We start from the raw sequence: 56,812 nt of genomic DNA on the forward strand, positions 1-56,812 counted from the left end.
GGCCTATGTCAGCGCCGACGCCTTCTGCTGGTCGATGGTGCGCAGCCTGGTCGGCGCGGTGCTCGCGGTGGGGGAGGGCCGCCGGACACCGGAGTGGGTCGCGGGGCTGTTGGCCGAGCGGAGCCGGTCGAGTTCGGTGACCGTGGCACCGGCGCACGGGCTGAGCCTCGTCGCGGTCGACTACCCCGCGGAACCGGACCTGGCCGCCCGCAACGCGCAGACCCGGGAGATGCGATCGGTCCCCGCGGGGGACTGCTGTATCTGATCACGCGTGCCGACCGTCGGGGTGGGCAGAAGGCGTGAGTGTGGCAGGCACCCCGAGTAGGCCTCGCGGTATTCGGCAGTCCTCGATGGGCCGCCGTTTCCTGGACGGCGGGCCGCGCACGCTTCAAAACCGGGTTGTCCCCGGTTACAGAGGCCGACCACTCGGCGTGAACGGCCGGTGAGTGCGGGCGCGCGCCTCGGTCGGCCCGGATGGGCGTACGACTCTGTGAGTGTTCGATGGTGGCCACTCGGCGAACGGCTCGCTGTACCTGCCAGGCCGCTGGGATCGGGGCGGGGAAGCTGCTCCACACCAAGGGTTTTCATGTACCGCCGCCGGATGGTGCCGCATAGGGCCGCACGTTCGCGTCATCGGCCGGTCGGCCGGGCCGCGCCGGACCACGGGGATAGGGTCGGGGCTGGAATAGGTCCCCTCGACGACAAGGTTGCGGTAGTTATGACGATCGATCTCGGACGATACGGCGTATGGCGCTACTACAAGCTGTTCACCCCGGAAGCGGCGGCGGAACTCGAGCGACTCGGCTACGGGGCCCTGTGGCTCGGCGGCTCGCCGAGCGCCGACCTCCCGGTGGTGGAGGACCTGCTGGCGTCCACCGAGACCCTGAAGGTCGGCACCAGCATCGTCAACATCTGGACCGCGCCCGCCGCCGAAACCGCCGAATCCTTCCATCGGATCGAGCAGCGGTTCCCGGGCCGGTTCGTGCTCGGCATCGGCTGTGGTCACCCGGAGGCGAACAAGCCCTACCGTTCCCCCTACGAGGCACTGGTCGAATACCTCGACGAACTGGACGCGGCCCGGGTCCCGGTCTCCGGCCGGATGCTCGCCGCGCTCGGCCCGAAGGTGCTGAAGCTGGCGGCGGACCGTACCGCGGGCGCGCTGCCCTACCTCACGACTCCGGAGCACACCGCGCAGGCCCGCGAGATCGTCGGTGACGCGCTGCTGGTGCCCGAACAGAAGCTCGTCGTGGACACCGATCCCGACAGCGCCCGCGCCACCGGTCGCACCGTGGTCGAGATGTACCTCGGCCTGCGCAACTACACCACCAACCTGCGGCGTCTCGGCTATACCGACGAGGACATCGCCAAACCGGGCAGCGACCGCCTGCTCGACGCGCTCGCCGTGCACGGGGCGGCCGACCAGGTCGCGGCGCAGGTCCGCCGTCATATCGAGGCGGGCGCCGATCACCTCGCCCTGCAGGTTCTCGACCAGGACTACCTGGCCACGCTGCGCACCCTGGCGCCCCTGCTCATCCAGCAGTCCTGACCCGGCGGGTGGGCCGCCCGAGCGGGGGCCCACCCGGCGTAGCACTCAGGAACGAACCAGCCTGGCGATCGCGTCGGTGGCTTCCTTGATCTTGGCCTCGGCGTCCGGACCGCCGGCGACCGCCGCGTCCACCACACAGTGGCTGATATGGTCCTCCAGCAACCCCATCGCGACCGCCTGCAGGGCCTTGGTCATCGCGGAGACCTGGGTGAGGATATCGATGCAGTACTTCTCCTCCTCCACCATCCGCTGCAGGCCGCGCGCCTGCCCTTCGATCCGGCGCAACCGCTTGAGGTAGTCGTCCTTGGCGGTGATGTAGCCGTGGTTCGCGTGGTCGTGGGACGTGTGGCCGGTCCCCGTCTCGTCGGCGGATCCCGCCGTGGTGGGTGTGGAAGTCACCGATTGTCTCCTCTGCGCCGGTCGAGAGGACCGTTCATACCCCCCTAGGGTACATCTCCGTTTCGGGCTTGTCAGCTACGGGCCCTCGCCTGTGCGCCCATGCCGGCGACGCGGAACAATCGAGACCATGACTTCCCAGGATCGGCCCGCGCTGGCCGTCATCGGCGGTAGTGGATTCTACGATTTCTTCGACGGCGCCACGGACGCGGTCACGGTGCGAACCCCCTACGGTGATCCGAGCGCGCCGATCGCGGTGGGGGAGGTCGAGGGCCGTCCGGTGGCTTTCCTCCCGCGGCACGGAGCACGGCACGAGTACTCCCCGCACACCGTGCCCTACCAGGCCAATATGTGGGCGCTGCGCTCGATCGGCGTGCGCCGGATCTACGCACCCTGCGCGGTCGGCAGTCTGCGGCCCGACTGGGGACCAGGCGCCGTGGTCATCCCCGACCAACTCGTCGACCGCACCTCCGGCCGCCCGCAGACCTATTTCGACGGTAACGGCATCCACGTCTCCTTCGCCGATCCCTACTGCGCCGACCTGCGCGCGACCGCGGTGAAATCCGCCGACAGCGCAGTGCACGTCCACCCGCACGGCACCATGGCCGTCATCCAGGGACCGCGCTTCTCCACCCGCGCCGAGAGCCGCTGGTTCGCCGCCCAGGGCTGGGACCTGGTCAATATGACCGGCTACCCGGAGGCGGTACTCGCCCGCGAACTGGAGATGTGTTACGCGGCGATCGCGCTGGTCACCGATCTGGACGCGGGGGTCACCGAGGGCGAAGGCGTCCGCGCGGCCGACGTGTTCGCCGAATTCGAACGCAATATCGGGCCGTTCAAGGAACTCGTCCACAGCGCGGTGGCCGCGGTCGCCGATACCGAGACCTGCGAGCACTGCGGGGTCCACGCCGGGGTCGCGTTGCCTTTCGAACTGCCCTGAAACCATCCCGCGGCTCGGCGCGGCCGCGGGATAGTGTCGTCCGGTGGATACGCCCCTGCGACTAGAGGTGATCGTCGCCAGTGTCCGGCCCGAACGCTTCGCGCCCGTGGTCGCCGACTGGTTCCTGCGCACGGCCCGGGCCCGGTCCGAATTCGATATCGGCGTGCTCGACCTGCTGGAGGTCCCGCTGCCGATCGATCTGACCGAGACCCCGGAGACCGCACGATTCCGTGAAAGGCTCGCGGCCGCGGATGCTTTCGCCGTGGTGACCTCGGAGTACAACCACGGCTACCCGGCCTCGGTGAAAACCGCCTTCGACAGCGCGAAACACGAATGGCGGGCCAAACCGGTGGGTTTCGTGTCCTACGGCGGCCTGTCGGGTGGATTGCGCGCGGTGGAACAACTCCGCCAGGTGGTGGCCGAGATCCATATGGTCTCGGTACGCGAATCGGTGAGCTTCCACCGGGCGCGCAAACAGTTCGACGCCGCGGGCAACACGGGCGACGGTGCCGCGATCGACGCGGCGGACCGGATGCTCACCCAACTCGCCTGGTGGGGCGGGGTGTTGCGTGGAGCGCGGGCCGTCGACCCTTATCCGGGCTGAGTCCTCGGCGGAGCCGGTGAGTACGGGGGACGGCCGTCGACCCTTGTGGGCCTCGTAAGGCTCGGCGCCGGGCGTCTGCCGCTACTCGCGGAGGTGATCGGATGGCAGGCCGGCCGGGAATACGGGCTCCGAGAACCCGGCGGCACGGTCGGGCGGCCATCGGCGGATCGATGCGGGTCGACGGTGGGACGAGCGGGTGGTGCGACCGCAAGGCCGGTGTTGTGCCGGGACGTGTCAGCGGTGCTGGGGCTGGTGGGCCGCCGGGTGGACATGGGGCGCGGGCTGCCGGGTCCGAGGTTCACCGATGTAGGTGTGCTCCCGGGGGATGGAGACCAGGTTCAGCGGGATCTGGGTGGTCGCGGTACGGACAACGACCCGGTTACCGATCGCGCCGGGTTGCTGGATCGACAGATCGGGTTTGGTGGCCGGCCAGCCCATCGGGTCGCCGGTGACATAGATCGTGGTGATACCGGCGTGCGGCGCGGGAGCCAGGACACCGTCGACGACGGTCGCGGTGAACATGGCGTCGGACTGGTGCATTTCGACGGCCAGCATCAACCGTTCCGGATTGCCGATCGTCTCGATCAGCTGATACCAGGCCTGGGGACGGTCGGTGCGCACCAGGATCCGTTCACCGACGGCCAGCGCGCGGAACACCAGCTGCTGCGCGAGATACAGTTCGCCCGCCACGTACACCGACGAGATACCGGCGCCGACGAGCCGCAGTGCCACACCGTTGCCCTCGTCGTCCGACCCGATCAGCTGTCCACAGCCCGACGACGGCAGCGCCAGCGCGTCCAGCACATCGATCGGGTACTCGGCGGTGGGGACGACGTCCTCGACATCGGGGATACCGATCGGCAGCTGCGCGAGCAGCCCGTCGCGGTGCCGGCCGTTCATCGAGACCATGCCCTTGGACGCGGTCTTCTCGGGGAGTTCCCGCAGGGTGGACCGCCAGGCCGCGCCGACATGCACGGTATCGGCCGTACTGCCGGGACGCAGCCGGACCGTGACCGTGGTGCCCCGGGATTCGGCCACCCACAGCTGCGAAAGGATCTCCGAGCCCAGCAGTTTCGGATCGATCGCGGACCCGATGTTGACACTGTTGCCGAGTTCGGCGTACCGCCACCGGTGGGTCAGCTCGCGCGCGTCGGCCCCGTGCAGCACCTGCCGGACGGCCGCCCGGATCTCCGAGGCGGTCAGCACCCGCGAACCGCACCCCGCGTCTTCCAGCGTCCGGACGATGCGCTGGGTCGCGATGGTGACCGCGCGCGCCGCGCCCTCGTCGCCGCCGCCGCGCCGGTTCGCCGCCCCGGGGCAGTCGACCATATCGAACCCGATCGCCAGCCAGACCGTGCGATACGCGGTGGCGGGCAGTGGCCCCAACAGTGATTCGTAGATGGCGCCGGCCGGTGTACCGGAGCGGCTGCGGTGGCCGTGGCTGATGATGTCGATACCGCTGAGCAGGATGTCGTGCTGGGCGAGGCAGGTCGCCAGTTCCGCCATCGGCAGCAGATGGGAGGCGTGCACCGCGGTGCGGTCGATACGGGTGAGCCCGCCGCGCGGCGGCAGCACCTCGACGACCGCGACCACCCGGCTCTCGTCCCAGTACAGGCCCAGCGACCGGTCGTCGGGCCCGCGGAAATCGCTGCTGTCCCCGATCCGGTATTCGCGGTGGGCCCGGTAGTTCCACCAGGTGCCGACCCAATCCAGCAGGACCCGGCGCCCGACCGGGACGAGCGGAATGCATCCGACGACGACCGCGACTCCCAGCGCGATCCACGGGTTCACTCCGGTGATCAAGGTGACCGTGCCCGCGACGAGCGCGAATACCTGCGCGATGAGCAGGTTGCGCATGGAGATACGCCCGAAAAGCAGGCTGCGCCTGCGCCCCAATGCGGCTGCAACGGCCATCAGAGTCCCCCAGGTACCCGGTGTCGGCCGATTATCGGCGGCCGAGCTGAACTACGTCCTCGCGAACTGTACTGTGTTCGGCGAGCACCAGCACAGTTCGGGGGAAAGCGATGCCTTCAAAGCCCACAACCAGGTGGCAGATCAGCGGTTACAACTTCCTGGTCCGTCGGATGGAACACGCGCTGGTGCGGCGGGACGTGCGAATGCTCCACGATCCCATGCGTTCTCAGGTGCGCGCCTATGTCGTGGGCCTGGTCCTGGCGGTGGTGGTCCTCGCCGGCTGTGGCGTGCTGGCTCTGCTCCGCCCGCAGGACAAGATCGACCAGAACAAAATCCTGATCGGCAAGGAATCCGGCGCCGTCTATGTGGTGATCAACGATGTGGTGCACCCCGCGTTGAACCTGGCCTCGGCCCGGCTGGCCGCGGGCGAGGCGCCGGCCGCGTCGATCGTGAAGGAAGCCGAGATCGGTAAGAAGGCCCGGGGTCCGCTGATCGGTATCCCCGGGGCACCCGGCTCGATCCACTTCGATTCCGCCGGTACCGGACGGCAGTGGACGATCTGCGACGAGATGAAGATCGACGGCAGCCAGGACCGGACGACCTCGGTTCTGGCCGGTGACCTCGAACTCGGCGCGAAAGCCGATGCCCTGGGCGCGGATCTAGCGCTGCTCGTGCAGGGGGAGAATTACACCTATCTGGTCTACGACAAGAAACGCGCGCGCGTCGATATGACCGACCGCGCGGTCACCGACGCCCTGAAGATCACCGGTGCCACCCCGCGACCGATGAGCGAAGGCCTGATCAATGCGATACCGGAAGTGCAGGCGATCGTTCGGCCCGATATCGCCGATGCCGGCAGCGCCCCGACCGGTTTCGAGGTCAGCGGTCACCGTATCGGTGACGTCGTGCAGGTCGGCACCTCCGGCACCGAGTATCACGTGGTGCTCGCCGATGGGCTGCAGCCCATCTCGGCCCTGACCGGGGAGATCATTCGTAACTCCACCCCGCAGACTCCGGGTGACGACACCATCGACCAGCGCGAACGCACCGACGCCCCGGTATCGGCGGCCCTGCGGGTGGGCGACTACCCGCAGACCGCGCCTGCCGTGCTCGAAGCCAAGGACCATCCGGTGAGCTGCCTGTCGTGGAAACCGATCCCGGAGGCCGGTGAGAACACCGGCACCAAGGCCGAATTGCAGGTCAGCACCGGGGTCGGCCTGCCGATGCCGGACAGCGCGAAACTGGTGCCGCTCGCCCAGGCCGACGGGTCGGGCCAGAACGTCGACTCCGCCTACCTGGCGCCGGGTACCGGCGCCTATGTACAGACCACCGGGATAGAACCGGACAGCAGCCGTAAGGACAGCATCTTCTATATCGCCGATACCGGTGTGCGGTACGGCATCAAGAACGCCGACGCCGCAAAGGCACTGGGTATGCCGGAGAAAGCCGAACCCGCCCCCTGGCCGATCGTCGGGCTGCTGGCCTCCGGGCCCAGCCTGGGCCGGGAAGAAGCGCTGGTCGCACACGACGGGGTCGCACCGGATCCGTCACCGGCCGCACAGCCGGTCGCCACGGGAAAGTGATCACCTGCCCGCGGGGGTGATACCGCCGCCGAGCGATCCGGGCAGCGGTATCACCGACGGCCTGCCCGGGTCGGCCACGTGGCCGTCGAATCGGCCGCCCACACAATTCGCCCAGGCATGCTGTTCCACATGCCCGCCGCCCTGCTCGCACTGGGCCGGCGTCACCGGAACGTCGAACGCATCCTCTGGATAAGCTCGGGCCGGACCTGTTCCGGCATACATATAGACGTGCACGGCGGAACCCGGTTCCCGACCCGGAAGAGTCGAGCACGCAAAGTACGGTCTCGGTGACACCGGGTAGCCGCGTGGCGTACCGACTACTCGGTCAGGCGTCGTCTTCGCCGACGCCGAAGCGGCGGCGGGTCGGGAACGAGGCGAGATAGCCGAGAACCAGGCCGCCGCCGATGATCCCGCTGCCGATGAGCGCCACATTGCGGGCGGTGTGGTCCGGTGGAGTGGGGGGCGCGGGGATCGCGAGCTGCTTGCTGACCGCCGGATTCGGCTGCTTGGGCCGTAGTTCGTCGGGCACCTCGTTGGTCAACGCGGCGATCGGGTCGATCGCGCCGTAGCCCACATACGGATTCCAGCCCTCGGCCGGCGCGTGCGCGGTCGCCTGGATCCGTTTCATCACCTCGACCGCGGACAATTCGGGGAAGCGGGAGCGCACCAGCGCGACCACGCCGGAGACATAGGGGGCCGCGAAACTGGTGCCGTTGATGGTCTGCTGGCCGCCCTGGGCATTGACCGTCCCGTTGATGACCCCGCCACTGTGCACGTCGAGGGAGACGATGTTCTCACCCGGTGCGGCGACACTGAGCCAGGGGCCCGGCACGGTGAACTCCGAGGGGGCTCCGTTCGCGTCGATCGAGCCGACCGAGAGCACCAGATCGTCGTAGCGCGCGGGCGTCACGTTGACGGTCGCGTTGCTCCACGGGTCTGCCGCGGGGTCCAGCGGGTCCTGGACGCCGGTGTTGCCCTTACAACTGTCGTTGTCGGTGTTACCGGCCGAGGCCACCACGACCACGTTCTTCTGGTGGACGGCATAGTCGAGCGCGGCACCGAGCGAGGCATCGGAGATCGGGCCGGCACTGCACGCGACCTCGGAGATATTGATGACGGTGGCGCCCATATCAGCGGCCCGGCGGACGGCCTGCGCCATGGTGGCGACATTGCCGTAGCCCTCTTTGGAGAGGTCTTCCGGCGTTTTGGTGGCATTGCTGCCCGCTTTGACGTACTTGTCGCTCGTCTGGCGGATCGTGAGAATCGTCGCCGCCGGCGCCACTCCGGAGAAGCCCTCCTCGGGAGCCCGGCTCGCTCCGATGATGCCGGCCACGATGGTCCCGTGCGCGTCGCAATCCTCGGTGCCGTCACCGCTGTTGGCCACGAAGTCGCCGCCGGCGCGTAGCCCGGGCAGCCGGGGGTGGCGGGCGACGCCCGTATCGATCACCGCGACGACCTGCCCGGCTCCTTCGGAGAACTGCCACGCCCGCGGCAGGTCGAGGGCGGCCTGCGCGGGTGGCACGGTCGGGCCGCCGCCGCCGGAAACAGTGCTGTTGCAGGCGGTATTCGCCTTGCGCTCGGTGGCCTGCGAGGGTTTCGCCGGATCACCGGCCGGTAGTTGACCGGGATCGACGGGTGCGGGCCGGTCGGCATACGCCACCGGAGACCCGAGTCCGAGCGTCGCGCTCACCCCGAGCACCGCGGCCACCGCCGCGGCGCGGACCCCCCGGTTCACAGCCCGCGGACGAGGGAGTAGAGGTCGGTCACCCAGAACACGAGCGGCAGCACAGCGGCCACGAAGCCGTATTCGATCAGTTCCGCGGCCCGGCGCATCGGCGGAGTGGCCGTCTGGTTGGGGACGATGATGCCGAGGACGAGCGCGGCGATCAGCATGACCAGGGCGACTCCGAACGCGGCCAGCGGCAGATCGGCCACGAACGCCATCCCCACCAGCATGGCCAGCAGGATGGCCGCGCCGCCCGCGATCAGGATCACGGCCTGTTCGGCACCGGCGTAGGTGCGGCTGCGGAACATCAGAACCGCCGCGCACACCAGCGCGAGCGTGATGCCCTGCCAGAAGAAGCCGCCACCGGCGGGATCGGTCGCCACCAGCGCGCCGACCACCGTGACCAGCGTGGTCGCCGAGACCAGCCCGCTCAGATAGGTCCGCGCCCGCGCCGATTTCGCGTGCAGGGCGCCGAGAGTGGGCAGCGCCCGGTGATCGTCGGGATCGTCTTCGGTCGGATCGATCGGGGTACCGGGCGAGGGCACCGGCGGCAGCGGCAGTTTCGCCAGCATCATGGAGATTCGCGGGGCCAGCGACAGCGCGGCGAGGCCCAGAGCCGCGACCACCGCGCCGACGGCTTTCATCGGCTGCTCGGTGAGCAGGCCGACCAGCGCGGAAGGCACCGCGAACAGCGCTACCGTGCCCGCCCCGATGAACAGCCCCAGTCCCACACCGGTGACCCGCCAGGCCAGAATCGCCGTGGCCCCGAGCAACGTGGAACCGAGCAGCATATGGGACCAGTCGTAGTGATCCGGCACGATCAGCATGCCGCCGGTGAACGCCAGCGGCAGCGCGCAGCCGCCGAGTACCAGCGAGGTCTTCGGATCGCCGTACACCCGGCTGAGGATCATCGCCGCGACCACCAACAGCACCGCCACACCCAGCGCGATCGCTCCGGTGATCCAACCGGGCATCGCGTCCGGCGACGCCAGCAGCGCGGTGCAACCCGCCAGCATGGTGAGCACCGCCAGCACCGATCCGGTGATCCGCGCGGTATTCGGATTCCACCCGCGGAAATGTTCGGAGTCGGCGACGGCGACGTTGTACATGATGTCGTCGAAAAGCGGGGTCGGCGCGGTATGGGCCGAATTCTCCAGCATCAGCAGTTCGCCGTCACGCACCCCCTGTTCACCGAGGCTGAGTGAATTCGACAGGGGCGGCTGACCGATCCGGGCCAGTACCCAGTCCGCGGGTTCGTAGCGTTCGCCCTGGTTGTCGAAGTCGTTGGTTCTGCTGTGCGCGGCGATCATATCGACCACACTCGGGATCACCAGGGCGACCGGAACGTCGACCGGAATGGCCATATCGACCTGGGTGTGTTTGGCCAGAATGGTGACCCTGGTGAGATCCGGTGCGCGGACTATCCCCCGCGAGGAATCTTCCTCCATATGGTCCAGTCGCGCATGCGTCACGCTTCCCCCAAGTTGGTTCGCTACCCTGCTCGTTTTCCGCATTCTCCCAGGAGATCGCGGGTTGCGTGCCCCCGGTCCGGCCAGCAGAATGCAGGTCGAACTGTACGACATGTTCGGGCTTGCCTCTACACTGAGCCCGAACATCGCATGGCCACAAGGGGGATCTCGTTCGATGACCACTGTCCGTTTTCAGCGGCGTGCGCGCCGGGAGGTTCCACGGACACCGGGCGGCGAGGTCACCCTGCAGCCGCCCCCCGAAATCCCCCGGGTGACACCGGGAAATCTGCTGGGCAAGCTCATGCCGGTCGTGATGATCATCGGCATGGTCGGGATGATGGCGCTGATGTTCACCCAGGGTGGTGGTATCGCGTCGAATCCGATGTCGCTGATGTTCCCGATGATGATGATGGTCTCGATGGTCGGGATGTTCGCCGGCCAGGGCAACGGTAAGGGCGCCAAGGCGGCCGAGGCCAACGAGGACCGCAAGGACTATCTGCGCTATCTGGACCAGGTCCGCAAGGATGTCGGGGTCACGGCGGCCGAGCAGCGGGCCGCGGTGGAGTGGAGTCATCCGGAGCCGGGCCTGGTCTGGATGCTCGCGGGCACCTCCCGGATGTGGGAGCGCCGGCCCAGCGACAAGGACTTCTGTCACGTCCGCATCGGCATCGGCGGACAGCGTCTGGCCACCCGCCTGGTCGCCCCGGAAACCGGGCCGGTGGAGGAGCTCGAACCGATCGCCGCGGTCTCGCTGCGCCGCTTCGTCCGCGCGCACTCCACGGTGCCCGATCTGCCCACCGCCATCGCGGTGAAGGGTTTCGCCACCATCGCCCTCGACGGCGACCGGTCCCAGGCCCGGGACATGGTGCGCGCGATGCTGGTCCAGCTGGCCATGTTCCACGGCCCGGACCAAGTGCTCACCGCGATCGTCTGCGGTCCCGACACCAGCGCGGAATGGGAATGGACCAAATGGCTGCCGCACACCCAGCACCCGGACGCCCAGGACGGCATCGGCACCCAGCGGATGTTCTTCGGTTCGATCCGCGAGATGATGACCGGCCTCGCCCCGATTCTCGGCAACCGGGTCCGCTACTCCCGTAACCAGCCCACCAATTCCGCCATGGTGCACGTGGTGATCGTGGTGGACGGCGGTCTGCTCGAGGCCGAAGAGGACCAGCTGCGCGAATCCGGTTACGAGGGCGTCACCGTCATCGACCTGTGCGGCTACGCGCCGCGCCTGGCGGTATCGCGCGGAATCGGCCTGACCATCCGCAACGGTGAATGCCTGGGCCGCGGCGCCACCGGAAACCAGGAGCGTTTCGCGGTCATCGACCGGATCAGCCGGGAACAGGCCCAGCAGGTGGCCCGCCGCCTCGCCCCGTACCGCGCGGCCACCCAGCGCAGCAGCGATGTCGAGGTCACCGAAGGGGAGACCATCAACACCTGGGCGCAACTGATGGGTCTGGGCGATATCGGTTCCTTCAATCCCGAGAGCGCGTGGCGGCCCCGCTACGGCCGGGAGCGGTTGCGGGTTCCGTTCGGTGTCGGCGCCGACGGGCTACCCGTAGTCCTGGATATCAAGGAAGCCGCCGAATCCGGGATGGGCCCGCACGGTCTGTGCATCGGCGCCACCGGTTCCGGTAAATCCGAGTTCCTGCGCACCCTGGTGCTCAGTCTGCTGGCCACTCATTCACCGGACCAGCTGAACCTGGTCCTGGTCGACTTCAAGGGTGGCGCGACCTTCCTCGGCCTCGACGGTGTGCCGCACGTCGCGGCCGTCATCACCAACCTGGAAGAGGAAGCCGACCTCGTCGACCGTATGCGCGATGCCCTGGCCGGTGAGATGAACCGCCGCCAGGAAGTGCTGCGCCAGGCCGGTAACTTCGCGAATGTCTCCGAATACGAGAAGGCCCGCGCCGCCGGAGCCGATCTCGACCCGCTGCCCGCGCTGTTCGTGGTTCTCGACGAGTTCTCCGAACTGCTCACCCAGCACCCCGATTTCGCGGAACTGTTCGTGATGATCGGCCGCCTGGGCCGCTCGCTGCACGTCCATCTGCTGCTCGCCTCGCAGCGGCTGGAAGAGGGCAAGCTCAAGGGCCTGGAATCGCATCTTTCCTACCGCATCGGCCTGAAGACGTTCTCCGCCAACGAATCCCGCCAGGTACTCGGCGTCCCGGACGCCTACAACCTCCCCAACAATCCCGGCGGGGGCTATCTGAAATCGGATTCGGGCGAGATCCAGCGATTCCAGGCCTCCTACGTCTCCGGCGCGTATGTGGGTGGCGGGCCGCAGCGCGATATCGCGGTGGCGACGCGGGCCGGCGAAATCGATATCACCGCCCGCCCGTTCCTGGCCAAACATGTCGAATTCCGGGCAGTGGACCGGGTACCGCTGGCCCCCGAACCGCTCGACGATCCGGAGCCGCTGGTCGAGGACGGTGAACAGATCTCCAATATCGGCATGCTGGTGGCCCGGATCCGCGGCCACGGCCGGCCCGCCCACGAGATCTGGTTGCCGCCGCTGGACGCCGCCCCGTCGCTGGACGAACTCGTCCCGCGCTCGATTCTGACCGGCGAGTACAACGCGCACGCCGGCCTGCGCGCGCCGATCGGTATCGTCGACCGCCCCTACGACCAGCGACGCGATCCGCTGGTCGTGGATCTGTCCGGTGCACGCGGCAATGTGGCCGTGGTCGGTGGCCCGCAGTCGGGTAAATCGACCATGCTGCGCACGCTGATCATGGCGATGTCGCTGACCCATACCGCCGAACAGGTGCAGTTCTACTGCCTGGACTTCGGCGGTGGCACCCTCGCCAGTCTCGAGGGCCTGCCGCACGTCGGTTCGGTGGCCGGCCGGTTGGATCACGACAAGGTCCGCCGCACCATCGCCGAGATGACCACCATCGTGCGCACCCGCGAACTGCGCTTCCGTCAGCTCGGCATCGAGTCGATGTCGGAGTTCCGCCGCCTGCGCGCCGGCGATCCGGCGAGCAGCCAGGCCGCCACCGGTGCCCACGAGGACCCCTTCGGCGACGTCTTCCTGGTGATCGACGGATTCGGCTCGATCCGCCAGGATTTCGAGCCCCTGGAACAGGCGATCATGAACCTCGCGGTCCAGGGCCTGTCCTACGGCGTGCACGTCGTGATCGCGCTCTCGCGCTGGATGGAGGCCCGGCCGCAGCTCAAGGACCAGATCGGCACCCGGCTGGAACTGCGCCTCGGCGATCCGGCCGATTCCGAATTCGGCCGCAAGGTCGCGGCACTGGTTCCGCAGAGCCGGCCGGGTCGCGGTATGACCCCCGAAAGCCTGCACATGCTCACCGCGCTGCCCCGGGTGGACGGATCCTCCGAAGCGGAGGATATCGGTCGCGGCGTCGCCGACGCGGTCGCGCGACTACAGCAGGCGACTCCCGGACGCCCCGCACCGCAGGTCCGGATGCTGCCCGAACAGCTCGACCGGGAACAGTTCGTACGGGCGATCGGACCCTGGCAGGGTCCGGCGGACCGGCGCAATGTCGCGATTCCCATCGGCATCAACGAATCCGAGCTCGCGCCGGTTTTCCTCAATTTCGACGACAACCCGCACTTCCTGATCTTCGGCGATACCGAATGCGGGAAGTCGACGCTACTGCGCAATATCGTCAGCGGCGTCGTCGAATCCAATGCGCGCGACAAGGCGGCGCTCATCCTGGTCGATTTCCGGCGCACCATGCTCGGCTATTTCGACCAGGACCGCCTGGCCGCCTACGCGACCGGCGCCGAGGGCCTGACCACGAATATGCGTGATCTCGCCGCCCTGTTGCGATCCCGGATGCCCGGCCCGAACGTCACCCCGCAGGAGCTGCGCGACCGCTCCTGGTGGACCGGACCGGACCTGTTCGTGATCGTCGACGATTACGACCTGGTCTCCAGCGGATCCAGTGGCAACCCGCTCGCGCAGATCGTCGACTACCTCGCGCACGCCAAGGACATCGGCCTGCATCTGGTCATCGCGCGTCGCTCCGGCGGCGCGGGCCGGGCCATGTACGAGCCGGTGATCTCCCGGATGCGCGATCTGGCCACGCCGGGTCTGATCATGAGCGGCAGCCGGGAAGAGGGCGGATTGCTCGGGAACGTGCGGCCCAGTGCCATGCCGCCGGGCCGCGGCACCCTGGTCGGGCGTTCGGGTAACGACCTCATCCAGACATCGTGGATGCCGACGCAGTAATGCCGGTGGCCGAGATCGCGCTGACCGAGACACGGCTGTGGGCGTGGAGCGCGAACACCCATACCGATCTGATCCCTTCGGTTGTGCCCACCGGCGACGGCCGCAGTCTGGTGGTGGGCGAACCGCTGGCCCCGCCCTCCATCGCGGTGTCGCCGGTGCAGCTGGTCACCGCCGACCGCATCGCCTACGACCCGGGTATGCCGACGCCCGAGGAAGCATTGGGCGCGGTCTTCGGTCATACGCTCACCCAGCTGCGTTTACCGACACCCTGTGAGCGGCTCACCGTCGTGCACCCGACCGAATGGGACCCGCATCGGCTGACCGTCCTGGAGTCCGCGGCCCGCCGCCACAGCGGTCACGTGACGCTGGAGACGGTCGCCGTCCGGGCGGTCGCCGCCGGGCGGCGGTTACGCGATGTGCGCACCGTGGTCCTCGAATTCGGGCCGCTGTCGACCACCGCGTCCACGGTGGTTCCGGCGGAGGGCGGTCCGCGGCTCGAATACTGCGAACACGAGCCGGTACTGGCCGCCGCCGAGATCGCGGCGGGCGACGACGGCCGCGCCGGTTTCGACGCGCTGCTCGAGCGGCTGCTGCACGGCTGCCAGGTGAGTTCGGTGCTCGTGGTGGGCCGCACCGATGCCGGCTTTCTGGCGCGGATCGGTGCGGTGGTCGCCGACCGCTGCGGGAAGGCCGAGTTGGTGGTGGTGGCCGGTACGGATCTGGTGCGGGTGCCCCGTACCGATCCGGGTGATCACCGCCCCGCCCTGCCCCCGGCCGCCGCCGAGACCGAATGGCTACAGCCCCTGCGGGAACGGGCCGCCGCCACCCGGCCACCGCGCTCCCGGACCCCGCTCTATCTCGGCGTCGCGGCCCTACTCGTCGTCGCCGTCCTGGCGGCCGCCGGTATCGGTATCGCCCGGATATCCGGCGGTGGCTCCGATGCCGTGGCCGCCGCGCCGTCCACCGCACCTGTCTCGGACACCGGCGACACCGCACCCGATCCGGACCCGGTGACCTTCGGTGCTCTTCGTCTCACGATCCCGGACGGATGGCGGGCCCAGGACCCGTCCGCAGGCTCCGCTGAGCGTCTGGAACTGATGCCCGAGACCGGTCTGCGCGCCCGGATCACGGTGACCCAGCAGCCTGTGACAGCCGATGTCGGCTACGAACGCATCGCCGCCGATCTGGAAGCGCAGATCGCCCGTCGCCCAGCGGGTTCGGTGTCCGCGGTCCGCCGCGACGTGGTCTTCGCGGGCCGTCCCGGACTGGCCTATTCCGAGCATCCAGAGGACGGATCGACCGTTGACTGGCATGTTATCGTCGAGCACAGCATCCAGATCAGTATCGGGTGCCAGTATCAGACAGGGGGGCAGGACTCGATCACACCTATCTGTGAAGACCTCGCGAACTCGCTGGATGTCACTCCATGACTCCGGTCGGGACGTTTTCCGAAATCCTATGGAACCGATTGGGCGGGGATCGCGTCCAATCATCATGAAGGCAAGTTCGGACCGTTTGCGGACGCAGGGGGTCCGGATCCGAACTCTTGAAAAGGAGGACCCATGGCGGGCGAAGTCACTACCGATTTTGCGGCGATGGAGACAGCGGCCAAGCATGTCGAGACCGTGAACGGTGCGTTGGTCAGCGAGCTCGGAAATGTCCGCAATCTGGTTGCGGGCACACAGGGGAACTGGAAGGGCTCCGCTGCCGGCACCTTCCGGAAGGTCATGGACGACTACGACCTTCAGTCGAAGAAGCTGAACGATGTCCTGGTGGAGATCGCCGGTCTGATTCGTGAGAACGGTAAGGGCTACACGGCGACCGAGCAGGCGAACCAGGACGCCATCAATGCCGCGGGTGCGTCCGGAGATCTGGGTTCGGGCTCCAGCCTGAATATCTAGGTCCCGCCTTCCGACTCATAGCCACAAGGAGACACAATGTCAGATGCGATTTCCTATTCCGAAGCCCAGCTGATGACGCTGTCGGGGGACCTGAATACCTCGCGGGGCCGGCTTCAGGAAACCCACGACGAGCTGCAGGGTTACGTCAACGGTCTGGTCGCCCAGTGGGGTGGTGAAGCCCAGGTCGCCTACAGCGCCAAGCAGAAGCGCTGGGACGACGCGCATATCGCCCTGCTGGACATCATGCAGCGGCTTTCCGACATCGTCCGGGACGGTGCGATCGATATGTCCACCACCGATAAGACGAACGCTGCCCGCTGGATGTGAACAGCGGCACGAGAGGTTTCGGGTATGCCGAAATTCCTCGTTCCATCGTTTTCCGGTTGTGCCCCGAGTGAAAAGCGCTCGGGGCACAACCTTTATGTCAGGGCACTTGTTCGAGCAGCTTGTACTGCGCCGACACCTTTTGATGAAGATCCTGGATCTGAGTGCCGTTCATGATCACCGAGTAACGGCCCGCGGTGAAAAGACATTTCAGCGATCCGGTCGAGTCCGGGTCTTCTGCACAGTGGGCCTCCGGCATTCCGGGAGGACTGTCGACGGCCCGATACTCCGGCTCGAGCCGGTCGACGAAATACGCGTGTAAGCGGTCCGCCGCTGGTTCGTCGCCCGCTCGATAGATTTCCGGTTCGCCGTGTACGACCAGATCGACCCGCGCATCGTCGAATGCGCGCTTCGTGAGGTCGGGCCGCTGGAGTAGATGCAGAGCCGTATTCGCGCTCATCACCGCTTCGGCGGTGCCGTCCGGGGCGGGCAGTGTATAGCTCAGTAATCCGTCCCGATCGACCGGGAGATCGGCGAGTTCTGCCTCCGGCGTCGGTTCGTAATTCCGCAGCCGCTCGAACTGTGTATCGAAAACCTCGGCGGCAAGGCCGGTGAGGGCGGTCTGATCCGGGGGAATGTCCACGCCGCCACCGATATAGGTCCACAATACGAATTCGTTCCGAGCGACGGCGGCCGAAACCGCTCCGTGGGCGCGGGCCTGCCCGAACGCATCGGTGTAGCCGGGAATCGGAATTGTGCCGACGGGCGGGTACCGGCTGTGCCACAAGCCGTCGGCGAGTGCCCGGGCCGCCTGTGCCGCCGACTCCGGTGTCGAGAACCGCATGACGGTGAGGTCGACGGAACGTCCGTGGAGTTCGTCTTCCCGTCGTTGCCCTATCGTCTCCCAACCGGCGATGAATCCCGGTGCTGCGGCGGAGAAGTTGTCGACGATCCGTGGCGGGTCGGTGCGGGTGAATATCCGTTGCTGATGTGCGATCCGGGTGAAGACCAGCTTCGGGCCGGTCTCCATGATCAGTGCTACGTGTTCGCCCAGCCGCAATGCTTCCTGGATATCGATATTCGCCGATGTTCGCACTTCCTCCGGCGACCGCGGGGTCGTGCGGTAATTGCCGGTTTGCAACGCGGCGACGTCCACGGCGGGATCCGCGCCGTTCGCCCCGGGGCCGCAACCCGCCGCCAGCACTGTGGCCACAACGCCCACGGCATACCTCAGGCGCCTCGGTAATGTCCTCATCGGTCCCCCCTCGTGGTCAACCCACGACCTCGGCTATGGCGGGCACCATTTCGTCCGTCAGAGTGCCCGGTGACTGTTCGGTCCACACCTGGAACGCCTGAACGGTGGATATATCGTCGACGACGACGATTTTCGCGGTCGCGTTCAGGAATGCGACGGGCAGGCCCCCGAGCCCACCGTTCCCGGCGGTGGTGTCGGACCGGGTGACCACGATGACATCCAGCCCTTCCGGCATGGTGAAACCGGTCGGCGACAATTTGCGTGGTGATTCTTCGTTTCGATAGGGGCGGTAGGCGTCGCTGTAGCGAAAACCTATGTCGCGAAGGAAGTTCGCCTGAGGCGATCCGTCCAGGGCGATCGAGAACAGGGAGTTCCCGTAGTTGAATGCGGCGACGGTCTTACCGGAGAACTGCGGGTGGTCGGAGCGAACCTGCGCCAGGTCGGGTCCACCGGCCGATCCAGGTCCCGCATCGGAGATGAAATAGGTCCCGACCGCCACGGCCAGTAGCACGACGGCGGCGACGGAAGCCGATACCAGGATTCGGCGCAACCGGCCGCCCCCGGACTTCGAGTCGGGAAACCCGGCTGCGTAGCCGCCACGAGGCTCCGTCACGATGGTGTCCTGCCCGGGTGGCAGATGCAGGCCGCCGGTGGGCGTGTATCCGGCATGAGCTGCCTGCGGCGCGGGGACCACCGGTTTGGTCGCTCCGAACCCGTCTACGGAAGCGACGAAGGGCGGGCCACTACCGGCAAAGGCCGCTTCCGCGTCGGCGACCAGTTCGCGGCAGGTGCCGTACCGGTCCCCGGGATTCTTCGCCAGTACGCGGGCGAAAACGTGGTCGAGGGCCTGCGGTAGGTCCGGCCGGATCGCCGATATCCGAGGTGGCGGCTCGTTCAAATGCCCCATCATGACCACCGCCGGAACAGTGGAGGGGTACGGATTCTGGCCGGCCAGCAATCGGTAGAACGAGCAGCCGAGACTGTAGATATCGGAGCGGTGGTCGAGGTGGTGGCCGAGTAGTTGTTCCGGTGACGCATAGGCCACTGTCGCCATGAATTTTCCGGTGGCTGTCAGATTCCGGCTGTCCTCGACCGACTTGGCGACACCGAAATCGGTGAGCAGCACCCGTTCCTCGTCATCGTCGGGCGCGTTGGAGAGCAGAAAGTTCGCAGGCTTGACGTCGCGATGCAGTAGGCGCCTGCGGTGCGCGTAGTCGAGCCCCCTGCCCACTCCGGAGATGATGTGCAGCGCTCGACTCGGGGTCATGACGGCCGGGCCGTTCTTGGCCTCCTCGGACGCGTCGGTACCCGGGACGAACTTCATCGCGATCCAGAGCCGTCCGCCTTCTTCGCCGCGGTTGTAGACCGGGACGATATTTGGGTGATCCAGACCTGCGGCAAGATCACCCTCACGCTCGAATCGAGCCCGGAACTCGGGATCACCGGACAGGTCCTCGTCGAGGATCTTGATCGCGTCCTGGCGCGGCAGGCTGGGATGCTGTCCCAGGTAGACCGCGCCCATCCCGCCACTGCCGAGCAGCCGAGTCAGTCGATAGCCGCCGACAACGGCACCGGGCGGCAACACCATTCGTTCCTCCTCGTCCATACGACCGCCCACCGGGCGTGCTGTCGTCGCTCCGGCCCACGGGCGGAGAGCGTCCCGTCCGGCACCGACTCGGCCTCGGGGCAGCGCCGGCTCATCCGGGCTCCCTGCTGTTTGCGAGTACGGCGTACTGGGCGGCCGTGGCCTGGTACAACTCCGGCGCCGGGAGATCGCCGAGTCCATAGGAACCGACCACGGCCACATAACGCTCGTACACGGTGACGCAGAAGAACCGGTCGGACATGACCGCGGTGGAGCCTCGTTGGACGCACCGGGCGTCGACGAGGCCCGGTGGACCCGGGATCTCCTCGTCGTATTCGGCCGGCCGGGACAGTGCCGTCTGCAAGGCGAATGCCTGTTCGGCAGATGCCGTGCGATAGACCGTGGCGTCGTTGCGCGCGACCAGGTCCACCCCGTATCTCGCGTAGTCGGGTACCTGATCGGCGTCGTTCTCGAAGTGGATATGGGCCGCGGGGGAGTAGGCGCCGGCCAATTCGTTGTACGCCGCACTGCCCGCGTACTCCGGCGCCAGCGCGGTGCTCATGATCCCCTCCGGGTCGACGGGAAGGTCGAGGATATCGTCGGGCGGCGTGGGTGTCAGCTCCCTTATTGCCGCAAACTGCAGGTCGAGAAGGGTTTTCAACTGATCGGCCAGCCGATCTGCGCGATCGACGGGGGCGGAGATCGAGCCGGCCACGACGTAGGGACCCGAGGCGGCGAAGACCTGCGCGCGATCGCGGGTCGGCACGCGGCCGGCGTGGGCGTCCTCGTGTCCCGGTATCGGAAGCTTCTCGCGGCCAGGGGCGATCTTGTCCATGGCCGCGCTGAACTCGGCAGCGGCCACCCGGGCGTACTCGTCGTTGCCGAATCTCAGCAGTGCGACGGTACCCTCCTGTGGAGTGCGCGGATTGTTGTTGCCGCGCGCGGTCACCGCACCCGCGACCAGGTAGTTCTTCTCCGAGATCGGCGTGAAATCCGGCGGCAGCAGGGAGGGCGTAGTGCCGGGAAGGGCCAGCTGGGTCTCGTTCAGGTAGCGAAGTTCCGGGTCCACGTCGTGCGGTGAGATCAGGAAACCGAGCATCCGCCGCGCCTCGAGCGAGTACACATCCGCGTCCGTGGTGATATCCATTTCGAATGCCACCGGTTCGGTCGGGAACAACCCGACATCGAGTTTTCCCAGGTCCGCCGGTGTGGCGCCGGGGGCTGCCCGGCCGGTGATCGTGGATCCGCAGGCGGTACTCGCCACAGCCGCGGCAAGTGCGAGGAGCGCCAGCAGTATTCGCCTACCGGGTCCGGTGGGACTGTGCGTGTCCGATATCCGCAACTCTTCCCCCTATCCACCCAGGAGCAGGGCGTACTGCGCCGAGGTCTTCTGATGAAGATCCTGGATCTGGCCGCCCTCGACCTGCGCGAAATATCTTCCCGTCTGGAGTACGCAGAAAGCCGAGGGATTCATATGTGCGGCCACCTCCCTGTTGAAGCACGCGACCTGTCCGTCGATTCCCTCGGGCGCCTCGATCATCCGGCTGCCCGCCGCTTCGTCCGAATCGGGCCGGAATTCGTCCCACAACGCTCGAGCTCCCTGCGCGGTCTTGCTGCGCATGACCACCGATTCGCCCAGCGCGATATCGGTGACCTGGCCGGAATCGAGGAACCGCAGGTCCGTTATCCCGCTCAGGGCGTACACCGCACCGCGGCCGTGGAATGCGTCCGGTGGGCCGTACATCGCGACCATCTGCGGGCTCTTCGGAAGGGCGAGGGCCAGTACGCCGTCCGGATCGAGGGCGATCTCGTTCAGCTGTTCCGCCGGGGTGGGCTCGAACTCACCGAGCAAGGGCAGCTGAACAGCGAGCACGGATTCGGTGCGCTGTACCAGTGCCGCCAAGTCGGCCTTTTCGGCCCGGTCGTCGTACTTGACGAAGACGACGTAGCGGTCGTGGGCGGTCCAGCTTCCCAACGATGCGTGCCCGGGTCGCCAGTGGGCCTTCGCTTGCGGATAGTTCGGCAGCTGTACCGGACGATTGTCGGTATTGAAGGTGAAGTCGTCGTATTCCAGCCTGCCGGCGACGGAGCCGGCAGTGGCCGGGTCGGGGAACATCAGAACGGCGATACTGAGCTGTTGGGTGTTTCCCGGATCCCCGCCGGTCGACCAGGTATGGACCCAGCCCGTGATCAGATCCGCGGCGACTTCGTCGAAGGTGTCGTTGATGACCAGAGACTGCATGTCCCGGCGATCCAGTACGACAGGTCCGCCCGTGCCCGCGACCCGGTTCACATAGCTCGGATCGATTTCGAACGGGAGAGCCACGAAATCACCCAGTCGCTGGCCTTCTCGGTATCGAGCGGCTTCGTTGTCTTCCGCCGTGCCGAACGTGACGGGTTCGGTCGGATAGTTCCCCACGTCGAGTCCCGACAGGTCCGGTTCGGCACGGACCGCCTCACCGGCTACCACCGAACCGCAGCTCGCGAGCGTCGTCACCAGCAGCCCGGCCGTCAGCGTGGCGCAGATTCCGCGCAGCACAGCCCGCCCCGGTCGGTGCATTGCGGCCCCCTCACGAATCGCGATCCTGCGGAATCGTACTGCACGGTGGGGCGGCTCAACGGGTTACGTGTGAGCGATCGGGCCGACCAGCAGTGGGGCGAGGCAGGGCCCGGTGTCGGGACAGCCGGGCGACCGCTGCTCCGGAGACTGTGATCTGTGCCGTTCCACCCCTGTCACGGGGTTTCGCGGACCCGTCCGTCTGGATGATGGATGGTGTGCGTTTCCGCAGGTTCGGCCTCGTCGCCGCTTCGTTGGTTGCCCTGGTGCTGACCGGGTGTGGGGCCGGCGAGGATTTGGTGCCCATCCCCGAGGGGATCCCGCCCGGGCCCGGCGTCCCGGTACCCGTGATCGATATCGATGCCCCCGGCCGGTCCGCCGCGCAACTGAATGCGTGGGCGGCCGAGCACGCCGGTGCGCTGGATATGCCGGTGGCCGCACTCGAGGCGTACGGGTACGCGGCGGCGGTGATGGCGCGGGCGCGGCCGGAGTGCGGGATCGGCTGGACGACGCTGGCGGGGATCGGGAGTGTGGAGAGCGATCACGGCCGGCACCGCGGGGCCGAGGTGCGCGACGACGGTCTGGTGGAGCCGTCGATCATCGGGATTCCGCTGGACGGGGCGCCTGGGGTGGCGGAGATCAGGGATACCGACGGGGGTGTGCTCGACGGGGACCGGGTGTTCGATCGGGCGGTCGGGCCGATGCAGTTCATCCCGGAGACCTGGCGCAGGTGGGGAGTGGACGCCAATGGCGACGGGGTCGCCGATCCGCACAGTATCGATGACGCGGCGCTCACCGCGGCGAGGTATCTGTGCGTGAGCGGCGGCGCCCTGGGCACTGCCGAGGGGTGGAGCCGGGCGCTGTTCACCTACAACAGGTCGGAGAGCTATATGAAAGTGGTCCGTGATCGGGCCGCGGCATACAGCGTCGGCCGGCGCGTCTGAGGTGGCGCCGGAACTGCGGCGGGTGCTGCGGGGCGGCGGATGGACTGGCCGCAACCGGGCCTATTAGGCTCGCAATCGCACGGCTCGTCCCGATAACTACCGTGCCACCAGCCGAAGGAGTGTTGTTTTCGTGGCCATCATCGAACAGGTCGGAGCTCGCGAGATCCTGGATTCGCGCGGTAACCCCACCGTCGAGGTCGAGATCGCCCTCGACGACGGCACCCTGACCCGCGCCGCGGTGCCCTCCGGTGCCTCCACCGGCGAGCACGAGGCCGTGGAACTCCGCGACGGCGGGGATCGCTACAACGGCAAGGGCGTGCAGAAAGCCGTCGAGGGGGTGCTCGACGAGATCGCTCCGGCCGTGATCGGCCTGGACGCCGTCGAACAGCGCACCGTCGACCAGGCGCTGCTCGACCTCGACGGGACCCCGGACAAATCGCGCCTCGGCGCCAACGCGCTGCTGGGTGTCTCCCTGGCGGTGGCGCGGGCGGCCGCGGAGTCCTCGGGTCTGGAACTGTTCCGCTATCTCGGCGGACCGAACGCCCATGTGCTGCCGGTGCCCATGATGAACATCCTCAACGGCGGCGCGCACGCCGATACCGGGGTGGATGTGCAGGAGTTCATGGTGGCGCCGATCGGCGCGCCGACGTTCAAGGAATCGCTGCGCTGGGGCGCGGAGGTCTACCACGCGCTCAAGGCGGTGCTGAAGGAGAAGGGCCTGGCCACCGGGCTGGGTGACGAGGGCGGGTTCGCGCCCGACGTCGCCGGCACCAAGGAAGCGCTGGACCTGATCAGCGTCGCGATCGGTAAGACCGGGCTGAAGCTGGGTCGGGATGTGGCGCTTGCGCTGGATGTCGCGGCGACCGAGTTCTACAAGGATGGTGCCTACCAGTTCGAGGGGTCGGCGCGCTCGGCCTCCGAGATGGCGAAGTTCTACGCCGAACTGCGGGCCGCCTACCCGCTGGTGTCGATCGAGGATCCGCTGTCGGAGGACGACTGGGACGGCTGGGTCGCGCTCACCGACGAGATCGGCGACAAGGTGCAGCTGGTCGGCGACGACCTGTTCGTCACCAACCCCGAACGTCTCGAGGACGGTATCGCCAGGGGCGCGGCCAACGCGCTGCTGGTGAAGGTGAACCAGATCGGCACCCTGACCGAGACCCTGGACGCCGTCGAACTGGCGCACCGCAACGGGTACAAGACCATGATGTCGCACCGGTCGGGCGAAACCGAGGACACCACCATCGCCGATCTCGCGGTCGCGGTGGGCAGCGGCCAGATCAAGACCGGTGCCCCTGCGCGCAGCGAGCGGGTGGCGAAGTACAACCAGCTGCTGCGGATCGAGGACGCGCTCGGCGATTCGGCGCGCTACGCCGGCGACGTGGCCTTCCCGCGGTTCACCTTCGAGGACTGAGGTAGATGTCGGAGCGGCGTGCGCGCGGTACCAGTCCCGCGGGACGGGGCGACCGCCGCACGTCGCGCGCGCCGTCGCGCCGCCCCGCCGCCGAAGTGCACGGCGGCGCGGAGCGGGTGCGGCGCACCACCCGCCGGGCCAGAGCCGGCGCGGACGGTGCGCGGGACTGGTCGGAACGGACCATCCTGGGGTTGTCCGCGGGTAAGGCGATCATCCTGGCGATGGTGGTGTGCGCGCTGGCGATGACGCTGGCCGTCCCCATGCGCACCTATTTCACCCAGCGCGCCGAGGCCGATCAGCTCGCGGCCGAACGCCGGACGCTGGAGGACGATATCGACCGGCTGAAGGATCGCCGCGCCCAGCAGGAGGACCCGGCCTATATCCGCTCCGAGGCGCGCGACCGGTTGCGTCTGGTGATGCCGGGTGAAACTCCCTATATCGTGCAGGTTCCGGGGATCGAAGTGCCGGCGATCCCGGATCCGCAGGCCCCCCGGCACGAACCCGATCCGTGGTACACGGATCTGTGGCGGAGCATCTCCGAACCGCCCCCCGAAACCGAAACACCCGCGCCGCAGCCGGAAGGACCCAGGTGAGTACACCCGACGACCGAGATCTGCAGATCGTCGCCGAACAGCTGGGCCGCGAACCGCGCGGGGTGCTCGCCGTCGCCTACCGGACGCCCGACGGGCTGCCCGCGGTGGTCAAGACGGCGCCGAGACTGCCGGATGGCACCCCGTTCCCCACCCTCTACTACCTCACCGACCCCCGATTGACCGCGGAGGCCAGCCGGTTGGAGTCCGCGGGCGTGATGAAGGGGATGACCGACCGGCTCGGCCGCGATACCGAACTCGCCGCGGCCTATCGCGCCGCGCACGAGAGCTATCTGGCCGAACGCGACGAGATCGAGTCGCTGGGCACCGGTTTCAGCGGCGGCGGTATGCCGGACCGGGTGAAATGCCTGCATGTGCTGATCGCGCACGCGCTGGCCAAGGGCCCCGGTGTCAATCCGCTCGGTGACGAGGCAGTGGCGCTGGCGGCGGCGAACGGCCTGCGCGGCAGTGCGATCCCGGCGGACTGGCCGGAATACGTGGTGACGGAAGACGAAAGAGGCGCTGATGACTGACCGGGTCGCTGCCGTGGACTGCGGCACCAATTCGATCCGACTGCTGATCGCCGATATCGGCGCGGATTCGATCCTGACCGATGTGCACCGGGAAATGCGGATCGTGCGGCTCGGTAAGGGGGTCGACGCGACGGGGCGGTTGAACCCGGAGGCGATCGAACGTACCCGCGTGGCGCTGGCCGACTATGTGACGCTCATGCTCGAGCACGGGGTGAGCCGGGTCCGGATGGTCGCCACCTCCGCCACCCGCGACGCGTCGAACCGGGAGGATTTCTTCGCGATGACCCGGGCCGAACTCGGCCGGGTGGTACCGGGCGCGACGGCCGAGGTGATCACCGGTGACGAGGAGGCGCGGCTGTCGTTCACCGGCGCGGTCGGTGAACTGGCGGCGGCGGACGGGCCGTTCGTCGTGGTCGACCTGGGCGGTGGCTCCACCGAACTCGTGGTCGGGGACAGCAGTGGGGTCCGGGCGGCTTTCTCCGCCGATATCGGCTGCGTGCGGGTCACCGAGCGGTGCCTGCGGGGGAATCCGCCCGAGGCGGCGGAAGTGGCCGCGGCCCGGGAATTCGCGACCGAAAGGCTCACCGAGGCCTTCACCCACGTCCCGGTGGACGGTGCGCATACCTGGGTCGGGGTGGCGGGCACCATGACCACGCTCGCCGCCGTCGCGCTGGATCTGCCGGAATACGATTCGGCGAGGACCCATCTGGCGCGGATCACCCTGCCGGAGTTGACCGCCGTCTGTGATCGGCTGATCGGGATGGACCATGACGAGCGCGCGGCGCTGGGGCCGATGCACCCGGGCCGCGTCGACGTCATCGGCGGCGGGGCGGTGATCACCGAGGTGCTGGCGGCGGAACTGGCCCGGCGGGCCGGGATCAGCGAATTGGTCGTCAGCGAGCACGACATCCTGGACGGGATCGCCCTGTCCATCGCTTGACCGGGCGGGCGCCCGGTGGCGGCGGGTACCACTGCGATTGCGCTGCGGTGGACAGAGCGAATCAGCGCTCAGTGCCCGGCGAACGCTTCACGGCGGAACCACTGGAGCAGAGTGGGGTTGCCGACGGTGGTGACCAGGCCGACCGTGGTACGCAGGTAGCGGTCGTCGCCCGCCAGAGCCAGCATCCCGGCGGCCAGGTCCGCACGGGCGGTGAATCTCCCGTCGGCGTGGCCCTCGACGATGGAGTAGTCGGTGCTCGACGGCAGGTGGAAGAGTCCGCTCGGTCGCACGATGGTCCAGTCCAGACCGGAATCGCGGATCAGTGCCTCCATCCGCCGCATATCGTCGTACAGCGTTCTGCCCAGCACCCGGGTGACGTAGGGCAGTAGCACCCGGTTGAAAAGAAATCCGCCCTCGGAGTACGGGCGCGGATCCACCCCGCTCGAACTGACCGCGACCAGCCGTCGCACTCGATGCCGTGCCATCGCGGCGACGATATGTGCCACACCGCGTGAATAGGTGTCTATCGCACTCTTTCCGGGCGGGACCCCGAGGGTCGACAGCACCGCGTCCCGGTTCGCCAGCACCGCGTCGACGGCGGCCGGGTCGAGCACGTCGGCACCGACCACGTCGAGTCGATCGTGTTCCAGCGGAAACGATTCCGGTCGCCGGGTAACCGCTGCGACGTGATGTCCGGCGGCGAGTGCCCGGCCGGTGAGCAGGCGGCCGGTGGGTCCGTTCGCTCCGAAAATTACGATCCGCACGATAATTTCCCTTCCTTGTCTACTGCATTCCCGATCGCCGGATAGCGAAGCTGTGCGCAGCGCACTGGGCTCCCGGCGATCGGACGGGCGGCCTGCGTGACCGCTCTGTCCGGTCGGACAGCGATAAGACGCCGGCCACCGGGCCCCCGTCACAGGGTCGGCTGTGTGATGTGTGCCATGAACTGGACGCCGGAACGTGATCGCCGCGCGCGTTCGTGAAGCTGCGGTATCGGTTCGGTCCGGTATGCCACGGGCCGGGCCGGGTGCATGGGACAGTCTGAGGATGTCCGAAGTGCCAGACGTCGCCGAGCGCACCTTTTTCGGTCACCCGGTCGGGCTCGTCAACCTGTTCGGTGTCGAACTGTGGGAGCGTTTCTCCTTCTACGGGATGCTCACCATCCTCGGCTACTACCTGTACTACTCGGCCACCGACGGCGGTCTCGGGATGGATCAGGATGTCGCCGTCGGTCTGGTCGGTGCCTACGGCGGTCTGGTCTATCTCTCCACGATCATCGGCGGCTGGGTGTCGGACCGGCTGATCGGGATGGAGCGGACCGTCTTCTACGGCGGCGTCGTGGTGATGGCCGGGCATATCGCACTGGCGCTGATTCCGGGCCTCACCGGTGTGGGCGTGGGCCTGGTGCTGGTGGCGCTGGGCAGTGGCGCGTTGAAATCGAACGCGTCGGCGCTGCTGGGCACCCTTTATCCGAAGGGTGATCCGCGGGTCGACGGCGGGTTCACACTCTTCTATCTGGGGATCAATCTCGGTGCCTTCGTCGGCCCGCTGCTCACCGGGCTGCTGCAGGAGGAGTGGGGTTTCCACGCCGGCTTCGGGGCGGCCGCGGTCGGGATGGCGCTGGGACTGATCCAGTACGTGGTGTTCCGCCGCAACCTCGGCACCGCCGGACGCGAGCCCGCCGATCCGCTGCCGCGCCGCGCCTACGGGCCGCTCGCCGCGGTGGTCGTGGCTGCGATCCTGGTGATCGTGCTGGTGCTGGTGACCGGACTGGTCACCGTGGACAACCTGCCCGATGTCACCACCGCGCTCATCGTCATCGCCGCCGCCGCGTACTTCGCCGTCCTGCTCACCCATCGCCGGGTGAGCCCATTGGAGCGCACCCGGGTGCGGGCCTTCGTTCCGCTGTTCCTGGCCAACGTGGTGTTCTGGGCCCTGTTCCAGCAGATCTTCACCGTGCTCGCCGTGTACTCCGACGAACGGATGAACTGGAATATTTTCGGCTGGACCGCCCCCTCGAACTGGATCGGTTCGGTGGAGCCGGTGTGGATCATCGCGCTCTCGCCGCTGTTCGCCGCACTGTGGACCACACTCGGGGACCGGGCACCGACCACCCCGCGCAAGTTCGCGCTCGGCGTGGTCGGGATGGGGACGGCGTTTCTGCTGTTCGTGCCATTGGCCGGGACTTCCGGCCGCTCGGTGCCGGCGCTGGCCGTGCTGTTCATCATGGCGGTGTTCGCCGTCTCCGAACTGCTGATCTCCCCGATCGGCCTCGCGGTCAGCACCCAGCTCGCCCCCGAACATTTCCGGGCGCAGATGATGGCGCTCTATTTCCTGTCGATCGCACTGGGTACCACCTTGTCGGGAGTGCTGGCGCGTTTCTATTCACCGGACGACGAGTTCGCCTACTTCGGGATCACCGGTCTGGTGGCAATCGCCGCGGGCGCGGTGATTGCCGGACTGTCGTCGTGGATAACCCGTCATATGGCGGGAGTGCACTAGCGTTCCCGGTACTCGCGCCGGAATCACCAGGAGGCCGCAGTGACGACGCCGACCAGCCGCAACTCGCTGTTCCGCACCAAGAGCGTGGAGCAGTCGATCCGCGATACCGACGAACCCGGGAAGAAACTCCGCAAGGAACTCACCTCGTGGGATCTGGGGGTCTTCGGTGTCGCCGTCGTGATCGGCGCCGGTATCTTCACCCTCACCGCCCGCACCGCCGGTAACGTCGCCGGGCCCGCGGTATCGCTGGCCTTCGTCTTCGCCGCGATCGCCTGCGGGCTCACCGCGCTGTGCTACGCGGAGTTCGCCTCCACCGTCCCGGTCGCGGGCAGCGCCTACACCTTCTCCTATGCGACCTTCGGTGAACTCGCGGCCTGGATCATCGGCTGGGACCTGCTGCTGGAGTTCGCGCTCGCGGCCGCGGTGGTCTCCAAGGGCTGGTCCCAGTATCTCGGCCAGGTATTCGACCGGGGGGCCGCCGTGGTGGAGATAGGCGGAGTCACCTTCGACTGGGGCGCGGTCCTGCTCATCGCCGTGCTCACCACGCTGCTGGCACTGGGAACCAAACTGTCCTCGCGTGTCTCCATGATCGCCGTGGCCATCAAGGTCGGGGTGATCCTGCTGGTGATCGTGGTCGGCCTGAGCTTCTTCGACTCGGCCAACCTGACCCCGTTCATTCCCGAGTCGGTCCCGGGCGAGGGCGGTCAGGGCCTGACACAGTCCCTGTTCTCCTGGGTGACCGGGGCGGGTAACAGCACCTTCGGCTGGTACGGCCTGCTGGCCGCGGCCAGCCTCGTGTTCTTCGCGTTCATCGGCTTCGATGTGGTCGCCACCGCCGCCGAGGAGACCAAGAACCCGCAGCGGGATCTGCCGCGCGGCATCCTCGGCTCGCTGATCGTGGTCACCATCCTGTACGTCGCGGTCACCATCGTGCTCACCGGCATGGTTCCCTACACCGATCTGGCGGGCGACAACGCCACGCTGGCGACCGCCTTCGCGCTGAACGGAGCGACCTGGGCGAAGAACATCATTTCCATCGGTGCACTGGCCGGTCTGACGACCGTGGTCATGGTGATGCTGCTCGGCCAGACCCGGGTGCTGTTCGCGATGTCTCGCGACGGTCTGGTCCCGCGGGGCCTCGCCCGCACCGGGGATCGTGGCACGCCGGTGCGGATCACTGTGATCGTCGGGGTGGTGTGCGCGATCCTCGCCGGTTTCGTGAAGTTCGGAACCCTCGAGGAGATGGTGAACATCGGCACCCTCTTCGCCTTCCTGCTGGTCTCCATCGGGGTCGTCGTCCTGCGTCGCACCCGGCCCGACCTGCCGCGCGGCTTCAAGGTGCCACTGGTGCCCTTCGTGCCCATCCTGGCGGTCCTGTCCTGCCTGTGGCTCATGGTGAATCTTTCGGTCGAAACCTGGCTGCGTTTCGTAGTCTGGATGCTGCTCGGTTTGGTGATGTACTTCGCATACGGCCGACGGCATTCGCTGGTCGGTAGGTCCGCTTCCGAACAGGAGTGAGCGCGATGGGTCTATCGTGGCGGTGGTTCCGGCGCCGGGAGATACAGCCCCTACACCTGCCGGTCCGGGACGACGCGTCCGGCACGGACCTGGTGGTCGAATGGATCGACGCGGTGACCACCGGTCTGGCCACCGCCCCGCCGGGCCCGCCCGAAGCCGCGCCCGCCCGGGTGTGTGACGGCATGTTCACCGCCGCGACCATCGTCGCGGTCCTCATCGAGAAAATCGCCGACCGCACCGAGTACCGGGTCGCCAACAACCGCTGTATGGCCTCGGCGGTGGATTTCATGAAGGTCCTCGGAGAAGACACCCTGCGCCGCTACCGCATCGACGGGGTGCAGCCGGTGGGCTGGGAGAACATGGGCACCGAGATGGACGAACTGGTGATCGCCCGCCGGCTCGGTCAGCTGGGCGAAGCCCTGCAGCTGGCGTTGCTGGCGGTGACCACGGACTACGAATTATCCGACGAAGTGCGCGAGGCGGCGGAGGAGTCCGGTTTGCTGGCAGCAGACGTGCTGGTGGAGGCATGTCAGGCGATTCAGACAGATCCCACAGTGTGACTCCCACTCACGGGTATTCCGGTACGGGTGTACGAGTCGGTAGTGTGTGGTCCGCACGCCCCCATAGCCCAATTGGCAGAGGCAGCGGACTTAAAATCCGCCAAGTGTGGGTTCGAGTCCCACTGGGGGCACTGCCGCGCCGCAGGTCGGACACTATGTCCTAAGGGTCGGGGTGTCCGAGGACAGGGCATCTGCTCCGGCCTTCGCAAGGTTCTGTTAATGATTTTCCAGGTCGAGCCCGCCATATTTCGTCCCGCAGAGCGGAATCAGCGAGACGGGAATCCATGGTGACCGATGACTTCGAAAAGTTCGATCACGCCGTCGGCGGAGACATTCACTCCCACCAAACGGACTCGGCAACCTCGGCCGACGGGCCGATAACCTCGGCCGAAGCGCCGACCCGGCGGGTACGTGCCGACGTAATCATGGTGGTCTTGGTGTTGCTGTTGCTCATCGCCACGTTCTTCGGTTCGAACGACGATTACGAACAGGATCGGCAGTTGGAGTATCAGGAGTGCGTGATCCAGGAGCAGGCGCGTGTCGCCCGCGAGGGCAGCCTCCTCCAGCCCCAGGACTTCTGTGGCTTCTACCGCTAGCGAAGAGGGACATCGGCCGCCCGGTCAACGAGCGACTTCACGGCGTCGGTGACAAGATCCGCCGAGAAGGTTGCTTTTGCTAAATATCTGGGGGCGAGGTCACAGCAAACGAAGGCTTGCTCCGGCACTCGGAGTCTCGGCGGGTTCTGGGACGGGTTGAGGCTGCACTCGTCGCGGCGAGGTGCAACCGGCCTCGTCGTCAGTCCCGCGGCCCCGGCAGGGTGACGGCTACGACGAAGACAGCGATTCCGATGACAGCGAGTACAGCCAGGGTCGGGCTCCAGATCACGACCCACCTCCGGAGCAGCGGGAAGCGCCCTCGGATGGATACACCCGCGTCCCTGTGATCAGGTCGGCCACGGTGGTGATGACCCACCAGGGAGCGTCTGGTTCGAGGGAACCCAGATGCGGGATCACGACCGCCTCGGCGACGTGTTCGAGCGCGTGCTGGGTGGCGATCAAGGCCGCCAGCACAGCGCGAGTATCCGTTCTGACGGTGTAGACGACCCGCAATCCGTTCCGCGTGACCAGCGCCTCGAACTGCGCTGGCGTGTGCTCCGTGGGTAAGAGCGCGATCGCACGTTTCATGACCGGCTCCCGACAGTGGTCCCCGACACCCGAATGCTGGTTCGCAGACTGTGTTTCGGCTCGATAACTTCATGCCCCACCGTGTTGTCGCTCCTTCGCTGGATTGCCCGCAATGAATCCCGCGCCGAGGAAGCCGGGAGGTATGTGTCGCGTCTCGGCGCCGGGTGGTGGAAGCATCAACCAGAGCGCGGGCATAGGTTTGCCACCCAGGCAAAACAGGCCTGGTACGGCTTATGCGCTGAGCTACCCTGGCTGTATGGCCGCTGACGACGGTATGGGGCGGGCGCTCCGCCGGATACGGCATGCGCGTGGGAAATCCCTCGCTGTCGTCGCCGGTTTGGCCGGAATCTCCGCCTCGTACCTTTCGCGTCTGGAGTCCGGTGAGCGCGCATTGGATCGCCGGTCGTTGATCATTGCTCTGGCGAACGCACTGGAAGTCGCGCCGAGCGAGATCACCCGCAATGCTGTGGGCGTGAGCGGCGAGCTGGAAGAGGACCGTTCGCTGGGCGATGTGCGATTGTCGTTGTTGCAGGCGAGTATCGGTGAGCCGGGCGGTGAGATCGTTCCGGCCGATGTCCTGATATCCAGGGCGAAAGACATCCTGGAGGCACAGCGCCGATGTGAATACGCGCTGGTCGGGGCACAGCTCCCTGGCCTCGTACGAGATCTCCATACCTCACTCCTGGCCGGACGCGATGACAGAGAGCTACTGGAACTCTCTGTCCTCACGCATGTTCAGGGCACCCAGGCATGGTTGTCGGATATCGGGGCGGGTTCCGATCTCGCGTGGCAGGCATCGGTACTGGCCAGGCGAGCCGCAGAACGATTGGACGACCCGCTCTTCGGCGCGGTGAGCGCGTTCGGGACCAGTTTCGGGCTGATCGCCGCCGGCGGTTTCGATTCGGCCCGCAGCTTGCTGACTACAGCCGAGCCCGGGACAGCAACTCCGGAAGCTACCCAGGTCACCGGAATGCTCACGTTGACGCACGCCCTGGTCTCTGCCGCTCAGGGGAATACCGCGGAGCGTCATGCCGCTCTGGGGCAGGCCGACGAACTCGCCGCACGCACCGGCGACGCCAATGCCATGTGGTTGGGATTCGGCCCGTCCAACGTCGGGATCTGGCGGATGTCCGTCGCTCTCGAATCCGGCGAGCACCACGAGGCGGCCGCGATCGCCGAAACCGTGAATCCACGTGCGCTTTCACCAACGCGGCAGGCTGCGTACTACCGCGAATACGGCCGCGCTCTGGCTCGGATTCCGAGGCGGCAGACCGAAGCGGTGCTGATGCTCCGTCGTGCCGAGAAGATATCGCCCGCTCGTATCCATCGGCACCCGTTCATGCGAGCAGTACTCGCCGAACTCCTGGCTCGGGCCAAGAAGGACGCCGTTGGTCGCGAATTGCGCGGCATGGCATACCGGTCGGGGCTATCGCTGTGAGCGTATTGCGGACCGGGTCCGTCACCACAACCCTCACGGCCTCGGGAGCCGGCCTCGAGAGTTGGCTCTGGCCCCTCGAAACAGTGAAGTAGTCAAGCTGCGTCTGTGTGGTGGCTGATGAAATCCACGCGCGTGTCATTGGCGTCGAGGGCGATGTTAAGGGTGGCATCGAGGGCATCGGCCAGTTTCGCGAGGAGCGGAAGAGTCGGTACCGTGTCGGAGCCTTCGATGCGTGAGATCTTGGCCTGGGTGAGTCCGGATCGCTCGGCGAGGTCGGTTTGGGTGAGCCCGAGCTCTGTACGACGCGTGTAAACGGCTTCGGCCAAGGCCATGGAGAGCCGAATTTCGCGACGAGCCTCGGCCACGTCCTCGGGCTCGGTGTAACCCTCGACGAGTTTACGTTCCTGGAGGGTCTTCCAGCGTGCATGGTTCATCGGTCCAGTTCTCCTTTCTCGATCGTTCGCACGAATTCTTCGTGGGCGGGTTCGTGCTCGGCACGGCACACCTGTTGGGCGAGCTTTGCTCGCTTCACTTCCGCATCTTCCCGCATCCGAGACTTGCGGAAGACAGTTAACAGAATGACGCGTCGACCGGGTGCAAGCCAGTAAGTGATCCGAATATCGGCACCGTCCAATGTCGGACGTAGTTCGCGTACCCCGTCGCCGAGATAGCGAGCGTAAGGCTCGCCGAGAGTGTCGGCGCGGTCGGCGAGCAGGCCGACGTACTCATCGACCTTGAGGAAGTGTTTGGCGGGTAGCGACTGCAGCCAGTTTCGCACTTCCGGCTCGATCTCGATGGTGAACAGTTCACCCACGCCAGCTAGTATATGTCGTTAGTGACATATTGCAAGCACGGTTAGGCAATGGACATGACCCCAGGCTCACCGAAGTTACAATCCTGCTGAGGGGCGAGCCGGTAGGCTCGGCGCCCCCTAAGGTTCGAAGCCGACCTAATCAGGGACAACCTGTTCATGGAGCGGCGATATGCACCGACGAAGGGCGGGCGCGTCGTCACGGATTTAGTCCAGTTGACGGTCGTCGTGGATGACCTGGTCCGCGTCGTTGTGCAGCGGGTCGTCCCAACCGGCCAGAGACCGCGTTCGACGTCGTGGAAGTCGGCACGATCGCCCATGGCGTATCTCGCCTGTGCTTCGGCGTTGATCGTGCTGGTGAAACCCGTGGCCGGGTTGATCGTGTGGGTCATGACGGTGTCTCCTGTCACCGGGTTCCGGAAATGCGGGCTGCCCTGTCGCGGGCCGCCGATTCAGCGAACTTGCCGGCCCGGCTGGTGCCCTCACCCGGCCCGGCTGAATCCGGCCGGTGCGGCGCCCGACATGCGCCTACCGATTCGGGTGGGTCGCGGAGCTCATGCGGGGTACTTTCCCCCTATGACGGAACCGCCGCACAATTACGGGCGCCAGGACCCTCACCGCCAGGGTTACCCTCGGACGCAGGCCTACCCGCAGCAGGGCTATCCCCAGCAGCAGGGTTACTCGACGGAACCGGAGTACGGGCACCAGGTCGAATACGGGTACCAACCGGACCAGCCCGAGCGGTCGACCGAGCGGTCCAACGAACCGAAGATCAATGTCGGACGGCTGTGGGCGGGCGGTGTCGGCACGGCCATCGTCGTCGCGCTGGTGATCGTGGTGCTGATCATGCTGGTGCGCGGCATCCTGAACATCGCGGTCCTCTCACCGGAGGGCGAGGGAGCCTACGGCACGGTCTCGACCACCTCGTACGCCGTGGCCGGTGGGGCCGCCGCGATCGCCGCGACCGGTCTGCTGAACCTGCTGCTCGCCCTGATGCCGAGCCCGATGCAGTTCTTCTACTGGATCACCGGACTGGTCACCGCGCTGGCGACACTGGTGCCGTTCACCCTGGTCGCCGGGGTGGACGCCAAGATCGCCACGGCCGTGATCAACCTGATCGCGGGGTTGTGCATCATTTCGCTGCTCGGCGGGGTCGGGTCCGGGGCGATCATCCGGCGCCCGCAGTCGCAGTACTGAGTTCTTCCGTCCCGCGCCGTCGCGCCGGGTCCCGGGTGCCGTGGGGCGGCCCGGGACCCCGGTACGCGACGCGCTGGTCTCAGCCGGCCCCGGAGCTTTCCGACCGGATGCGGACCAGCTGTTTACCGAGGTTCGACCCGTCGAAGAGGCGCTGCAGGGCCGCCGGTGCGTTGCCGAGACCGTCGACGACATCCTCGGCCCAGACCAGCTCGCCCGCCGCGACCCAGCCCGCGAGCCGGGCCAGGGCGGCCGGAAAATCGGCGTGGTGGTCGTAGAAGATGAAACCCTCCATACGGGCACGGCGAAAGGCCAGCTGCATGTAGTTGGCGGGGCCGGCGCCGTAGCCGGCCGCCGTGTAACCGGAGGAGATCGATCCGCAGAGCGCGATCCGGGCGTGCACGGCCAGGTGGTCCAGCGCGTTCTCCAGTAGATTTCCGCCGATATTGTCGAAGACCGCGGTCAGCCCGTCGGGTGCGAAGGCGCGCAGCGCGGTGGGGACGTCGTCGGCGCGATAGTCGAGGCAGGCGTCGAAACGGGCGGTCTCGCGTACCCAGTCCACTTTCTCCGGCGTGCCCGCGGTGCCGAGCACCCGCGCCCCGAGGAGTCGCGCGATCTGTCCGGCCAGCGATCCGACGCTGCCGGCCGCGCCGGTGACCAGCACCGCATCGGATTCCGCGACCTCCAGCACCCGGGTGATGCCGATATAGGCGGTCAACCCACTCACGCCGAAAACGGTGAGCATATGGCGGGGGTCGATCCCCGGGGGACCGGATTCACGCCGAACAACCCCGCTGCGCGGGCCACGGCGTACTCCTGCCAGCCGAGCTCACCGTAGACCCACTGCCCTTCCGGCAGCGCCGGATCACGGGAGGCGACCACCCGCCCCACCCCGCTCCCGCGCATCACCTCGCCCACGCCGACCGGCGTGGTATACGTCGTCGCGGGGTTGAGCCAGGTGCGCTGGGTGGCATCGATGCCGAGCCACTCCACCTGTACGAGGGCCTCGCCGTTCTCCAATACCGGGAAGGCGCTAGCCTTTTCGGCAAAAGTACCGGCGGTGATTCCGGCGGCCGGCCGTTCGCGCAGGATCATCTGACAGAAGGTGCGGTCGCTCACGGCGGCCAGTGTGCCCCAGGAATGCCGCCGGTGTCGCCTTCATTTCCGCGCCCCCGAGGGCGCCGTACCGGCTGCCGCTCGGGCAGGCCGGCAGTATTGCGTTCACGGTGATCGCAACCCGTGTCAACCGCGTGACCACGTCGTACCCTCGGATCTCCGGTCCAGGTTCGGGGAGCACACCGTCATGATCAAGTTATTGGTTTTCACCCTTGTGGGTATCGGCGCGCAGATCGTCGACGGCACGCTCGGGATGGCCTTCGGCGTCACCGCGACGACGCTGCTCGTCCTCAGCGGCACGGGTGCCGCGCATGCGAGCGCGGCGGTCCATTTCGCCGAGGTCGCCACCACCCTCGCCTCCGGGGCATCGCACTGGCGGTTCGGCAATATCGACTGGAAGGTCGTCCTACGGCTGGGTGTGCCCGGCGGTGTCGGCGCCTTCCTCGGCGCGACCGTGCTGTCGCGGATCTCCACCGAAGCCGCCGCGCCGATCACCGCCGGCATCCTCCTCGCGATCGGCGTCTTCCTGGTCGTCCGGTTCTCGTCGCGACCGCCGGTGGAATTCGCCGCCTCGGAGAAGACCGCGCACTCCGCGAAATTCCTGACCCCGCTCGGCTTGTTCGGCGGTTTCATCGACGCCAGCGGTGGCGGCGGCTGGGGGCCGGTCACCACCAGCACCCTGCTGACCACCGGACGGTCCGCGCCACGCACGGTGATCGGTTCGGTGAGTGCCTCGGAGTTCATCGTCTCGGCCTCGGCCAGTGTCGGCTTCCTGCTGGGGCTCGGCTCGGACTTCTTCGACAACCTGCTGATCATCGCCGGTCTGGCGCTCGGCGGTGTGATCGCCGCACCGATCGCCGCCTGGCTGGTCAGCCGGATCACCCCGGGTGTGCTGGGCACGGGCGTCGGCGGGTTGCTGGTCCTCACCAACTCGCGCACGCTGTTCAAGCACTTCGATATCGAGGGCGCGCCCCGCACGATCGGTTACGTGTTGATCGTCGTGGTGGCGGTCACGCTCACCGTCTTCGCGTGGCGGAAGTCCCGGACGGCCCCGGCCACCGATGCCGCCGAGACCACGGGCGCGGACGCTGCCGAACCCGCGGTGGCGGGGTCCGCTGGCACCGAAGCCGCCGGTGAAGGCTCCGCGGACGCGACGCAGGTGCCGGTCAGGTAGCTGCCGATCGCCCGGTCCGCCCCGGTGGGCGGTACGACCGGAGGGTGAGGGGACAGCGCCCGGCTGCCCGGACAATATGTCCGGGCAGCCGGGCGCCTTTTCGGTGTGCTCGTTCGGCGGGTTCCGAACGATGAGCCCGTGCCGAAGGCCTCGTCAGGGTGCGGACGCCGCGTTCGGTCACCACTTCGAGGTGCGTGCTTTCCCGAAAGCACCGGGCCGATCTGTTGCCCCGGCAGTCCGGCGTGGAGGGCGCGGTTCGCGATCGGGATTCGTAATTTCGTAACAGCCGGGTAGTACCGCACCGATAGGGCTGGACAACGGTCGGTGGCCGGAAACATCGGCACGCCACTATGTTTCGGTCATCGTGTCCGATCGCTAGAGGAGGACTGAGATGTGTTGGGGCATTCCGGGCCGGATCAGCGAGAGCTCCGACTACGGCGGTGAAGCCCCGGTCGTGGCTGTCGGTGGGGTGGTGCCATGGTGAACGACCTCCTGGCGGCCACGCCTTTTCGTGCCGATCTGGCCGAGGACCTGGCGGCCGCGGCGCTGACGCTGGCGCGGCGGTTCGCGGCCGGCGCGTCGCTGTGGTGTGTGGCGCCCTCCTGGGAACCACATGCCCAGCACATCGCCGTCGAATTCGTGCATCCGGATGCCGCCGAGGTGCGTGCCCTCCCCGCTGCCGCCCTGACCGGGCCGTATCTGGTGGATACCGCCCGGGTTTCGACCCGGCCCGGCGATATGGTGCTGGCGATCGCCGCCGCGCACGAACCGCAGGTGCGGTCACTGTTGGTGCGCGGCCCGGCCTGGGGCGTGCACACCATCTGGATCGGGTCGGGCCCGCGGCCGGCCGCCGGGCTCGCCGACCACCTGCTGTGGCTGGACGGCCCCGATCCCCGGCTGTCGGCCGCGGGTGATCTGGTACTGCTCTATCACCTGCTGTGGGAGCTCACCCAGCGGTGTTTCGCGCATCCCGGCCTGATCGCGCCGGAGCGGAAACCGGAGCGCCGGGAGGCCGGTCGTGAAGAGGGCAGGCTCGGCGAGGTGGTGACTCCGCTCGGTGACGGGACGGCGCGTATCCGTACGCCGCTGGGCACCGAAACCGTCACGACGTCCTTCGTCGAACCGGTACGGCCCGGAGATCTGGTGCTGGTGCACGCCGGTATGGCGGTGAGCACGGCCGGAGCGGAGGACGAACGATGACGTCGAACGAGGCGGATGTGCTGCTCGGCGAACTGGCCGCGTGCGCGCAGGAGCGGGCCGCGGAGAGCATCGGTGTGCGGACGCGGGCCCTCGCGGCGAACGCGGAACCGGTCGCCGCGGCGGCCCGGGAGATGGCGCGCCGCTTCACCGATGGCGGCAGGCTTTTCACCTTCGGCAACGGTGGCAGTGCGACGGATGCCGCCACGCTCGCGGCATTGTTCGCCCGGCCGCCGGATGGTACCGCGCTGCCGGCGTGGTCGCTGTCGGCCGACGAGGCGGTACTCACCGCGGTCGGCAACGATTGCGGCTTCGAATCGGTGTTCGCGCGCCAGCTGGCCGCGCGCGGGCAATCCGGCGATATCGCGGTGGCCATGTCGACCAGCGGCGGCTCGCCAGATCTGCTGGCGGGGCTGGCGGAGGCCCGGGAACGCGGGATGTACACGATCGGTTTCGCGGGCGGGGACGGTGGCGCATTCGACCACGGCGACACGGTCGACCGCTGTCTGGTGGTCGATTCGCGCTGTCCGCACCGGATCCACGAGTCACAGGCCCTGCTGGGGTACGCGCTGTGGCTATCGGTGCATCGGCACGGCGTCTTCGGCGGCTGAATCGGTGCGGGTGGTCCGGCGGCCGGGTGCCCACGCGCCCAGCACGAACGCCATCACTACGGTGAGGATGCCCAGGGCCAGCGCCGCCTGCGCGGCACCGTGGACGAAGGCTTCCTTGGCGAACGCCGCCAGCGGCGCGGCCGCCGGACCTCCCTGCTCGGCGACCTCCAGCGCGGCGGCCAGCGAATCACCGACCGGTCCGCGGGCCGCTTCGGGCAACCGAGGCAGTGCCGGGGCGATCCGATCGGCATAGCCGACGGCGAGGATGCTGCCGGAGATCGCGATACCGATGGCCGCCCCGACCTCCCGGGAGGCGTCGTTCACCGCGGAGGCCACCCCGTGTTTCTCCGGGGGTGTGCCGTTGATGATCGCGGCGGTCGCCGGGGCGGTGCACAGACCCAGGCCGGTGCTCAGAATCAGCAGCGGCCACAGGACATCGAGGTAGGTGCTGTCCACCGCGATCCGGGACACCAGGATGAGCGCGCTACCGACGCACAGCAGACCGATGAAAGTCGGCAGGCGCAGGCCGAACCGTTCGGCCAGCCGTGGGGCGACGACCGAGATACCGATCAGCGGCGCGATCATCGGCGCCATGGCCACCGCGGACATCAGCGGTGAGTACCCGAAGATCAGTTGCATGTACTGGACGAACAGCAGGAAGTAGCCGAAGGCCACCAGGAACTGCACGCCGACGCTCACCGCGCCGCTGCCGAAGCCGCGGTCGGCGAAGAGCCGCACATCCAGCAGCGGGTTCGGCACCCGCAGTTCGACCGTCGCGAACCCGACTCCGGCGAGGACCCCGGCGCCGAACAAGCCCAGGACCAGCGGATCGGTCCAGCCGCGCACCGGCGCCTCGATGGCCCCGACCACGACGGCGCCCACGGCGACCGACGCGGTGATACCGCCCCAGAAGTCCAGCGGCGGCCGGGAGTCGTCCACGGATTCGGGGACCGTGCACCCGGCGATCGCCAGGACGACGCCGGCCACCGTCATCGCGAGGAAGATGGCGTGCCAGGTCCAGATCTGCAAGAGCAGCCCGGAGCCGAGAATGCCCAGGACCGCACCACCGGAGACGACCCCCGCCCACAACCCGACGGCGACTCCGCGCCGTTCGGGCGGGAATCCACCGGTGAGCAGGGAAAGAGTGGACGGCATGACCAGCGCCGCGCCCACCCCCGCTACGGCGCGCGAGGCGATGATCCACTGCGGCTCGTCCAGCGCCAGCGGTACCGCGGAGGCGATCGCGAACACCACCAGGCCCAGCACCATCATGATGCGGCGGCCGAACCGGTCGCCCAGCGCGCCGGAGAACAGGACGAGGCAGGCCAGCGCGAGGGTGTAACCGTCGACCACCCAGGTGAGCTGCTGCTGGGTGGCGCCGGTATCGGCGGCGATCTCGGGAAGCGCGGTGTAGAGGGCGGCCATGGCCGCGATGACCAGCGCGACGGCCATCGACGACAGGGTGAGCAACCAGATGTGCGCCCGGGACAGGCGCGTGTTCACCGATGTCATGGCCACCTCCCGGCAGATGGGGAACAAGCGGTTGTTTCCCTTGATCAGAGCACAATGCCCCGGGGTGACCACCGGTGATCTCCATCACTACCCCGCGGGGACGGCGGACCGCCTGGTCACCGGTGGCGGGTGGTGGGCCCGTGACCGACGCCGACCGGGACCCCGGCCGGTCGCGCCCCGAGTGGTCGACGCCCGTCGCCGCCTCGGCGGCATGGCTACCCTGGGGCGTGTGAAGGCAGATACCGCGCTCCTGGTCCCGGTCGCCGCCGAACTGGACGACATCACCGCTGTCGGTCCGGAGGAGGATGCCGGGCCCGGCGGGCCGAGCCCGGCGGAGATCGAATCGATCTGGGACTCGGTACAGGCGTGGTACCGGCTGGGCGCCACCCCGGCGATCCAGATCTGCCTGCGCCGCAACGGGCGAGTGGTGTTGAACCGGGCGATCGGCCACAGCCGGGGCAACGCGCCCGGCGACGGTCCGGCGGCCGAGCGGGTCCCGGTGACCACGGAATCGCCGTTCTGCGGATTCTCCACCGCGAAAGGTGTTTCCGCGGCGGTGATGTTCATGCTCATCGAGCAGGGTGCCTTCGCGTTCGACGATCCGGTCAGTGACTACATTCCCGAATTCGCCGCCCACGGGAAGGCGGCGATCACCATCGGGCACGTACTCACCCATACCGCCGGGGTGCCGTTCGTGACCCGCCCCTACCGCGGGCACGAAATGGTTTTCGACGAGGAACTCTGCCTGCGCGGTCTGGTCGATCTGAAGCCGAGTTACCCGGCCGGACGCTTCCGCGTGTACCACGCCCTGACCAGCGGGCTCATCCAGCGGCTGCTGGTACAGCGGGCCACCGGTAAGCGGATCAAGGATCATCTCGCCGAACAGGTGCTGGAACCGCTGAGCTTCCGGTGGACGAATCTGGGCGTCCGGCCCGAGGACGTGGACGCGGTGGTGCCGAGCGTGAAAACCGGCCCCCCGCCGTCGAAACTCGCGTCTTTCATCGCCGGGCGGGCGCTGGGCGGTGGCTTCGCCTCGGACGCGGTGAACCGGGAATCGAATCGGTCCTTCCTCACCGCCGAACTGCCGTCGGGGAATCTGGTCACGACCGCCGCCGAACTGTCCAGGTTCTACGAGATCCTCGCGCGTGGCGGCGAACTCGACGGCGTCCGGATCATGCGGGCCGAGACGGTGCGGGACGCGGTACGGCCCGCACCCCGGGTCCCCGGAGTCGCGGGACGGGTGAGCCGGGCCGGTTACGAACTGGGCGGGCACCGTTCGAAATTCGGGCACGATACGAGCGCGCATTTCGGCCGCAGCGGGTTCACCACACAGTACGGCTGGGCCGATCCGGCACGCGGGCTGAGCGGGGCGATCCTGACCAACGGCAAATCCTCGGTGGACGGCGAACGGCCCTGGCAGCTGGTGGCACAGATCTCGGGGGCATTCCGGCCACTGGCGCCCGCGGAGCGGACCTTCGAACTCTGACCCCGCTCCCGCGCGTCGCGGTCAGTGCACGATGGTGGCGATGTGGTGGCGTACCACCCGATCGGCCGTACCCTCGCCCGCGCCGTGCGGATAGGCGAGTTCGAAGGCCAGGCCGCTGATCAGGGCGAGCAGCCGTTCCGTTTCCAGTTCGGCCTCGGTCACCCCGGCCCGGGCGAGCGCGGCGGTGACGATGGCGCGGGTGGAGGTGCCCATCCACTCGGTTTCGGCTTCCATCCCGTTCACCAGCCGGGCACTCGCGACGATCTCGGTGCGCAGCAGCAGGCGCCGCCGGTCGGTGGGGTCCAGCAGCAGTGCGCGGGTGACCGCCTCGAGGTAGGCCCGCCGATCGGCCACCGAGTCGCTGCGCGGCTCGCTGCCGACCGCCGCGAGCCGGCGATCGCGATCGAGTTCGAGTTCTTTGGCGGCGGCCATCAGCAGGCCGTACTGGTCACCGTATTTCCGGCGGAGCGTCTTCCCGTCGAGGCCACAGTGGTCGGCCACCCGGCGCAGTGTGGTTTCGGTGATCCCGCGCGAGGTCACCAGGTCCAAGACGGCGTCGAACGCGGCGCTGTGCTCATCGGTCGTCACGATCGACGCTCCTTTCCGGGCACGACGGCAGGACCGGCTTCACCAGTGGGTGCCCGGAACCCAGCGCGCCGCACGCCGCAGCGCGGCGCCGGTACCGCGTGCCACTCGTGCTCCGGCCCGGGGCAGTGGGGCGCGGCGCGGCCGTGACCGCGGCGCGGGGTGCTCGCCGCCGATGCGGTGGACAACGGGCGTCTCCTCTTCGGAGGTCTGCGTGTCGAGTGGGGTGACCGGGGCGGATTCGGTCTGTTCGCCGCGGGCGGCGGGGGAGTCCGGGATCATCCGGTAGTAGCGGTGCAGGACGAAGTCACGCAGGCGCGGGGCGAACATCGCGCCGTACTCGCCGAGGGTGCCGATCGGCACGTCGATACGCCGGGGCCGCTGGGTGAGCGCGCGCACGATCGTCGCGGCCGCCCATTCCGGCGATTCGGCGCGGCCGCCCTGATTACCGGACGGGGCGATCATGGGGGTCCGGACCAGGGGCAGGTGGATGGTGGTGAAGGTGACCCCGTCGGCCATGGTTTCCACCGCCGCGACCTCGGTGAACTTGTCCAGCGCGGCCTTGCTCGCCAGATAGGCGGAGTATCGCGGGGTGGCCACCTGCACACCCGCGCTGCTGATGTTGACGATATGGCCGAATTTGCGCTCGCGCATCTGCGGTAGCAGCGCCAGGGTGAGCCGCAGCGCGCCGAAGTAGTTGACCGCCATGGTGCGTTCGTAATCGTGTAGCCGGTCGGTGGAGCGGTGGATGGCCCGGCGGATGGAACGACCGGCATTGTTCACCAGCATGTCCACCCGGCCGTGCTCGCCGAGCAGCTTGTCGAGGGTCACCTCCACCGAGGCGGAGTCGGTGATATCGCAGGGGTAGCCGTAGGCACGGCCGCCCACGGCCCGGATCTCCGCCACCACGGTGGCGAGTTCGTCTTCGCGGCGGGCGAGCAGGAACACCACCGCGCCCTTCTTCGCGACGGCCAGCGCCGCGGCCCGGCCGATGCCCGACGAGGCGCCGGTGATGAGGACATGCCGTCCGGTGAGTTGGTGTCCGGCCTGGTCGGTCCCGGAATCGCTCATGAACAGCCCCCTTTGCGCAGGTCTTTCCCGGCCGAACTTACTCCAAAGTAAGAAAGTGCGCCAGGGTGGGTTCGGTGTTCGAAAACAGGTTCGATTTCAACTCTCGATATTCGAACATATGTGCGATACTCAACCCATGACGGACGATCGGATGGCGGATATCTATGCCGCGGTGCGGCTCGGCGGGGCGGATCGGGAGGCGGCGCGCCAGGCGCTGCAACTGCTGTGGGATCAGCTCGGGCCGGCCGGGGAGCCGCTGTACCGGAGCGTGGTGGCCCACCATCTGGCGGATGTCCAGGAGACCGCCGAGGGCGCGTTGTTCTGGGACACCCGGGCGCTCGACTCGGCCTTCGTCCCCGGCATCCCGCTGGGCGAAGGACTCCTGGGATTTCTCCCGTCGCTGTATCTGAGCCTGGCCGACAGTCACCGGCTGGTCGGCGATTTCGAGGAGGCCCGGATGCAGCTGGCGCTGGCACGCGGGCATGCGAACGTACTCGCCGACGACGCCTACGGCCGGGTGATCCGGGCCGGGGTGGACCATGTGGCGACACTGCTGGAGGCGCAGTCCACCGAACGGGTGGCCTGCTGACGCGGTATGGGATGGAGTAACGGCCCGCCGAGCTGGGCCGAGCTGGAGCGGGTACTGTCCGGGCGGCCGAAGCCCGGACAGTACCCCGGCGATGGCGGTGACGCCCCGGCCTGGAGCAACAGTCGCGGGGAGTACCTGCCCGAACCGGCGGACCCGCCCGGCCCGGTCGTGCCGTACGCGGAACTGCACGCGCATTCGGCGTTCAGTTTCCTGGACGGGGCCTCGCAACCGGAGGAGATGGTCGCCGAAGCCGCGCGGTTGGGGCTCTCGGCGGTCGCGCTCACCGACCACAACGGTTATTACGGGGTGGTCCGGTTCGCCGAAGCCGCCGCCGAGCACGGAATCGCCGCGGTGTACGGGGCCGAACTCACCCTCGTGGAATCCGGTGCCCCGCAGATCGATTCGGCACCCCGTACCGGCGAACCCGATCCGGACGGCGAACATCTACTGGTCCTGGCCCGTGGGCAGGAGGGCTATCGCCGGCTGTCCCGGCAGCTCGCGGCCGCGCATATGGCGGCCGGGGAGAAAGGGATCCTGCGCTACGACCTCGATGCCCTCACCGAGGCGGCCGGCGGCCACTGGCAGATCCTCACCGGCTGCCGCAAAGGCAAGGTGCGGCGGGCGCTGGCCCAGGATCTGCACGCGGGCGGCCGGCCGCTGCGCGCCGAGGCGGCGCTACGGGAACTGTGTGAACGGTTCGGTCCCGACCGGGTGACCGTAGAACTCACCCGGCACGGTCTGCCCGTGGACGACGAAGGCAATAGCGTGCTGGCCGCGCTCGCCGAACGGGTCGGTGTGCCGGTGATCGCCACCACCGCCGCGCATTTCGCGACCCCGGACCGCAGTCGCCGCGCCGCGGCCCTGGCCGCCATCCGGGCCCGGCGCAGCCTCGACGATCTCACCGGCTGGCTCGCCCCCACCGGGGGCGGCTATCTGCGGTCGGGAGCGGAGATGGCCCGGTTGTTCGCCGAATTCCCCTCGGCCGTACCGAACTCGGTGGAACTGGCCCGCGAATGCGCGTTCGATCTACGGCTGATCGCGCCCCGGCTGCCGCCCTTCGATGTGCCCGCCGGTCACGACGAGAACTCCTGGCTGCGCGAACTCACCCGGCGCGGCGCCGCCGCCCGCTACGGCCCGCCCGCCGCGAACCCGGCCGCCTACCGGCAGCTCGAACACGAGCTCGCGGTCGTCGCCCGGCTCGGTTTCCCGGGATACTTCCTGGTGGTGCACGATATCGTGCGTTTCTGCCAGGAGCACGACATTCTGTGCCAGGGTCGGGGCTCGGCTGCCAATTCCGCGGTCTGCTACGCCATCGGCATCACCAATGTCGACCCCGTCGCGAACAAATTGCTGTTCGAACGGTTCCTCTCCCCGGAACGGGACGGACCCCCCGATATCGATGTCGATATCGAATCCGACCGCCGCGAGGAAGCGATCCAATACGTCTATCGCCGGTACGGCCGGGAGAACGCGGCGCAGGTGGCGAATGTGATCACCTACCGCGGGAAATCCGCGGTCCGCGACGCGGCCCGCGCGCTCGGCTTCGCCCCCGGGCAGCAGGACGCCTGGAGCAAACAGGTGAGCCGGTGGACGGGTGTCGGAGCGGAAACCGGGACCGATATCCCCGAACCGGTACTGGCCCTGGCCGCCGATATCGAAGGACTGCCGCGGCATCTGGGCATCCACTCCGGCGGCATGGTGATCTGCGACCGGCCCATCGCCGACGTATGCCCGGTGGAATGGGCGCGGATGGCCGACCGCAGCGTGCTGCAGTGGGACAAGGACGATTGCGCCGCGGCGGGTCTGGTGAAATTCGATCTGCTGGGCCTGGGCATGCTCTCCGCCTTGCACTACATGATCGACCTGGTGCGCGAGCATATCGGCGTCACGGTCGAACTGCACACCCTGGACCTCGCCGAACCCGGGGTGTACGAAATGCTGTCCCGAGCCGATTCGGTGGGTGTGTTCCAGGTGGAGTCCCGGGCCCAGATGGCGACCCTGCCGCGATTGAAACCGCGAAAGTTCTTCGACCTGGTGGTCGAGGTGGCCCTGATCCGGCCCGGCCCGATCCAGGGCGGTTCGGTGCACCCGTACATCCGCCGGAAGAACGGGCTGGAAGAAGTCACCTTCGAGCACGTTGCCCTGCGCAATTCGCTCGAGCGCACCCTCGGGGTGCCGCTTTTCCAGGAACAACTCATGCAGATGGCCGTGGACGTCGCGGGATTCACCGCCGCCGAAGCCGATCAGCTGCGGCGGGCCATGGGATCGAAACGGTCCCCGGAGAAAATGGAACGGCTACGGGGCCGGTTGTACCAGGGCATGCGGGATCTGCACGGCATCACCGGTGAACTCGCCGACCGCATCTACGAGAAACTCCGTGCCTTCGCGAATTTCGGTTTCCCGGAAAGTCATTCGCAGAGTTTCGCCGCGCTGGTGTTCTACTCCGCCTGGTTCAAACTGCACTATCCGGCGGCGTTCTGCGCCGGACTGCTGCGTGCCCAGCCGATGGGTTTCTATTCGCCGCAGTCGCTGGTCGCCGACGCCCGCCGGCACGGGGTCGTCGTGCACGGTCCGGATATCAATGCCGGCGCGGCCGAGGCCACCCTGGAACGGCGCGGGACCGAGGTGCGGCTGGGCCTGGCGGCCGTGCGTTCCATCGGCTCGGACCTCGCGGAGAAGATCGTGGCCGCCCGGGCCGAAGGCGGGCCCTATACATCGTTCCTCGACCTCACCGGGCGCGTGGAGATGACCGTCCCGCAGGCGGAATCCCTGGCCACCGCCGGTGCGCTCGGCAGTCTGGGTTACTCCCGCCGCGAAGCATTATGGGCGGCCGGCGCGGCGGCCGGAGAACGGTCCGACCGCCTGCCCGGGACCGGTGCCTCCACCACCACACCCACCCTGCCCGGCATGAGCGACCTCGAACACGCCGCCGCCGACGTCTGGGCGACCGGAGTCTCACCCGGCAGCTACCCCACCCAGTTCCTGCGGCCCCGCCTCGACGCGCTCGGGGTGATCCCGGCCGCCGACCTGCTCTCGGTCCCCGACGGCACCCGGGTACTGGTCGGCGGCGCGGTGACCCACCGGCAGCGTCCCGCCACCGCCGGCGGGGTCACCTTCCTGAACCTGGAAGACGAAACCGGCATGGTGAACGTGGTGTGCTCGGCCGGGCTGTGGACCCGATACCGCCGCATCGCGCAGAGCTCCCCGGCACTGCTGATCCGCGGCCGGATCCAGAACGCGGAAGGCGCGGTGAGCATCTACGCCGAACACCTGAGCCGCCTGGATATGCGTATAGCCTCTCGCTCCCGGGACTTCAGGTGATTCGCCGGCGTCTCCGGCAGTAGGCGGTGCCGGGGTCTCCGTGACCCGGGTCTTCACCCCGGCGTTCCGTGCGCGCGTATCCGCCGGCACCAGGAATGGGTGTGGGACGCTCAGCCCCGCAGCAGGGGCACGACCACGGCCAGAACAACGGCAAGGAGTAAGGCGATGTAGACAGCGGAGATGATCGAGGTCGTCAGCAGCGCGACACCGCCGCCGGAGAGGGTCACGATCAGACCGGACAGCCAGGCGGTTCCTGTTTCGGGCCGCGAAGCCGGTTTCCGGCGGTTCTTCCTGTTGTCGGGGCGCTCGCTGTTCTCGTTCATGATGACTGTCCTACGTCCGGTACGCCCGGTCGGTGACCGGGATGGCCGTGGGAAATCGTTCCGGGAACTCTGGGTGGGCCCGGCAGAACCGCCCTGGGCCCACCCGTCGCTGGATGGATTCGGAGGGTATGTCGGAACGGGCATCACCTCGCTTCCGTGACTGTTCGGGTGCCGGGGATATTCAGCCGTATCCGGGCGGGCCGCGCTGGCAGGCCCGGCCCGGAACCGGCCGGCGCCCGTGGCGCCGGGAATCGGGTCGTCGAGCGGCCGGGTTCCGCGGGCGGGGGCCGCGGACCGTGCGCAGCCGCGGTGTCCCTCGGACCCGGGCCCTACGTAGTGCCTCGTCGACCTCGGCGAACAGCTCCTCGAGATCAGGATCCAGTTCGAGTAGCCGGTCCTCCACTCCCGACCACCTGTTTTCGCTGGTACCGGTCGCTGTATGCATGGTCGGCCTCCTGGTCTCGGCGCCGACCCGCACCGTCAGGCGTTGATGGCCTGGCGCTCGGGATCGTGGCGCGCGATCTCGATCTTGCGGGGCTTGGCCCGCTCCGAAACCGGAATCACCAACCGCAGCACACCGTCGCGGTAGTCGGCGCGGATGGCGTTCGTATCGAGGTTCTCGCCCAGGAACAACTGACGGCTGAATTCGCCGCGGGTGCGCTCGGCGGCCAGCATCGATCGGCTCGAATCCAGCTCCGGCCGCGATGCCCGCACGGTCACCACATTGCGTTCAACATCCAGATCCAGTGATTCCGGGTCGATACCGGGCAGGTCGAGCTCGACCAGGAAGTCGTCGCCCTCCCGCCAGGCATCCATCGGCATCGCCGCCGGGCGAGCCGGTGTGCCGAAGACCTGCTGGGTCAGCCGGTCCAACTCGCGGAAGGGATCGGTGCGCATCAACATGGTCGCCACCTCCAGTTCACTCCTTCGCTCTCGAAGAGAAACCAGATAATCTGTGTCAACAGACACAAGTTATATGTAGCACTAGAGCCACAAGAGTGCAAGTGTCTTTGGGAAGAAAAATGACCGAGGGGATGGTGAAGAAGTGTGACGGATGTCGACCTTCGCGAAACCGACGCCACCCTCGCCGCCGAACGCGATCGCCTCGCGACCGCGAATCCTCATAACGAAAGTCGCGCAGGCCATTCGGGTAGATCCGGCGGGCAGCAGGGGTCGGTCCGCCGATCCGCAGGCAGCGCCGATACGCGACCTTCCTATTCGGGTATCCGATCCCGGAACCGCCCATTACGCTGCCAGCATGCGAACGCTCGGGGTGTTGTTTCTGGTTGTGTGCGGGTCGGTTCTGCTCACCGGATGTGGGGACGACTCCTATTCCAGCACTGCGGATCACACGATGTCCTTCGAAGGCGGAGCGCCCGCACCCGCCGCGGCACCGGGGATCCGGGTGCAGAAGGCGCCGGCCCGCGAACAGGCTCCCTCGCCCGCCCCGGAGGCCGCCGACCAGGCCACCGAGCGGAAAGAGGTCGTCACCGGCACGGTGGACCTCACCGCCGACGACCCCGTCGCGGCCGCGCAGACCCTCGTCGACCGGGTGGCCGAACTGGACGGGCGGGTCGACCAGCGCACCGAGAACCCGGGGACCGCCGACGACGATCCGCACGCGAATCTGGTCGTCCGGATCCCGGCCACCGATACCGACGCGTTCATCGAGGGCCTGAGCGATCTCGGCGAAATCACCCAGATCAGCACCAACCGTGACGATGTCACCCTGCAATGGCAGGATCTCGACGCCCGGATCACCGCGCTGCGGGCCTCGGTGGACCGGTTGCGTGATCTCATGGCGCGCGCCGCCAACACCGCCGACCTGATCGCCGCGGAGGAGGCGCTCGCCGACCGGCAGGCCGAACTCGACAGCCTCACCGGGCAGCGACGCTATCTCGACGATCAGATCTCGCTGTCCACCCTGACCGTCGATATCCGGAGCACGGCCGAGCAGACGGTCGAGGACGGGCCCACCAATTTCTGGGACGGGGTCGTGGACGGCTGGAACTCGCTGTTCGACTGGCTGAAGGGCGCGGTGGTCTTCGTCGGCCAAGTGCTGCCGTGGCTGGTCTTCCTCGCCCTTCTCGGTGCGATCGTCGGCGCCTTCGTCGGGCTGGCCCGCCGGCTGGGCGGCGCACGCGCTGCCGCCCCGGCGGCAGGCAACTCGACCGCGCGGGTCGAGACCCCGGCGCCCGGGACCCCGCGGACCACCGCCGAGCCCGGAGACGCATCGGGCAAGACCACGAAGGAAGTGAACGAGTCCGCGAAGGGCACGGGCCGGGCGGCGACCGACACGGATGAGACGGCGACGGGTACGGGCCGGGCGTCGGCGGGTACGGACGAGACGGCGAAAGATGCGGGCCGGGCGGCGACGGGCGCGGATGAGTCCGCACCGACCGGGGACGAGGCCGTCGATCCGGACGGTCCGGATACGGACCGGGCCTGAGCCGTGCCCACCACGGTCCGCGCGGTGATCACGCCGAACAGCAGGAAGGGCCCGCTGGTCGAAACCCTGCCCGACGGCACGCTGCACCTGTGGGTGCAAGCGCCGGCCGTGGAGGGAAAGGCGAACCGGGCCGCGGCCGAACTCCTGGCCGCGCATCTCGGTGTCCCGAAGAGCGCGGTCCGGCTCACCGGCGGGGCGACCTCCCGGCACAAACGGTTCGAGATCGCCGACTGAACCGCCAGGTGCCCGGGTCAGACCGCTCCGGGGAACCCGTGCTGCCGCCACGCCTCGTACACCGCGACCGCGGCCGCGTTGGCCAGATTCATCGACCGGCGGCCGGGCAGCATGGGGATGCGCACCTCGGCATCGATGTGCTCGTCGGCGAGCACCTCCGCCGGTAGACCCGTCGGTTCCGCACCGAACAGCAAAATGTCGCCGGGCCGGTAGGCGATCTCGGTGTGCGGGGTGGTGGCCCGGGTGGTGAACGCGTACACCCGCTCGGGTCGCAGCTGTTTCCACGCGGTCGGCAGGTCCGGGTGCACTGTCACCGAGGCGAGGTCGTGATAGTCCAGCCCGGCCCGGCGCAGCTTCGCCTCCGACATATCGAAGCCGAGCGGTTCGATCAGATGCAGCTCACTGCCCGTGCCGGCGGCGAGCCGGATGGCATTGCCCGTATTACCCGGTATGCGAGGTTCATGGAACATCAATCGGAACACAGCCGACCAGTCAATCAGGTGCGGCGCCGCCACGGTGATCGAGCCGGATGATCGAGCGATGACCGCGAGGGTTCCGAATACATCGCCGGGGCGGGCGCTACCGCCATCGCGACGCCCTGACCACAGCGAATACGATCACCGACCTGGCGTGGGGGCCGCGCACGGCACGGATTGCGGCAGCGTACCGTAGGGCCGCCCACTCTGCAGGAATCCGCTTCCGGTGGTCGAATGGGCTGTCCGATTCATTCCGGAGGGAGAAATATGGCCGTGCTGCAGGGCCACGGTAATCCAGGCGACGACGCGAGCGGTGTGAGCGATCCGGGTGCCGGCCCGGAGAAGCTGAGCCGCCAGCTGGCGAACCGACATATCCAGCTGATCGCGATCGGCGGCGCGATCGGCACCGGTCTGTTCATGGGCTCGGGTAAGACGATCTCGCTCGCCGGCCCCTCGGTGATCCTCGTCTACATGATCATCGGCTTCTTCCTCTTCTTCGTCATGCGGGCGATGGGGGAGCTGCTGCTGTCGAACTCCGGGTACAAATCGTTCAGCGATTTCGCCGGCGATCTGCTCGGCCCGTGGGCGGGGTTCTTCACCGGCTGGACCTACTGGTTCTGCTGGGTGGTCACCGGTATCGCCGATGTGGTGGCCATCGCCGGCTACGTGTCCTACTGGTGGGCGGATCTGCCGCTGTGGATACCCGCGCTGGTCTGCATCGTTGTCCTGTTGGTCCTCAATCTGCCCACGGTGCGCGCGTTCGGTGAGACCGAGTTCTGGTTCGCGCTGATCAAGGTGATCGCCATCGGCGCGTTGATCGTCACCGGACTGGTGATGGTGATCACCGGTTTCACCGGTGACAGCGGTACCACCGCCTCGCTGGCCAACCTGTGGAACGACGGGGGTTTCTTCCCGACCGGGCCCATGGGTTTCGTGGCCGGATTCCAGATCGCGGTCTTCGCCTTCGTGGGTATCGAACTGGTCGGCACCACGGCGGCCGAGGCCAAGAATCCCGAACGTACGCTGCCGCGCGCGATCAACTCCATCCCGGTGCGCGTGCTGCTGTTCTACGTCGGCGCCCTGATCGTCATCTGCGCGGTGACCCCGTGGCGGGAGGTCTCGGCCGACGAGAGTCCGTTCGTGGCGATGTTCTCCCTGGCCGGGTTGGGTGTCGCGGCGAGCGTGGTCAACTTCGTGGTACTCACCAGCGCCACCTCCAGCGCGAACTCGGGGATCTACTCCACCTCGCGGATGGTGTACGGCCTGGCCGGTGACGGGGACGCTCCCGCCTTGTTCGGGAAGCTGTCCCGGCGCAAGGTCCCGGCCAACGCACTGCGTTTCTCGTGCGCGTTCCTGCTGATCGGGGTGGTGCTGCTCTACGCCGGACAGTCCATCGTCGAAGCGTTCACCGTCGTCACCACCATTTCGTCGCTGTGCTTCATGTTCGTCTGGACGATGATCCTGGCCAGCTACCTGGTCTACCGGAAGCGGCGGCCGCATCTGCACGCCGCGTCGACGTTCAAACTGCCGGGCGGTGTACCGGCGGTCTGGGCGGTGCTGGCCTTCTTCGTGTTCCTGGTCTGGGCGCTCACCCAGAAGAGCGACACCCTGCAGGCCCTGCTGGTGACCCCCATCTGGTTCGTGGTGCTGGGCGCGGCCTATCTGGTGGTGCGGCGCAGTCCGCACCATGCCGTGCTGCGCGAGCGGCATCGGGAGAAGGTCCTCGCCGAAAACGCCGCGTTGCACTGAGCAGAGTTCATGGCGTCGGCTCCGGCGCCGCGGGGCCGGGGTCCTCGTGACCCCGGCTCTTCGCTCCGGCGTTTCGGAACCCGGGCTGCGAACCCCGGCCATCCGGAGAATGTGTTCTCGAACGGATTCATCCGCCGGAAGCGATCCGGAATGCCGGCAGCGACAGGGCCACTGGTTCGGCCCGGCTGCCGGGTGCGGGGATGCGTTCCAGGACCCCGCCCGCGAAGACGTCGTAGAGCGGCAGCGTTTCCAGGTGGACGTAGCCGATATGACAGTCGCAGAACGCGCGCGGGCACGGTCGCGGTCGCAGGGCTCCGCGGAAGGAGCCGTCGTAGAGGTTGCCCAGGGGTTCCTTCACGAAATGACAGCGGTGCACGGTGCCGTCGCCGTCGACCGAGAGGACCGAGGCCCCGGTCCGGCAGGCCCGGCCCAGGGAGTGGTGCGGGTCGCGGCTGAAGGGGAACAGGGGGTCGAGCGCGGTCCAGTCGGCGGCCTCGGCATCGGTGTAGGTGTGGTCTTCGGCGGCGTTGATCCACAGATAGATGTGCTCGGGGAGGTCGGCGCGCAGTCGGCGCGCGTGTTCCAGGTGATCGGGCAGGCCCACCACCCCGACGCTGAACCGGATACCGGCCGCGGCGAGGTCTCGTGTCTTACCGAGAAAGCGCTGGTAGGGCGTTTGTCCGGGATGGTAGGTGCACCACAGCGCGACGGTGTCGCGGTCGGCCTCGCCGAGCCACTCGGTGCGGCAACTCAGATTGGTCTGGATGGCGACCCGGCGGACCCCGGGTGCCCGGGAAAGGTCGACCAGCGCCCGCCGGTACCAGGATCGGGCCAGGCCCTCGCCCCAGGGGGTGAACAGCACCGAGAGCCGGTCGTCGCGCTGCTCGTGCACCCAGACGGCGAATCGGTCCAGCGCCGCGCGATCTGCGCGCAACTGGTCACGGCTGTCCCGGCGCTTCGCGAAAGGACAGTAGGGGCAGTCGTAATCACAGGAGGCCAGCGGCCCGCGATAGAGCAGGGTGAGGTCCACCGCCGTCACCGCGGTTCGTATTCGGCCATGGCCGCGCGGACGGCGGCCGAGAAGAACTCGGGACCGATCGCGTCGGAGTAGGCCAGGCCCTCGGGGGAGAGCCGCACCTGCGCGGGTCCGGTGTCGGCCAGCCAGCCGCGTTCGGCGAGCCGGGCCAGTTCCACCGGGAAATCGGTGTGTGGGTCGGTGCCGAAACGGGCCCGATAGTCCGCGACCGGCAGGCCGTCGGCCTGCAGTATCGACTGGAGCAGATGTCGGCGCCGGGCTTCGTCCGCATCGATCACGCGGCCGACGACGGCCCGGTCGAAATCCGTGGTGGCGGTGTAGCTGTCGATGATCGCGCGGACTTCCTGCGTCGAGACCGCATAGTCGAACGAGTAGTGCAGGTTCCGGGTGTAGGAGCGGGCCCCGCAGCCCAGGCCGATCATGCCGTCGGTCTGGCAGGAGTAGTCGTCGGGGCCCGGCGCGGGTGCGTCGATTCGGCGGAACATGCGCATGGACCGCTGTTCGTAACCCTGGGCGAGCAGATGGTCCCGGCCCTCCCGGTACAGCCGCAGGCGCTGTTCGTCCCACGCCAGGTCCGCGGCGGCGCGGTCGCGGCGGGACAGACCGGTGAGCGGGCGCACGTACAGCGGGTAGAGGTAGATCTCCTCCGGCCGCCAGGCCAGCGCCGCGTCCAGTGAGTACCGCCAGCTCGCCGGAGTCTGGCCGTCGATCCCGTAGATCAGATCGATATTGAGTACGTCGACCGCGGTGTCACGGATCCGGGCGAGGGCGGCTTCCACCTCGGCGCGCCGCTGGGGCCGGACAGCCGCGCGGGATTCGTTCTCGTCGAAACTCTGGACACCGAGACTGATCCGGGTCGCGCCGCGTCCGGCGAGTACCGCGAGACGGTCGGCGGTCGCGGTGGCGGGGGAGGTCTCGACCGAGAACCCGATAGCGGCCAGGTCGGCGCCCATGACGCGCTCGGCGATATCGCAGAGCCGGATCAGTTCGCCGGCCTCCAGGAATGTGGGTGTACCGCCGCCGAACGCGGCATTGGCGAAGCGCGGGCTGTGCTCGGTCCCGAGGCACGTGCGCACGGTTTCGGCCTGGCGGGTGAGGGCATCGAGGTAGCGGGTGCTGAGGTCGCCGGGGGCGCCGACCCGCGTGAACAGATTGCAGAAACCGCAGCGTATCTCGCAGAACGGGATGTGCAGGTACAGCGAGAGCGGATCGCGGGGCTCACCCGCCCATACCTCGCGCAGGGTGGGGCGCGGTGCCAGCGGGCGGTAGGCCGTCTTGTGCGGATAGGCGTAGACGTAACTCTGGTAGGGCCGCGGTAAACGGGTGAGAGTGCTGGTCATACGGGGTCCTCGGAACGGTCGTGCGCGGACCCGCCGGGGTCCGCTTCCAGGAAGAAATGGGCGTAGGGCACCGTCCACACGGATTCGTGCCCGAGCCGGTGCCCGGTGTATCCGTCCTCGCCGTAGGCGGTCCCGTGATCGGAGCAGACGATCGCGAAACAGCGCCCGCGGGCGCGCAGGGCATCGAACAGGGGCGGGATGTGGCGATCCACGTAGCGCAGCGCCGCGGCATGCGTTTCCCGGGTGTCACCGGACTCCCGGGTGGCACCGGGCAGATGGAACCAGTTGGGCTGGTGCAGGGCCGACACATTGAGGAAGAGGAACAGGCGCCGGTCCGCGGGCGTTTCGGCGATCAATCGGCGCGCGCATTCCACCTGCGCTTCGAACGAGGTCGGCGCGGCGACGGAGAAGTCCGGCTCCCAGTAGCTCTCGGTGAAGAGCCCGGGCAGGGTGCTGCCCAGCGCGCCCTGTTTGTTGAAGAAACCCACACCGCCTACGCAGACGGTGCGATAGCCGAGCGCGGTCAGCGCGGTGGGCAGATCGGGCTCGTCGAAGACGAAGGTCCCGGGGGTGGTCGTCTCGCTACCGGCGAATCGAGCGGCGAACAGGCGGGGATGCGGACCGGGTGTGGTGGGGGTGGGCAGGAACCCGGCGAACATGGCCTGATGCGACGCATAGGTGAAATTGCCCGGTGCGTGGCGCTCTTCCCAGGCGCCGTCCGGCAGCGCCGCGGCGAGATTCGGTAGCCGGCCCGCCGCGGTCTCCGCCACCGCCACGTCGTAGCGGAGGGTGTCGAGGGTGAGCAGGAGCAGATCGTCCCGGCCGACCACCTCGTTCATATCAGGCCGGTACATGCTCGTCCTCCGGTGCGAATGCGGTGCGCACCGCACCGTACCAGCGCGGGGCCG

General features: G+C 68.0%; 54 protein-coding genes and 1 tRNA gene (2 of these 55 running past the window's edge). 30 read left to right on the forward strand and 25 right to left on the reverse strand.

Annotated elements, in window-relative coordinates; all coding sequences use genetic code 11:
- Both truA and IG75_RS0119690 read left to right on the forward strand, forming a co-directional pair.
- On the forward strand, positions 1–265 hold the 3' end of the coding sequence (truA, locus tag IG75_RS0119685) for a tRNA pseudouridine(38-40) synthase TruA (protein WP_030525853.1). Its footprint begins 569 nt before the window's first position; the window shows 265 of its 834 coding nt (coding positions 570–834); its start codon lies off the left edge, out of view; it ends in the stop codon at positions 263–265.
- A gap of 453 nt (positions 266–718) precedes the next feature.
- Positions 719–1,546, forward strand: coding sequence for an LLM class F420-dependent oxidoreductase (locus IG75_RS0119690; RefSeq protein WP_030522608.1), 828 nt, complete (start codon positions 719–721; stop codon positions 1,544–1,546).
- 45 nt (positions 1,547–1,591) lie between these two features.
- On the opposite strand, the gene IG75_RS0119695 is transcribed toward IG75_RS0119690, so the two are convergent.
- Complete coding sequence (locus IG75_RS0119695) at positions 1,592–1,945, reverse strand: metal-sensitive transcriptional regulator (protein ID WP_030522607.1); 354 nt, start codon at positions 1,943–1,945, stop codon at positions 1,592–1,594.
- Between the two features lie 127 nt (positions 1,946–2,072).
- Here IG75_RS0119695 and IG75_RS0119700 point away from each other — a divergent pair, with 127 nt between their 5' ends.
- Both IG75_RS0119700 and IG75_RS0119705 read left to right on the forward strand, forming a co-directional pair.
- Positions 2,073–2,882: an S-methyl-5'-thioadenosine phosphorylase gene (locus IG75_RS0119700; protein ID WP_030522606.1), complete on the forward strand. Its 810-nt coding sequence runs from the start codon at positions 2,073–2,075 to the stop codon at positions 2,880–2,882.
- A gap of 43 nt (positions 2,883–2,925) precedes the next feature.
- Positions 2,926–3,486, forward strand: coding sequence for an NADPH-dependent FMN reductase (locus tag IG75_RS0119705; protein WP_030522605.1), 561 nt, complete (start codon positions 2,926–2,928; stop codon positions 3,484–3,486).
- A 234-nt stretch (positions 3,487–3,720) separates the two neighbouring features.
- Here the strand turns inward: IG75_RS0119705 and eccE are convergent, their stop codons facing one another.
- Positions 3,721–5,400: a type VII secretion protein EccE gene (eccE, locus tag IG75_RS0119710; RefSeq protein WP_051714732.1), complete on the reverse strand. Its 1,680-nt coding sequence runs from the start codon at positions 5,398–5,400 to the stop codon at positions 3,721–3,723.
- 110 nt (positions 5,401–5,510) lie between these two features.
- On the opposite strand from eccE, the gene eccB reads away from it, so the two are divergent.
- Positions 5,511–6,983, forward strand: a complete 1,473-nt coding sequence (eccB, locus tag IG75_RS0119715) for a type VII secretion protein EccB (RefSeq protein WP_030522603.1) — start codon at positions 5,511–5,513, stop codon at positions 6,981–6,983.
- Positions 6,984–7,308: 325 nt separating this feature from the next.
- Here the strand turns inward: eccB and mycP are convergent, their stop codons facing one another.
- Both mycP and eccD read right to left on the reverse strand, forming a co-directional pair.
- Positions 7,309–8,718, reverse strand: coding sequence for a type VII secretion-associated serine protease mycosin (gene mycP / locus IG75_RS0119725; protein WP_036514493.1), 1,410 nt, complete (start codon positions 8,716–8,718; stop codon positions 7,309–7,311).
- Positions 8,715–10,181, reverse strand: a complete 1,467-nt coding sequence (gene eccD, locus IG75_RS0119730) for a type VII secretion integral membrane protein EccD (protein ID WP_030522601.1) — start codon at positions 10,179–10,181, stop codon at positions 8,715–8,717. The genes mycP and eccD overlap by 4 nt, the downstream gene beginning before the upstream one ends.
- A 172-nt stretch (positions 10,182–10,353) precedes the next feature.
- Between eccD and IG75_RS0119735 the strand changes: the two genes are divergently transcribed.
- The 4 genes from IG75_RS0119735 to IG75_RS0119750 all read left to right on the forward strand — a co-directional run bounded on the left by IG75_RS0119735 (position 10,354) and on the right by IG75_RS0119750 (position 16,613).
- Positions 10,354–14,385 carry a type VII secretion protein EccC gene (locus tag IG75_RS0119735; RefSeq protein ID WP_030522600.1) on the forward strand — a complete coding sequence of 1,344 codons (4,032 nt, stop codon included), beginning with the start codon at positions 10,354–10,356 and terminating at the stop codon, positions 14,383–14,385.
- Complete coding sequence (locus IG75_RS0119740) at positions 14,367–15,815, forward strand: type VII secretion-associated protein (protein WP_156058987.1); 1,449 nt, start codon at positions 14,367–14,369, stop codon at positions 15,813–15,815. Before IG75_RS0119735 ends, IG75_RS0119740 begins: the two co-directional genes overlap by 19 nt.
- Positions 15,816–15,947: 132 nt before the next feature.
- Entirely contained in the window at positions 15,948–16,286 is a 339-nt protein-coding gene (locus tag IG75_RS0119745) for a WXG100 family type VII secretion target (RefSeq protein ID WP_030522598.1), read from the forward strand.
- A gap of 36 nt (positions 16,287–16,322) precedes the next feature.
- Positions 16,323–16,613, forward strand: coding sequence for a WXG100 family type VII secretion target (locus IG75_RS0119750; RefSeq protein WP_030522597.1), 291 nt, complete (start codon positions 16,323–16,325; stop codon positions 16,611–16,613).
- A gap of 97 nt (positions 16,614–16,710) precedes the next feature.
- On the opposite strand, the gene IG75_RS0119755 is transcribed toward IG75_RS0119750, so the two are convergent.
- From IG75_RS0119755 to IG75_RS0119770, 4 genes are all read right to left on the reverse strand, one after another.
- Positions 16,711–17,832, reverse strand: a complete 1,122-nt coding sequence (locus IG75_RS0119755) for a DUF7373 family lipoprotein (protein WP_030522596.1) — start codon at positions 17,830–17,832, stop codon at positions 16,711–16,713.
- A 49-nt stretch (positions 17,833–17,881) separates the two neighbouring features.
- Complete coding sequence (locus tag IG75_RS0119760) at positions 17,882–19,453, reverse strand: serine/threonine-protein kinase (RefSeq protein ID WP_030522595.1); 1,572 nt, start codon at positions 19,451–19,453, stop codon at positions 17,882–17,884.
- Positions 19,454–19,562: 109 nt separating this feature from the next.
- Positions 19,563–20,792, reverse strand: coding sequence for a DUF7373 family lipoprotein (locus IG75_RS0119765; RefSeq protein WP_156058984.1), 1,230 nt, complete (start codon positions 20,790–20,792; stop codon positions 19,563–19,565).
- A 9-nt stretch (positions 20,793–20,801) separates the two neighbouring features.
- Positions 20,802–22,010: a DUF7373 family lipoprotein gene (locus IG75_RS0119770; RefSeq protein WP_036514490.1), complete on the reverse strand. Its 1,209-nt coding sequence runs from the start codon at positions 22,008–22,010 to the stop codon at positions 20,802–20,804.
- A gap of 206 nt (positions 22,011–22,216) precedes the next feature.
- Between IG75_RS0119770 and IG75_RS0119775 the strand changes: the two genes are divergently transcribed.
- The 5 genes from IG75_RS0119775 (at position 22,217) to IG75_RS0119795 (ending at position 26,428) form a co-directional block, all read left to right on the forward strand.
- Complete coding sequence (locus IG75_RS0119775) at positions 22,217–22,951, forward strand: lytic transglycosylase domain-containing protein (RefSeq protein ID WP_245713332.1); 735 nt, start codon at positions 22,217–22,219, stop codon at positions 22,949–22,951.
- A 130-nt stretch (positions 22,952–23,081) separates the two neighbouring features.
- Positions 23,082–24,365 carry a phosphopyruvate hydratase gene (gene eno / locus IG75_RS0119780; protein ID WP_030522591.1) on the forward strand — a complete coding sequence of 428 codons (1,284 nt, stop codon included), beginning with the start codon at positions 23,082–23,084 and terminating at the stop codon, positions 24,363–24,365.
- Positions 24,366–24,370: 5 nt separating this feature from the next.
- Positions 24,371–24,958, forward strand: a complete 588-nt coding sequence (locus IG75_RS0119785) for an FtsB family cell division protein (protein WP_030522590.1) — start codon at positions 24,371–24,373, stop codon at positions 24,956–24,958.
- Entirely contained in the window at positions 24,955–25,488 is a 534-nt protein-coding gene (locus IG75_RS0119790) for a DUF501 domain-containing protein (protein WP_030522589.1), read from the forward strand. The genes IG75_RS0119785 and IG75_RS0119790 overlap by 4 nt, the downstream gene beginning before the upstream one ends.
- Positions 25,481–26,428 carry a Ppx/GppA phosphatase family protein gene (locus IG75_RS0119795; protein WP_030522588.1) on the forward strand — a complete coding sequence of 316 codons (948 nt, stop codon included), beginning with the start codon at positions 25,481–25,483 and terminating at the stop codon, positions 26,426–26,428. Before IG75_RS0119790 ends, IG75_RS0119795 begins: the two co-directional genes overlap by 8 nt.
- A 68-nt stretch (positions 26,429–26,496) precedes the next feature.
- On the opposite strand, the gene IG75_RS0119800 is transcribed toward IG75_RS0119795, so the two are convergent.
- Positions 26,497–27,192 carry an NAD(P)-dependent oxidoreductase gene (locus tag IG75_RS0119800; RefSeq protein ID WP_030522587.1) on the reverse strand — a complete coding sequence of 232 codons (696 nt, stop codon included), beginning with the start codon at positions 27,190–27,192 and terminating at the stop codon, positions 26,497–26,499.
- Positions 27,193–27,475: 283 nt separating this feature from the next.
- On the opposite strand from IG75_RS0119800, the gene IG75_RS0119810 reads away from it, so the two are divergent.
- The 5 genes from IG75_RS0119810 to IG75_RS0119830 all read left to right on the forward strand — a co-directional run bounded on the left by IG75_RS0119810 (position 27,476) and on the right by IG75_RS0119830 (position 31,604).
- Positions 27,476–28,930, forward strand: coding sequence for a peptide MFS transporter (locus IG75_RS0119810; RefSeq protein ID WP_030522586.1), 1,455 nt, complete (start codon positions 27,476–27,478; stop codon positions 28,928–28,930).
- Between the two features lie 39 nt (positions 28,931–28,969).
- On the forward strand, positions 28,970–30,448 hold the full coding sequence (locus IG75_RS0119815; RefSeq protein WP_030522585.1) for an amino acid permease: 1,479 nt from the start codon (positions 28,970–28,972) through the stop codon (positions 30,446–30,448).
- A 5-nt stretch (positions 30,449–30,453) separates the two neighbouring features.
- Positions 30,454–31,008, forward strand: coding sequence for a hypothetical protein (locus IG75_RS0119820; RefSeq protein WP_030522584.1), 555 nt, complete (start codon positions 30,454–30,456; stop codon positions 31,006–31,008).
- Positions 31,009–31,065: 57 nt separating this feature from the next.
- A tRNA-Leu gene (locus tag IG75_RS0119825) sits at positions 31,066–31,139 on the forward strand.
- 153 nt (positions 31,140–31,292) lie between these two features.
- A complete protein-coding gene (locus IG75_RS0119830; protein ID WP_030522583.1) occupies positions 31,293–31,604 on the forward strand; it encodes a hypothetical protein in 312 nt (103 codons plus the stop codon).
- Positions 31,605–31,889: 285 nt separating this feature from the next.
- Here IG75_RS0119830 and IG75_RS0119835 read toward each other — a convergent pair whose 3' ends face one another.
- A complete protein-coding gene (locus IG75_RS0119835; protein ID WP_030522582.1) occupies positions 31,890–32,192 on the reverse strand; it encodes a hypothetical protein in 303 nt (100 codons plus the stop codon).
- Between the two features lie 256 nt (positions 32,193–32,448).
- Here IG75_RS0119835 and IG75_RS0119840 point away from each other — a divergent pair, with 256 nt between their 5' ends.
- Complete coding sequence (locus tag IG75_RS0119840) at positions 32,449–33,630, forward strand: helix-turn-helix domain-containing protein (protein ID WP_210436823.1); 1,182 nt, start codon at positions 32,449–32,451, stop codon at positions 33,628–33,630.
- 92 nt (positions 33,631–33,722) lie between these two features.
- Here the strand turns inward: IG75_RS0119840 and IG75_RS0119845 are convergent, their stop codons facing one another.
- The gene (locus IG75_RS0119845) at positions 33,723–34,064 is read right to left on the reverse strand and encodes a helix-turn-helix domain-containing protein (RefSeq protein ID WP_030522580.1); all 342 of its coding nucleotides are present in this window, start codon (positions 34,062–34,064) and stop codon (positions 33,723–33,725) included.
- Positions 34,061–34,444 (reverse strand): type II toxin-antitoxin system RelE/ParE family toxin, encoded by a 384-nt coding sequence (locus IG75_RS0119850; RefSeq protein WP_030522579.1) that lies wholly within the window; start codon positions 34,442–34,444, stop codon positions 34,061–34,063. The genes IG75_RS0119845 and IG75_RS0119850 overlap by 4 nt, the downstream gene beginning before the upstream one ends.
- 573 nt (positions 34,445–35,017) lie before the next feature.
- Here IG75_RS0119850 and IG75_RS0119860 point away from each other — a divergent pair.
- Positions 35,018–35,638, forward strand: a complete 621-nt coding sequence (locus IG75_RS0119860; protein WP_030522577.1) for a DUF6069 family protein — start codon at positions 35,018–35,020, stop codon at positions 35,636–35,638.
- 79 nt (positions 35,639–35,717) lie between these two features.
- Here IG75_RS0119860 and IG75_RS39890 read toward each other — a convergent pair whose 3' ends face one another.
- Both IG75_RS39890 and IG75_RS39895 read right to left on the reverse strand, forming a co-directional pair.
- Positions 35,718–36,362: an MDR family NADP-dependent oxidoreductase gene (locus IG75_RS39890; protein ID WP_210436822.1), complete on the reverse strand. Its 645-nt coding sequence runs from the start codon at positions 36,360–36,362 to the stop codon at positions 35,718–35,720.
- Positions 36,359–36,754 (reverse strand): hypothetical protein, encoded by a 396-nt coding sequence (locus tag IG75_RS39895; RefSeq protein ID WP_210436821.1) that lies wholly within the window; start codon positions 36,752–36,754, stop codon positions 36,359–36,361. Before IG75_RS39895 ends, IG75_RS39890 begins: the two co-directional genes overlap by 4 nt.
- Before the next feature lie 184 nt (positions 36,755–36,938).
- Here IG75_RS39895 and IG75_RS0119870 point away from each other — a divergent pair, with 184 nt between their 5' ends.
- From IG75_RS0119870 to IG75_RS0119880, 3 genes are all read left to right on the forward strand, one after another.
- A complete protein-coding gene (locus IG75_RS0119870) occupies positions 36,939–37,925 on the forward strand; it encodes a sulfite exporter TauE/SafE family protein (protein WP_081876977.1) in 987 nt (328 codons plus the stop codon).
- Between the two features lie 477 nt (positions 37,926–38,402).
- Positions 38,403–39,125, forward strand: a complete 723-nt coding sequence (locus tag IG75_RS0119875; RefSeq protein WP_051714734.1) for a hydrogenase assembly protein HupF — start codon at positions 38,403–38,405, stop codon at positions 39,123–39,125.
- Positions 39,122–39,733 carry a D-sedoheptulose-7-phosphate isomerase gene (locus IG75_RS0119880; protein WP_051714735.1) on the forward strand — a complete coding sequence of 204 codons (612 nt, stop codon included), beginning with the start codon at positions 39,122–39,124 and terminating at the stop codon, positions 39,731–39,733. The genes IG75_RS0119875 and IG75_RS0119880 overlap by 4 nt, the downstream gene beginning before the upstream one ends.
- Here IG75_RS0119880 and IG75_RS0119885 read toward each other — a convergent pair.
- On the reverse strand, positions 39,698–41,245 hold the full coding sequence (locus IG75_RS0119885; protein ID WP_030525855.1) for an MFS transporter: 1,548 nt from the start codon (positions 41,243–41,245) through the stop codon (positions 39,698–39,700). The two genes, IG75_RS0119880 and IG75_RS0119885, sit on opposite strands and share 36 nt — an antisense overlap.
- A 229-nt stretch (positions 41,246–41,474) precedes the next feature.
- Here IG75_RS0119885 and IG75_RS0119890 point away from each other — a divergent pair, with 229 nt between their 5' ends.
- Positions 41,475–42,731: a serine hydrolase domain-containing protein gene (locus tag IG75_RS0119890; protein ID WP_030522572.1), complete on the forward strand. Its 1,257-nt coding sequence runs from the start codon at positions 41,475–41,477 to the stop codon at positions 42,729–42,731.
- A 21-nt stretch (positions 42,732–42,752) separates the two neighbouring features.
- Here IG75_RS0119890 and IG75_RS0119895 read toward each other — a convergent pair whose 3' ends face one another.
- Both IG75_RS0119895 and IG75_RS0119900 read right to left on the reverse strand, forming a co-directional pair.
- Entirely contained in the window at positions 42,753–43,319 is a 567-nt protein-coding gene (locus tag IG75_RS0119895) for a TetR family transcriptional regulator C-terminal domain-containing protein (RefSeq protein WP_030522571.1), read from the reverse strand.
- A gap of 39 nt (positions 43,320–43,358) precedes the next feature.
- Entirely contained in the window at positions 43,359–44,387 is a 1,029-nt protein-coding gene (locus tag IG75_RS0119900; protein ID WP_030522570.1) for an SDR family NAD(P)-dependent oxidoreductase, read from the reverse strand.
- A 136-nt stretch (positions 44,388–44,523) separates the two neighbouring features.
- On the opposite strand from IG75_RS0119900, the gene IG75_RS0119905 reads away from it, so the two are divergent.
- Together IG75_RS0119905 and IG75_RS0119910 are read left to right on the forward strand one after the other, a co-directional pair.
- Positions 44,524–44,976 carry a hypothetical protein gene (locus IG75_RS0119905; protein WP_030522569.1) on the forward strand — a complete coding sequence of 151 codons (453 nt, stop codon included), beginning with the start codon at positions 44,524–44,526 and terminating at the stop codon, positions 44,974–44,976.
- A 6-nt stretch (positions 44,977–44,982) separates the two neighbouring features.
- Entirely contained in the window at positions 44,983–48,297 is a 3,315-nt protein-coding gene (locus IG75_RS0119910; protein WP_030522568.1) for an error-prone DNA polymerase, read from the forward strand.
- A gap of 110 nt (positions 48,298–48,407) precedes the next feature.
- On the opposite strand, the gene IG75_RS0119915 is transcribed toward IG75_RS0119910, so the two are convergent.
- From IG75_RS0119915 to IG75_RS0119920, 3 genes are all read right to left on the reverse strand, one after another.
- Positions 48,408–48,620, reverse strand: coding sequence for a hypothetical protein (locus IG75_RS0119915; protein WP_030522567.1), 213 nt, complete (start codon positions 48,618–48,620; stop codon positions 48,408–48,410).
- Positions 48,621–48,801: 181 nt separating this feature from the next.
- Positions 48,802–49,065 carry a hypothetical protein gene (locus IG75_RS39200; RefSeq protein WP_156058982.1) on the reverse strand — a complete coding sequence of 88 codons (264 nt, stop codon included), beginning with the start codon at positions 49,063–49,065 and terminating at the stop codon, positions 48,802–48,804.
- A 35-nt stretch (positions 49,066–49,100) separates the two neighbouring features.
- Complete coding sequence (locus IG75_RS0119920; protein WP_030522565.1) at positions 49,101–49,523, reverse strand: Hsp20/alpha crystallin family protein; 423 nt, start codon at positions 49,521–49,523, stop codon at positions 49,101–49,103.
- Positions 49,524–49,974: 451 nt separating this feature from the next.
- On the opposite strand from IG75_RS0119920, the gene IG75_RS0119925 reads away from it, so the two are divergent.
- Complete coding sequence (locus tag IG75_RS0119925) at positions 49,975–51,069, forward strand: DUF4349 domain-containing protein (RefSeq protein ID WP_245713325.1); 1,095 nt, start codon at positions 49,975–49,977, stop codon at positions 51,067–51,069.
- 3 nt (positions 51,070–51,072) lie between these two features.
- The gene (locus IG75_RS0119930; RefSeq protein WP_030522563.1) at positions 51,073–51,303 is read left to right on the forward strand and encodes a DUF167 domain-containing protein; all 231 of its coding nucleotides are present in this window, start codon (positions 51,073–51,075) and stop codon (positions 51,301–51,303) included.
- Between the two features lie 17 nt (positions 51,304–51,320).
- Here IG75_RS0119930 and IG75_RS0119935 read toward each other — a convergent pair whose 3' ends face one another.
- Positions 51,321–51,785 (reverse strand): tRNA (cytidine(34)-2'-O)-methyltransferase, encoded by a 465-nt coding sequence (locus IG75_RS0119935; RefSeq protein ID WP_030522562.1) that lies wholly within the window; start codon positions 51,783–51,785, stop codon positions 51,321–51,323.
- A gap of 270 nt (positions 51,786–52,055) precedes the next feature.
- On the opposite strand from IG75_RS0119935, the gene cycA reads away from it, so the two are divergent.
- On the forward strand, positions 52,056–53,528 hold the full coding sequence (gene cycA / locus IG75_RS0119940; RefSeq protein WP_373863773.1) for a D-serine/D-alanine/glycine transporter: 1,473 nt from the start codon (positions 52,056–52,058) through the stop codon (positions 53,526–53,528).
- Positions 53,529–53,655: 127 nt separating this feature from the next.
- On the opposite strand, the gene IG75_RS0119945 is transcribed toward cycA, so the two are convergent.
- The 4 genes in view from IG75_RS0119945 to IG75_RS0119960 are tightly spaced (at most 1 nt apart) and all read right to left on the reverse strand, a layout consistent with a single transcriptional unit that may run on beyond the window.
- Positions 53,656–54,567: an STM4011 family radical SAM protein gene (locus IG75_RS0119945; protein ID WP_245713326.1), complete on the reverse strand. Its 912-nt coding sequence runs from the start codon at positions 54,565–54,567 to the stop codon at positions 53,656–53,658.
- Positions 54,564–55,904 carry an STM4012 family radical SAM protein gene (locus IG75_RS0119950; RefSeq protein ID WP_030522559.1) on the reverse strand — a complete coding sequence of 447 codons (1,341 nt, stop codon included), beginning with the start codon at positions 55,902–55,904 and terminating at the stop codon, positions 54,564–54,566. Before IG75_RS0119950 ends, IG75_RS0119945 begins: the two co-directional genes overlap by 4 nt.
- Positions 55,901–56,743 (reverse strand): STM4013/SEN3800 family hydrolase, encoded by an 843-nt coding sequence (locus IG75_RS0119955; RefSeq protein ID WP_030525858.1) that lies wholly within the window; start codon positions 56,741–56,743, stop codon positions 55,901–55,903. Before IG75_RS0119955 ends, IG75_RS0119950 begins: the two co-directional genes overlap by 4 nt.
- Before the next feature lies 1 nt (position 56,744).
- Positions 56,745–56,812, reverse strand: the 3' portion of a protein-coding gene (locus IG75_RS0119960; RefSeq protein ID WP_051714737.1) for an STM4014 family protein. The gene runs 1,078 nt beyond the window's last position; 68 of the gene's 1,146 nt are visible here — the last part of the coding sequence; its start codon lies beyond the right edge, outside the window; it ends in the stop codon at positions 56,745–56,747.

Source organism: Nocardia rhamnosiphila NBRC 108938 (assembly GCF_000720425.1).
GTDB lineage: Bacteria > Actinomycetota > Actinomycetes > Mycobacteriales > Mycobacteriaceae > Nocardia > Nocardia rhamnosiphila.

Bases quoted from the DNA above. Each gene is read 5' to 3' on its own strand.
- IG75_RS0119810 (WP_030522586.1), top strand. From the start codon at position 27,476: ATGTCCGAAGTGCCAGACGTCGCCGAGCGCACCTTTTTCGGTCACCCG.
- IG75_RS0119735 (WP_030522600.1), top strand. From the start codon at position 10,354: ATGACCACTGTCCGTTTTCAGCGGCGTGCGCGCCGGGAGGTTCCACGG.
- IG75_RS0119830 (WP_030522583.1), top strand. From the start codon at position 31,293: ATGGTGACCGATGACTTCGAAAAGTTCGATCACGCCGTCGGCGGAGAC.
- IG75_RS0119845 (WP_030522580.1), bottom strand. From the start codon at position 34,064: ATGAACCATGCACGCTGGAAGACCCTCCAGGAACGTAAACTCGTCGAG.
- IG75_RS0119750 (WP_030522597.1), top strand. From the start codon at position 16,323: ATGTCAGATGCGATTTCCTATTCCGAAGCCCAGCTGATGACGCTGTCG.
- IG75_RS0119875 (WP_051714734.1), top strand. From the start codon at position 38,403: ATGGTGAACGACCTCCTGGCGGCCACGCCTTTTCGTGCCGATCTGGCC.
- eccB (WP_030522603.1), top strand. From the start codon at position 5,511: ATGCCTTCAAAGCCCACAACCAGGTGGCAGATCAGCGGTTACAACTTC.
- eccE (WP_051714732.1), bottom strand. From the start codon at position 5,400: ATGGCCGTTGCAGCCGCATTGGGGCGCAGGCGCAGCCTGCTTTTCGGG.
- IG75_RS0119775 (WP_245713332.1), top strand. From the start codon at position 22,217: ATGGATGGTGTGCGTTTCCGCAGGTTCGGCCTCGTCGCCGCTTCGTTG.
- IG75_RS0119690 (WP_030522608.1), top strand. From the start codon at position 719: ATGACGATCGATCTCGGACGATACGGCGTATGGCGCTACTACAAGCTG.
- IG75_RS39200 (WP_156058982.1), bottom strand. From the start codon at position 49,065: ATGCATACAGCGACCGGTACCAGCGAAAACAGGTGGTCGGGAGTGGAG.
- IG75_RS0119955 (WP_030525858.1), bottom strand. From the start codon at position 56,743: ATGAACGAGGTGGTCGGCCGGGACGATCTGCTCCTGCTCACCCTCGAC.
- IG75_RS0119910 (WP_030522568.1), top strand. From the start codon at position 44,983: ATGGGATGGAGTAACGGCCCGCCGAGCTGGGCCGAGCTGGAGCGGGTA.
- IG75_RS0119820 (WP_030522584.1), top strand. From the start codon at position 30,454: ATGGGTCTATCGTGGCGGTGGTTCCGGCGCCGGGAGATACAGCCCCTA.
- IG75_RS0119950 (WP_030522559.1), bottom strand. From the start codon at position 55,904: ATGACCAGCACTCTCACCCGTTTACCGCGGCCCTACCAGAGTTACGTC.
- IG75_RS0119900 (WP_030522570.1), bottom strand. From the start codon at position 44,387: ATGAGCGATTCCGGGACCGACCAGGCCGGACACCAACTCACCGGACGG.
- IG75_RS0119745 (WP_030522598.1), top strand. From the start codon at position 15,948: ATGGCGGGCGAAGTCACTACCGATTTTGCGGCGATGGAGACAGCGGCC.
- IG75_RS0119795 (WP_030522588.1), top strand. From the start codon at position 25,481: ATGACTGACCGGGTCGCTGCCGTGGACTGCGGCACCAATTCGATCCGA.
- IG75_RS0119860 (WP_030522577.1), top strand. From the start codon at position 35,018: ATGACGGAACCGCCGCACAATTACGGGCGCCAGGACCCTCACCGCCAG.
- IG75_RS0119925 (WP_245713325.1), top strand. From the start codon at position 49,975: ATGTCCTTCGAAGGCGGAGCGCCCGCACCCGCCGCGGCACCGGGGATC.
- IG75_RS0119880 (WP_051714735.1), top strand. From the start codon at position 39,122: ATGACGTCGAACGAGGCGGATGTGCTGCTCGGCGAACTGGCCGCGTGC.
- IG75_RS0119920 (WP_030522565.1), bottom strand. From the start codon at position 49,523: ATGTTGATGCGCACCGATCCCTTCCGCGAGTTGGACCGGCTGACCCAG.
- IG75_RS0119835 (WP_030522582.1), bottom strand. From the start codon at position 32,192: ATGAAACGTGCGATCGCGCTCTTACCCACGGAGCACACGCCAGCGCAG.
- IG75_RS0119915 (WP_030522567.1), bottom strand. From the start codon at position 48,620: ATGAACGAGAACAGCGAGCGCCCCGACAACAGGAAGAACCGCCGGAAA.
- IG75_RS0119870 (WP_081876977.1), top strand. From the start codon at position 36,939: ATGATCAAGTTATTGGTTTTCACCCTTGTGGGTATCGGCGCGCAGATC.
- IG75_RS0119785 (WP_030522590.1), top strand. From the start codon at position 24,371: ATGTCGGAGCGGCGTGCGCGCGGTACCAGTCCCGCGGGACGGGGCGAC.
- IG75_RS0119905 (WP_030522569.1), top strand. From the start codon at position 44,524: ATGACGGACGATCGGATGGCGGATATCTATGCCGCGGTGCGGCTCGGC.
- IG75_RS0119770 (WP_036514490.1), bottom strand. From the start codon at position 22,010: ATGCACCGACCGGGGCGGGCTGTGCTGCGCGGAATCTGCGCCACGCTG.
- IG75_RS0119840 (WP_210436823.1), top strand. From the start codon at position 32,449: ATGGCCGCTGACGACGGTATGGGGCGGGCGCTCCGCCGGATACGGCAT.
- IG75_RS0119700 (WP_030522606.1), top strand. From the start codon at position 2,073: ATGACTTCCCAGGATCGGCCCGCGCTGGCCGTCATCGGCGGTAGTGGA.
- IG75_RS0119885 (WP_030525855.1), bottom strand. From the start codon at position 41,245: ATGACATCGGTGAACACGCGCCTGTCCCGGGCGCACATCTGGTTGCTC.
- IG75_RS0119760 (WP_030522595.1), bottom strand. From the start codon at position 19,453: ATGGTGTTGCCGCCCGGTGCCGTTGTCGGCGGCTATCGACTGACTCGG.